Annotated in this window: 67 protein-coding genes, 2 tRNA genes and 1 pseudogene (2 of these 70 running past the window's edge); 46 read left to right on the top strand and 24 right to left on the bottom strand. The window is 65.4% G+C overall.

Annotated features, from left to right (window positions below; genetic code table 11):
- From folP to H3005_RS20080, 12 genes are all read left to right on the top strand, one after another.
- A protein-coding gene (folP, locus tag H3005_RS20135) for a dihydropteroate synthase (RefSeq protein ID WP_191078897.1) crosses the window boundary here: on the top strand, positions 1–864 show its 3' portion. It extends 33 nt beyond the left edge of the window; only the last 864 of its 897 coding nucleotides appear in the window; its start codon lies off the left edge, out of view; the stop codon is at positions 862–864.
- The gene (miaA, locus tag H3005_RS20130) at positions 864–1,817 is read left to right on the top strand and encodes a tRNA (adenosine(37)-N6)-dimethylallyltransferase MiaA (protein ID WP_191078896.1); all 954 of its coding nucleotides are present in this window, start codon (positions 864–866) and stop codon (positions 1,815–1,817) included. Before folP ends, miaA begins: the two co-directional genes overlap by 1 nt.
- 95 nt (positions 1,818–1,912) lie before the next feature.
- Positions 1,913–2,188 (top strand): RNA chaperone Hfq, encoded by a 276-nt coding sequence (gene hfq, locus H3005_RS20125; RefSeq protein WP_025878916.1) that lies wholly within the window; start codon positions 1,913–1,915, stop codon positions 2,186–2,188.
- Between the two features lie 14 nt (positions 2,189–2,202).
- The gene (gene hflX / locus H3005_RS20120) at positions 2,203–3,513 is read left to right on the top strand and encodes a ribosome rescue GTPase HflX (RefSeq protein ID WP_089240267.1); all 1,311 of its coding nucleotides are present in this window, start codon (positions 2,203–2,205) and stop codon (positions 3,511–3,513) included.
- Between the two features lie 103 nt (positions 3,514–3,616).
- Entirely contained in the window at positions 3,617–4,111 is a 495-nt protein-coding gene (locus tag H3005_RS20115) for a CinA family protein (protein ID WP_100552146.1), read from the top strand.
- A gap of 35 nt (positions 4,112–4,146) precedes the next feature.
- Positions 4,147–5,829 carry a 2-polyprenylphenol 6-hydroxylase gene (gene ubiB, locus H3005_RS20110; protein WP_191078895.1) on the top strand — a complete coding sequence of 561 codons (1,683 nt, stop codon included), beginning with the start codon at positions 4,147–4,149 and terminating at the stop codon, positions 5,827–5,829.
- A 138-nt stretch (positions 5,830–5,967) separates the two neighbouring features.
- Positions 5,968–6,603: a transcriptional repressor LexA gene (gene lexA, locus H3005_RS20105; protein ID WP_089240271.1), complete on the top strand. Its 636-nt coding sequence runs from the start codon at positions 5,968–5,970 to the stop codon at positions 6,601–6,603.
- A gap of 201 nt (positions 6,604–6,804) precedes the next feature.
- Positions 6,805–7,842 carry a recombinase RecA gene (gene recA, locus H3005_RS20100; RefSeq protein ID WP_180167630.1) on the top strand — a complete coding sequence of 346 codons (1,038 nt, stop codon included), beginning with the start codon at positions 6,805–6,807 and terminating at the stop codon, positions 7,840–7,842.
- Positions 7,843–7,951: 109 nt separating this feature from the next.
- Positions 7,952–8,443, top strand: coding sequence for a recombination regulator RecX (recX, locus tag H3005_RS20095; RefSeq protein ID WP_099820106.1), 492 nt, complete (start codon positions 7,952–7,954; stop codon positions 8,441–8,443).
- 105 nt (positions 8,444–8,548) lie between these two features.
- Entirely contained in the window at positions 8,549–11,197 is a 2,649-nt protein-coding gene (gene alaS, locus H3005_RS20090; RefSeq protein ID WP_191078894.1) for an alanine--tRNA ligase, read from the top strand.
- 148 nt (positions 11,198–11,345) lie between these two features.
- Positions 11,346–11,549 carry a carbon storage regulator CsrA gene (gene csrA / locus H3005_RS20085; RefSeq protein ID WP_025878924.1) on the top strand — a complete coding sequence of 68 codons (204 nt, stop codon included), beginning with the start codon at positions 11,346–11,348 and terminating at the stop codon, positions 11,547–11,549.
- Between the two features lie 78 nt (positions 11,550–11,627).
- A tRNA-Ser gene (locus tag H3005_RS20080) sits at positions 11,628–11,720 on the top strand.
- Positions 11,721–11,762: 42 nt separating this feature from the next.
- Here H3005_RS20080 and H3005_RS20075 read toward each other — a convergent pair.
- The 21 genes from H3005_RS20075 to H3005_RS19975 all read right to left on the bottom strand — a co-directional run bounded on the left by H3005_RS20075 (position 11,763) and on the right by H3005_RS19975 (position 20,473).
- Positions 11,763–12,011 (bottom strand): AlpA family phage regulatory protein, encoded by a 249-nt coding sequence (locus H3005_RS20075; RefSeq protein WP_191078893.1) that lies wholly within the window; start codon positions 12,009–12,011, stop codon positions 11,763–11,765.
- An 11-nt stretch (positions 12,012–12,022) separates the two neighbouring features.
- Positions 12,023–12,205, bottom strand: a complete 183-nt coding sequence (locus tag H3005_RS20070) for a hypothetical protein (protein ID WP_191078892.1) — start codon at positions 12,203–12,205, stop codon at positions 12,023–12,025.
- Positions 12,198–12,401 carry a hypothetical protein gene (locus H3005_RS20065; protein ID WP_164235899.1) on the bottom strand — a complete coding sequence of 68 codons (204 nt, stop codon included), beginning with the start codon at positions 12,399–12,401 and terminating at the stop codon, positions 12,198–12,200. Before H3005_RS20065 ends, H3005_RS20070 begins: the two co-directional genes overlap by 8 nt.
- Positions 12,391–12,546, bottom strand: a complete 156-nt coding sequence (locus tag H3005_RS20060; RefSeq protein ID WP_191078891.1) for a hypothetical protein — start codon at positions 12,544–12,546, stop codon at positions 12,391–12,393. The genes H3005_RS20065 and H3005_RS20060 overlap by 11 nt, the downstream gene beginning before the upstream one ends.
- Positions 12,539–12,910 (bottom strand): hypothetical protein, encoded by a 372-nt coding sequence (locus H3005_RS20055; RefSeq protein WP_191078890.1) that lies wholly within the window; start codon positions 12,908–12,910, stop codon positions 12,539–12,541. The genes H3005_RS20060 and H3005_RS20055 overlap by 8 nt, the downstream gene beginning before the upstream one ends.
- Positions 12,907–13,659 carry a hypothetical protein gene (locus tag H3005_RS20050; protein WP_191078889.1) on the bottom strand — a complete coding sequence of 251 codons (753 nt, stop codon included), beginning with the start codon at positions 13,657–13,659 and terminating at the stop codon, positions 12,907–12,909. The genes H3005_RS20055 and H3005_RS20050 overlap by 4 nt, the downstream gene beginning before the upstream one ends.
- Complete coding sequence (locus H3005_RS20045; protein WP_191078888.1) at positions 13,656–13,937, bottom strand: hypothetical protein; 282 nt, start codon at positions 13,935–13,937, stop codon at positions 13,656–13,658. Before H3005_RS20045 ends, H3005_RS20050 begins: the two co-directional genes overlap by 4 nt.
- Entirely contained in the window at positions 13,934–14,152 is a 219-nt protein-coding gene (locus H3005_RS20040; protein ID WP_191078887.1) for a hypothetical protein, read from the bottom strand. Before H3005_RS20040 ends, H3005_RS20045 begins: the two co-directional genes overlap by 4 nt.
- Positions 14,149–14,538 (bottom strand): hypothetical protein, encoded by a 390-nt coding sequence (locus H3005_RS21005; RefSeq protein ID WP_223880363.1) that lies wholly within the window; start codon positions 14,536–14,538, stop codon positions 14,149–14,151. Before H3005_RS21005 ends, H3005_RS20040 begins: the two co-directional genes overlap by 4 nt.
- On the bottom strand, positions 14,535–14,756 hold the full coding sequence (locus H3005_RS20030; protein WP_191078886.1) for a hypothetical protein: 222 nt from the start codon (positions 14,754–14,756) through the stop codon (positions 14,535–14,537). Before H3005_RS20030 ends, H3005_RS21005 begins: the two co-directional genes overlap by 4 nt.
- A complete protein-coding gene (locus H3005_RS20025) occupies positions 14,753–15,037 on the bottom strand; it encodes a hypothetical protein (protein ID WP_223880362.1) in 285 nt (94 codons plus the stop codon). Before H3005_RS20025 ends, H3005_RS20030 begins: the two co-directional genes overlap by 4 nt.
- A 29-nt stretch (positions 15,038–15,066) precedes the next feature.
- Entirely contained in the window at positions 15,067–15,849 is a 783-nt protein-coding gene (locus tag H3005_RS20020; protein WP_191078885.1) for a lambda exonuclease family protein, read from the bottom strand.
- A complete protein-coding gene (locus H3005_RS20015) occupies positions 15,840–16,838 on the bottom strand; it encodes a recombinase RecT (protein WP_191078884.1) in 999 nt (332 codons plus the stop codon). Before H3005_RS20015 ends, H3005_RS20020 begins: the two co-directional genes overlap by 10 nt.
- A 78-nt stretch (positions 16,839–16,916) precedes the next feature.
- A complete protein-coding gene (locus H3005_RS20010; RefSeq protein WP_191078883.1) occupies positions 16,917–17,459 on the bottom strand; it encodes a hypothetical protein in 543 nt (180 codons plus the stop codon).
- Between the two features lie 91 nt (positions 17,460–17,550).
- The gene (locus tag H3005_RS20005; RefSeq protein ID WP_191078882.1) at positions 17,551–18,069 is read right to left on the bottom strand and encodes a hypothetical protein; all 519 of its coding nucleotides are present in this window, start codon (positions 18,067–18,069) and stop codon (positions 17,551–17,553) included.
- Between the two features lie 51 nt (positions 18,070–18,120).
- Positions 18,121–18,270: a hypothetical protein gene (locus tag H3005_RS20000; RefSeq protein ID WP_191078881.1), complete on the bottom strand. Its 150-nt coding sequence runs from the start codon at positions 18,268–18,270 to the stop codon at positions 18,121–18,123.
- Positions 18,263–18,457: a hypothetical protein gene (locus H3005_RS19995; RefSeq protein WP_191078880.1), complete on the bottom strand. Its 195-nt coding sequence runs from the start codon at positions 18,455–18,457 to the stop codon at positions 18,263–18,265. The genes H3005_RS20000 and H3005_RS19995 overlap by 8 nt, the downstream gene beginning before the upstream one ends.
- Positions 18,458–18,554: 97 nt before the next feature.
- Complete coding sequence (locus H3005_RS19990; protein WP_191078879.1) at positions 18,555–18,785, bottom strand: hypothetical protein; 231 nt, start codon at positions 18,783–18,785, stop codon at positions 18,555–18,557.
- Positions 18,782–19,252, bottom strand: coding sequence for a hypothetical protein (locus H3005_RS19985; protein ID WP_191078878.1), 471 nt, complete (start codon positions 19,250–19,252; stop codon positions 18,782–18,784). The genes H3005_RS19990 and H3005_RS19985 overlap by 4 nt, the downstream gene beginning before the upstream one ends.
- A gap of 158 nt (positions 19,253–19,410) precedes the next feature.
- A complete protein-coding gene (locus H3005_RS19980) occupies positions 19,411–19,725 on the bottom strand; it encodes a hypothetical protein (protein WP_191078877.1) in 315 nt (104 codons plus the stop codon).
- 4 nt (positions 19,726–19,729) lie between these two features.
- Positions 19,730–20,473, bottom strand: a complete 744-nt coding sequence (locus H3005_RS19975; RefSeq protein ID WP_191078876.1) for a helix-turn-helix transcriptional regulator — start codon at positions 20,471–20,473, stop codon at positions 19,730–19,732.
- Between H3005_RS19975 and H3005_RS19970 the strand changes: the two genes are divergently transcribed.
- The 5 genes from H3005_RS19970 to H3005_RS19950 all read left to right on the top strand — a co-directional run bounded on the left by H3005_RS19970 (position 20,472) and on the right by H3005_RS19950 (position 23,965).
- On the top strand, positions 20,472–20,645 hold the full coding sequence (locus tag H3005_RS19970) for a hypothetical protein (RefSeq protein WP_191078875.1): 174 nt from the start codon (positions 20,472–20,474) through the stop codon (positions 20,643–20,645). The genes H3005_RS19975 and H3005_RS19970 overlap by 2 nt on opposite strands.
- A gap of 112 nt (positions 20,646–20,757) precedes the next feature.
- The gene (locus tag H3005_RS19965) at positions 20,758–21,123 is read left to right on the top strand and encodes a hypothetical protein (protein WP_191078874.1); all 366 of its coding nucleotides are present in this window, start codon (positions 20,758–20,760) and stop codon (positions 21,121–21,123) included.
- Between the two features lie 81 nt (positions 21,124–21,204).
- A complete protein-coding gene (locus H3005_RS19960; protein ID WP_191078873.1) occupies positions 21,205–22,038 on the top strand; it encodes a hypothetical protein in 834 nt (277 codons plus the stop codon).
- Entirely contained in the window at positions 22,035–23,348 is a 1,314-nt protein-coding gene (locus H3005_RS19955; protein WP_191078872.1) for a DnaB-like helicase C-terminal domain-containing protein, read from the top strand. Before H3005_RS19960 ends, H3005_RS19955 begins: the two co-directional genes overlap by 4 nt.
- Positions 23,345–23,965 carry a hypothetical protein gene (locus H3005_RS19950; protein ID WP_191078871.1) on the top strand — a complete coding sequence of 207 codons (621 nt, stop codon included), beginning with the start codon at positions 23,345–23,347 and terminating at the stop codon, positions 23,963–23,965. Before H3005_RS19955 ends, H3005_RS19950 begins: the two co-directional genes overlap by 4 nt.
- Before the next feature lie 11 nt (positions 23,966–23,976).
- On the opposite strand, the gene H3005_RS19945 is transcribed toward H3005_RS19950, so the two are convergent.
- On the bottom strand, positions 23,977–24,573 hold the full coding sequence (locus H3005_RS19945) for a hypothetical protein (RefSeq protein ID WP_191078870.1): 597 nt from the start codon (positions 24,571–24,573) through the stop codon (positions 23,977–23,979).
- 95 nt (positions 24,574–24,668) lie between these two features.
- Here H3005_RS19945 and H3005_RS19940 point away from each other — a divergent pair, with 95 nt between their 5' ends.
- The 26 genes from H3005_RS19940 to H3005_RS19815 all read left to right on the top strand — a co-directional run bounded on the left by H3005_RS19940 (position 24,669) and on the right by H3005_RS19815 (position 47,714).
- Complete coding sequence (locus tag H3005_RS19940) at positions 24,669–24,905, top strand: hypothetical protein (protein ID WP_331273782.1); 237 nt, start codon at positions 24,669–24,671, stop codon at positions 24,903–24,905.
- Entirely contained in the window at positions 24,902–25,363 is a 462-nt protein-coding gene (locus H3005_RS19935) for a RusA family crossover junction endodeoxyribonuclease (RefSeq protein WP_191078868.1), read from the top strand. The genes H3005_RS19940 and H3005_RS19935 overlap by 4 nt, the downstream gene beginning before the upstream one ends.
- Positions 25,360–25,572, top strand: coding sequence for a hypothetical protein (locus H3005_RS19930; protein WP_191078867.1), 213 nt, complete (start codon positions 25,360–25,362; stop codon positions 25,570–25,572). Before H3005_RS19935 ends, H3005_RS19930 begins: the two co-directional genes overlap by 4 nt.
- Positions 25,573–25,576: 4 nt before the next feature.
- A complete protein-coding gene (locus H3005_RS19925; protein ID WP_223880361.1) occupies positions 25,577–25,987 on the top strand; it encodes a hypothetical protein in 411 nt (136 codons plus the stop codon).
- A 287-nt stretch (positions 25,988–26,274) separates the two neighbouring features.
- A tRNA-Met gene (locus H3005_RS19920) sits at positions 26,275–26,353 on the top strand.
- Between the two features lie 83 nt (positions 26,354–26,436).
- Positions 26,437–26,937 carry a hypothetical protein gene (locus H3005_RS19915; RefSeq protein WP_223880360.1) on the top strand — a complete coding sequence of 167 codons (501 nt, stop codon included), beginning with the start codon at positions 26,437–26,439 and terminating at the stop codon, positions 26,935–26,937.
- Entirely contained in the window at positions 26,934–27,251 is a 318-nt protein-coding gene (locus tag H3005_RS19910; RefSeq protein ID WP_089240718.1) for a hypothetical protein, read from the top strand. Before H3005_RS19915 ends, H3005_RS19910 begins: the two co-directional genes overlap by 4 nt.
- Entirely contained in the window at positions 27,248–27,463 is a 216-nt protein-coding gene (locus H3005_RS19905; protein ID WP_191078865.1) for a hypothetical protein, read from the top strand. Before H3005_RS19910 ends, H3005_RS19905 begins: the two co-directional genes overlap by 4 nt.
- Positions 27,457–27,891: a hypothetical protein gene (locus H3005_RS19900; protein WP_191078864.1), complete on the top strand. Its 435-nt coding sequence runs from the start codon at positions 27,457–27,459 to the stop codon at positions 27,889–27,891. Before H3005_RS19905 ends, H3005_RS19900 begins: the two co-directional genes overlap by 7 nt.
- Entirely contained in the window at positions 27,867–28,166 is a 300-nt protein-coding gene (locus H3005_RS19895) for a hypothetical protein (protein WP_191078863.1), read from the top strand. Before H3005_RS19900 ends, H3005_RS19895 begins: the two co-directional genes overlap by 25 nt.
- Positions 28,167–28,625 carry a hypothetical protein gene (locus H3005_RS19890; protein WP_191078862.1) on the top strand — a complete coding sequence of 153 codons (459 nt, stop codon included), beginning with the start codon at positions 28,167–28,169 and terminating at the stop codon, positions 28,623–28,625.
- Positions 28,597–30,096, top strand: a complete 1,500-nt coding sequence (locus H3005_RS19885; RefSeq protein ID WP_191078861.1) for a terminase — start codon at positions 28,597–28,599, stop codon at positions 30,094–30,096. The genes H3005_RS19890 and H3005_RS19885 overlap by 29 nt, the downstream gene beginning before the upstream one ends.
- 10 nt (positions 30,097–30,106) lie before the next feature.
- Positions 30,107–30,310, top strand: coding sequence for a hypothetical protein (locus H3005_RS19880; RefSeq protein ID WP_049438775.1), 204 nt, complete (start codon positions 30,107–30,109; stop codon positions 30,308–30,310).
- A gap of 4 nt (positions 30,311–30,314) precedes the next feature.
- A complete protein-coding gene (locus H3005_RS19875) occupies positions 30,315–30,578 on the top strand; it encodes a hypothetical protein (protein ID WP_191078860.1) in 264 nt (87 codons plus the stop codon).
- A 5-nt stretch (positions 30,579–30,583) separates the two neighbouring features.
- Positions 30,584–32,290, top strand: a complete 1,707-nt coding sequence (locus H3005_RS19870; RefSeq protein WP_223880359.1) for a portal protein — start codon at positions 30,584–30,586, stop codon at positions 32,288–32,290.
- The gene (locus H3005_RS19865; protein ID WP_191078858.1) at positions 32,287–32,646 is read left to right on the top strand and encodes a hypothetical protein; all 360 of its coding nucleotides are present in this window, start codon (positions 32,287–32,289) and stop codon (positions 32,644–32,646) included. Before H3005_RS19870 ends, H3005_RS19865 begins: the two co-directional genes overlap by 4 nt.
- Complete coding sequence (locus tag H3005_RS19860) at positions 32,636–33,349, top strand: hypothetical protein (protein ID WP_191078857.1); 714 nt, start codon at positions 32,636–32,638, stop codon at positions 33,347–33,349. Before H3005_RS19865 ends, H3005_RS19860 begins: the two co-directional genes overlap by 11 nt.
- A gap of 65 nt (positions 33,350–33,414) precedes the next feature.
- Positions 33,415–34,407: a major capsid protein gene (locus H3005_RS19855; RefSeq protein ID WP_164079731.1), complete on the top strand. Its 993-nt coding sequence runs from the start codon at positions 33,415–33,417 to the stop codon at positions 34,405–34,407.
- A gap of 59 nt (positions 34,408–34,466) precedes the next feature.
- Complete coding sequence (locus H3005_RS19850; protein WP_191078856.1) at positions 34,467–34,934, top strand: Bbp16 family capsid cement protein; 468 nt, start codon at positions 34,467–34,469, stop codon at positions 34,932–34,934.
- A gap of 58 nt (positions 34,935–34,992) precedes the next feature.
- Positions 34,993–35,634 carry a hypothetical protein gene (locus H3005_RS19845; protein ID WP_191078855.1) on the top strand — a complete coding sequence of 214 codons (642 nt, stop codon included), beginning with the start codon at positions 34,993–34,995 and terminating at the stop codon, positions 35,632–35,634.
- Positions 35,635–35,636: 2 nt separating this feature from the next.
- Entirely contained in the window at positions 35,637–36,809 is a 1,173-nt protein-coding gene (locus H3005_RS19840; RefSeq protein ID WP_191078854.1) for a hypothetical protein, read from the top strand.
- Positions 36,809–38,455 (top strand): hypothetical protein, encoded by a 1,647-nt coding sequence (locus H3005_RS19835; protein ID WP_191078853.1) that lies wholly within the window; start codon positions 36,809–36,811, stop codon positions 38,453–38,455. The genes H3005_RS19840 and H3005_RS19835 overlap by 1 nt, the downstream gene beginning before the upstream one ends.
- Positions 38,452–38,925 (top strand): hypothetical protein, encoded by a 474-nt coding sequence (locus tag H3005_RS19830; protein ID WP_191078852.1) that lies wholly within the window; start codon positions 38,452–38,454, stop codon positions 38,923–38,925. Before H3005_RS19835 ends, H3005_RS19830 begins: the two co-directional genes overlap by 4 nt.
- A gap of 1 nt (position 38,926) precedes the next feature.
- Entirely contained in the window at positions 38,927–39,484 is a 558-nt protein-coding gene (locus H3005_RS19825) for a hypothetical protein (RefSeq protein WP_191078851.1), read from the top strand.
- Positions 39,484–41,724 (top strand): transglycosylase SLT domain-containing protein, encoded by a 2,241-nt coding sequence (locus tag H3005_RS19820; protein ID WP_191078850.1) that lies wholly within the window; start codon positions 39,484–39,486, stop codon positions 41,722–41,724. The genes H3005_RS19825 and H3005_RS19820 overlap by 1 nt, the downstream gene beginning before the upstream one ends.
- A complete protein-coding gene (locus tag H3005_RS19815) occupies positions 41,721–47,714 on the top strand; it encodes a hypothetical protein (RefSeq protein WP_191078849.1) in 5,994 nt (1,997 codons plus the stop codon). Before H3005_RS19820 ends, H3005_RS19815 begins: the two co-directional genes overlap by 4 nt.
- 5 nt (positions 47,715–47,719) lie before the next feature.
- Here the strand turns inward: H3005_RS19815 and H3005_RS19810 are convergent, their stop codons facing one another.
- Positions 47,720–47,962, bottom strand: a complete 243-nt coding sequence (locus H3005_RS19810; RefSeq protein ID WP_191078848.1) for a hypothetical protein — start codon at positions 47,960–47,962, stop codon at positions 47,720–47,722.
- A 92-nt stretch (positions 47,963–48,054) separates the two neighbouring features.
- On the opposite strand from H3005_RS19810, the gene H3005_RS19805 reads away from it, so the two are divergent.
- The 3 genes from H3005_RS19805 to H3005_RS19795 all read left to right on the top strand — a co-directional run bounded on the left by H3005_RS19805 (position 48,055) and on the right by H3005_RS19795 (position 53,483).
- The gene (locus tag H3005_RS19805; protein WP_191078847.1) at positions 48,055–49,584 is read left to right on the top strand and encodes a hypothetical protein; all 1,530 of its coding nucleotides are present in this window, start codon (positions 48,055–48,057) and stop codon (positions 49,582–49,584) included.
- Positions 49,584–52,355 carry a hypothetical protein gene (locus tag H3005_RS19800; RefSeq protein WP_191078846.1) on the top strand — a complete coding sequence of 924 codons (2,772 nt, stop codon included), beginning with the start codon at positions 49,584–49,586 and terminating at the stop codon, positions 52,353–52,355. Before H3005_RS19805 ends, H3005_RS19800 begins: the two co-directional genes overlap by 1 nt.
- Positions 52,356–52,430: 75 nt before the next feature.
- Positions 52,431–53,483, top strand: a complete 1,053-nt coding sequence (locus H3005_RS19795; protein WP_191078845.1) for an acyltransferase — start codon at positions 52,431–52,433, stop codon at positions 53,481–53,483.
- 9 nt (positions 53,484–53,492) lie between these two features.
- Here H3005_RS19795 and H3005_RS19790 read toward each other — a convergent pair.
- A pseudogene (locus tag H3005_RS19790) lies at positions 53,493–53,640 on the bottom strand (SOS response-associated peptidase); its annotated part runs 341 nt beyond the window's last position; the annotation flags it as partial.

The raw sequence follows: 53,640 nt of genomic DNA, 5'->3' as shown, positions 1-53,640 counted from the left end.
GGTCGCATCCTGCGCCTGGACCGTGCCCGGGTCATGGGGATCGTCAACGTCACCCCGGATTCGTTCTCCGACGGCGGTGCCCATGACACCACCGAAGCGGCGGTCGCGCACGGCCTGAAGCTGGTGGAGGAGGGCGCCGACCTGCTCGATATCGGCGGCGAATCCACCCGCCCGGGCGCGGCGCCGGTGTCGATCGACGAAGAGCTGCGTCGTGTCGTCCCGGTCATCGAGCAGCTGGCGGCGCGCACATCGGTGCCGATCAGCATCGACACCTTCAAGCCGGAGGTGATGCGTGCCGCAGTGGCTGCAGGGGCCGGGATGATCAACGACATCTTCGGCCTGCGCCAGGATGGCGCGTTGGAGGCCGCGGCAGACACCGGCGTGCCAGTGGTGCTGATGCACATGCAGGGCGAGCCGGGCCACATGCAGGCCGACCCGCAGTACGACGATGTCGTCACCGAGGTGCATGGCTTCCTGGTGCAGCGCTTGTTCGCCGCCGAGATGGCCGGCATCGCCAGGAAGAATCTGCTGATCGATCTTGGCTTCGGCTTCGGCAAGAGCACCGCGCACAACATCACCCTGCTGGCCCGCGCCGAGCGCTTTCTCGAGCTGGGCGTGCCGATGCTGGCCGGGCTGTCGCGCAAACGCAGCCTGGGCGAGCTGACCGGTCGCGAGTCGCCGGCAGAGCGGGTCGCTGCATCCGTGGCCGCACACCTCATCGCCGTGCAGCGCGGTGCCCGCATCGTGCGCGTGCACGATGTGGCGGCGACGGTCGATGCCTTGAAGGTCTGGCAGGCGGTCGACGCGGTGCCCGCTGTCCGGGGGGATGCCAAGCCGACCCTTCGCTGGCCGGACGAAGACTGATGGCAGTCGATCAGCGGCCGCTGGCGATCGCCGTGATGGGCCCGACCGCCAGCGGCAAGACCGCCACCGCGATCGCGCTGGCGCAGCAGCTGGATGGTGAAATCGTCAGCGTCGATTCGGCACTGGTCTATCGCGGGCTGGATATCGGTTCGGCCAAGCCTGATGCCGGCGAACGCGCGCAGGCAGCGCACCACCTGCTGGACCTGCGCGATCCCTGGCAGACCTATTCGGCCGCCGAGTTCGCCGCCGATGCCGGCCGCGTGGTGGCCGACATCGTCGCCCGGGGCAAGACGCCGATTCTGGCCGGCGGCACGGGCCTGTACTTCCGTGCGCTGCTGGAGGGACTGTCGCCGATGCCGGAAGCAGACCCGGCGATGCGCGACGTGCTGAGCGCCGAGGCTGCCGAGCGTGGCTGGGCCGCCCTGCATGCCGAACTTGCCACCGTCGATCCCGCCGCCGCTGCACGCATCCATGCCACCGATCCGCAACGCATCCAGCGGGCGCTGGAGGTCTACCGCCTGACCGGCACGCCGATCAGTGAATGGCAGCGTCGCCCCGGCGTCGCCCCGTTGCCGGTGCGTACATTGAAGCTGATTCTGGCGCCGCGCGACCGCGCCGTGCTGCACCAGCGCATCGAGGCGCGCTTCGACGCCATGCTCGCCCAGGGCTTTCTCGATGAAGTGCGCGCGCTGCGTGCGTTGCCGGACATGCAGGCGGTCGCCACGCCGCTGGACCTGCCAGCCGTCCGCGCGGTCGGGTATCGCCAGGCCTGGGAGTACCTGGACGGCGAGGGGGACGAGGCCCGCTTCCGTGACAAGTCCATTTTCGCCACCCGGCAACTGGCCAAGCGCCAGCTGACCTGGCTGCGCGGCGAGCTTGATGCGCGCTGGTTCGACCCCCATATGGATGGGGAGCGCCTGGCAGGCGCGGTGTCGACCTTCGTTGCACGCTGAACCGACGCTGGCCGTGTACCATCATGGGCCGGCAAGCGGCTCGGGGGCCGCGGCAACCGCCGGCTACCAATAAGAACAATAATCAGGAGTGTGCAATGTCCAAGGGGCAATCGCTGCAGGATCCTTTCTTGAATGCACTGCGGCGCGAGCGCGTGCCGGTTTCGGTGTACCTGGTCAACGGCATCAAGCTGCAGGGCACGATCGAATCGTTCGATCAGTTCGTGGTCCTGCTGCGCAACACCGTCAGCCAGATGGTCTACAAGCACGCCATTTCCACCGTGGTGCCGGCGCGCAACGTCAAGGTCGGCCCGGGTGGTGGGTACGTGCAATCAGGTGAGGATGGTCAGGCGGGTGATGAAGCAGACGAATGATGTTGGAGCGGTGAATGTTTGACCGCTCGAAAAAGGGCGAACACGCCCTGTTGATCCAGCCGCATTTTGGCAAGCTGGAAGACGATGTGCTGGAAGAATTCGGTGATCTGGCCCGCTCGGCTGGGGCCAGCATCGCGGTGACCATCACCGCGCGCCTGGATCGCCCGAACCCATCGACCCTGCTCGGCAGCGGCAAGCTGGATGAGATCAAGGCCGCCGCCGAAGCAACCGGCGCAGACCTGATCCTGGTCAACCACGCGTTGAGCCCGGGTCAGGAACGCAATCTGGAACGTTTCCTGGAGCGCCGGGTTATCGACCGTACCGGTCTGATCCTGGACATCTTTGCCCAGCGTGCGCGCAGCCATGAAGGCAAGCTGCAGGTCGAGCTGGCCCAGCTGCGCCATATGGCGACACGGCTGGTGCGCGGCTGGACCCATCTGGAGCGCCAGCGTGGTGGTTCGATCGGCCTGCGCGGCCCGGGTGAAACCCAGCTGGAAACCGATCGTCGCCTGCTGCAGAAGCGGGTTGAACAGCTGCAGAAGCGGCTGGAAAAAGTCGAAGTACAGCGCACCCAGATGCGCCGTGCGCGTGTGCGCAGCGAGTTGCCGCGCGTGGCCCTGGTGGGCTACACCAATGCCGGCAAATCGACCTTGTTCAATGCGATGACCGGCGCCGAGGCCTATGCGGCTGACCAGTTGTTCGCGACCCTGGATCCGACCGTGCGCCGGATCGCCGTGCCCGGTGGCAACGTCGTCCTGGCCGATACGGTGGGTTTCGTACGCGACCTGCCGCATGACCTGGTGGCGGCCTTCCGCTCGACCCTGTCTGAAGCGCGGGAAGCGGATTTCCTGCTGCACCTTGTCGATGCCGCCGATCCGCACCGCGAGGAGCGCATCGCCCAGGTCGACGAAGTGCTGACCGCCGTCGGTGCTGGCGACCTGCCGCAGTTGCTGGTGTTCAACAAGATCGACCGCATCGAGGGTGCCGACGTTCGCCACGATGGCCAGGACGGCGTGCCGGATGAATCGCGGCGTGAGCGGGTGTGGATTTCCGCACGCGACGGGCAGGGCATCGAGCTGCTGCAGGCCGTGCTCGGCAAGCGCTTGGGTCTGCAGCACGTCACCGGCGAGCTGCGCCTGCCGCCCAGTGCCGGCCGTCTGCGCGCGCGCCTGCACCAGCTGGAAGTGGTCCGCAGTGAACAGGCCGATGAAGAAGGCTGGCTGTTGCAGGTCGATCTTCCCATCGCCGAGGCCGAGAAGCTGGCGGCCAGCGCCGATGGCGAGCCGATCCGGGCCCTGCTGCCGGAAAAGCTGCCCGAATGGTGAGGTAGTGCCGGCCGCTGGCCGGCAGTTCCTGCGGCCCCGTGCCGCGACACCACCTTGCGATCTGCGGTACAACGTGCAGGTTCTTCACCTTTCAGCTACCCCGATGTCCTTCCCGACCGACACCGAACTCAACGCCCAGGCCGCTGCGCTGGGCCAGCGCCTGCAGCAGGCTTCGCTGCAGCTGGTGACTGCTGAAAGCTGCAGCGGTGGCTGGATCGCCAAGTGCATGACCGACATCGCCGGTTCCTCGGCGTTCTTCGACTGTGGCATGGTGGTTTACAGCTACGAAGCCAAGCAGCGCCTGCTCGGCGTGCGCGCGCAGACGTTGGAGCAGTTCGGTGCGGTCAGCCGCGAAGCCGTGCTGGAGATGGTGTCCGGGGCGCTGGTCAATTCCGGCGCCGGCATCGCGGTGGCAGTGACCGGTATCGCAGGGCCGGGCGGTGGCAGCCCGGACAAGCCGGTCGGCAGTGTCTGGATCGGCTGGAAGCGCCGCGGCGGCTATGCCCGTGCCGAATTGTTCCAGTTCGACGGTGACCGTGAAGCCATCCGCCGGCAAACCGTAGCGGCGGCATTGCACGGTATCGACGCCCAGCTGTGACATGCTGCTCCGGCAATCAACCGGAGTAGGCAACGATGTGGGAGACGCTGGGCACTGTCCGTGACCTTGGTCGGCTGCAGGAAATCGCCGCCGTCCTGATCCGCTACGGCTTCGGCGACGTCGTGCGGCGCATCGGCCTGGCCACGGTGCTGGAACGTACCGGCCGCCTGCTGCACTGGAACGAGGAACGGCAGGAAATGCTGCGGATGACTGCGCCGGTACGCGTGCGCAGCGCCCTGCAGGATCTCGGGCCGACCTTCGTGAAGCTGGGCCAGGTGCTCGCCACCCGCGTCGACCTGCTGCCGCCGGACTGGATCGCCGAACTCTCCGAGCTGCAGAACGCGGTCCCTGCATTGCCCTACGAGAAGATCCGCGACCAGTTGGAGGCCGACCTCGGTGCACCGCCGTCGCAGGTGTTCGCCTTCCTTGATGAAACCCCGATGGCCGCTGCTTCATTGGCCCAGGCCCATCGTGCGCGGCTGCGCGATGGCCGCGAAGTGGTGTTGAAGGTGCGTCGTCCCGGTATCCGTGACGTGGTTGAAGCCGATCTGCGATTGCTGGCACGGCTGGCCGAGATCGTCGAAGCCCGCCTGCCGGATCTGCGCCGCTACCGGCCCGCCGAGGTGGTGCAGCAGTTCACCGTGTCGCTGCGGCGCGAGCTGGATTTCGCCGCGGAGTGCCGCAATGCCGAGCGCATCGCACGCAACTTCGAAGGGCGGGACGACATCCTGATTCCGGCGGTGCACTGGCAATGGACCTGCGAAAGCCTGAACGTGCAGGACTTCGTCGACGGCATTGCGGGACGTGATCTGGCCGGTGTCGATGCGGCCGGACTCGACCGCCGTGAACTGGCCGGGCGTGGTGCCGACATCGTATTGAAGATGGTGCTGGAGGACGGCAGTTTCCACGCCGATCCGCACCCGGGCAACATCATCTACCTGCGCGATGGCCGCATCGGTGTGATCGATTTCGGCATGGTCGGCGCCTTGTCGGAGGTGCGCCGCTTCCAGGTCGCGCAGCTGCTGCATGGTCTGGTGGAACAGGACCCGCAGGGCGTGGCCGATGTGCTGCTGGACTGGGCGGGTGGCGTGGAAGTGGACGAGAACCGGTTGCAGCACGACATCAGCCTGTTCGTCGACCAGTACCGTGGCGTGCCGCTGAAGGACCTGCGGATCGGCCTGATGCTGGGCGACATCACCCAGCTGCTGCGCAGCTACAACCTGACCCTGCCGGCAGATCTGGCATTGATGATCAAGGCCTTCCTGACCCTGGAGGGCATGGGCCGCCAGCTCGACCCGGACTTCGACATGGCCAGCGCAGCACGCCCGTTCCTGGAGCGGGTGGTACTGCAGCGCTATGCGCCGCGGGCGCTGTTCAAGCGTGGCCGCCGCAGTCTGCTGGGCATGATCGACTTTGCCGGTGAACTGCCGCGGGATCTGCGCAAGCTGGTGCAGGCTGCGCGCCGGGGCCGCCTGCAGCTGAAGGTCGAGACCAGCGCGCTGCAGGGCTTCGGCGACCAGGTCAATCGCGCCGCGAACCGGATGGTGATGGGCATCGTCACTGCGGCCCTGATCATCGGTTCTTCGATCGTGATGCACAGCGTAGGCGGCGTCTCCAGCCGTTGGCTGCTGGCGCTGGGCGTGTGCGGTTTCATCGGCGCAGGGTTCTGCGGGGTGTGGATCCTGTTCTCGATCTGGCGCAGCGGCAAGCACACGTAGTGTGCCTGCCGCGGCGGTTCCCACCAGGAACCGCGGAATCGCGCAGCGATTCCTGTAGAGCCGACCGCTGGTCGACTGCTTTCGCCTTGTCGCTCCCGGCACTTGCAGTCCCAGGCGTTAGTAGTAATACTACTAATCATGGACCTGACCGACACCCAGCAGGCGATCCTGCAGTTGATCGCCGAGCGTATCGAGAGCGAAGGGGCGCCCCCTTCGCAGACTGAAATCGCACGTGCCTTCGGCTTCAAGGGGGTGCGAGCAGCGCAGTACCACCTGGAGGCGCTGGAGCAGGCCGGGGCGATCCGCCGCGTACCTGGCCAGGCACGCGGCATCCGCTTGGTGCAGGCACCACCGGTGGAGAAGGTTGCCGAGCCGGGCCTGCCCGACAGCGTCCTGCGCCTGCCGATCCTGGGACGGGTCGCGGCGGGTCTGCCGATCGGCGCCGACATCGGCTCGGATGATTTCGTGGTGCTGGACCGGGTGTTCTTCTCGCCGGCGCCGGACTACCTGCTGAAGGTGCAGGGCGACTCGATGATCGACGAAGGCATCTTCGATGGCGACCTGATCGGTGTGCACCGCACTCGTGACGCCCATTCGGGGCAGATCGTGGTGGCCCGCATCGATGACGAGATCACCGTCAAGCTGTTGAAGATCGCCAAGGACCGGATCCGGTTGCTGCCGCGCAATCCCGATTACAAACCGATCGACGTGCTTCCTGACCAGGATTTCTCGATCGAGGGCCTGTACTGCGGGCTGCTGCGACCGAACCGTTGACGATTCACCCTGCAATTCCCGCGGTCTTTTGTGGCGATTCTCTGGTTCTGCTGAGGTTGGTACGGATGTCCGATAATTTTTTTCCGAACGCCGGGCAGAATCTCAGCCTGTGCGATACGCCAGCCTTAAAGTGAACCCATGGCCAAGAAGACTTCCAAAGACAGCACCTCCAACGACGTGACCTCTGCAAGGACCAATCCGATGGACGAGAACAAGAAGCGCGCCCTCGCTGCAGCTCTGGGCCAGATCGAAAAGCAGTTCGGCAAGGGCTCGGTGATGCGCATGGGCGACCGTGTGGTCGAGCCCGTCGAGGCGATTCCGACCGGTTCTCTGATGCTGGATATCGCACTGGGCATTGGTGGCCTGCCCAAGGGCCGCGTGGTTGAAATCTACGGACCGGAATCCTCCGGCAAGACCACGTTGACCCTGCAGGCCATTGCCGAGTGCCAGAAGCTGGGCGGTACGGCCGCCTTCATCGATGCCGAGCACGCGCTGGACCCGATCTACGCAGGCAAACTGGGCGTCAACGTTGACGATCTGCTGCTGTCGCAGCCGGATACCGGTGAGCAGGCGCTTGAAATCGCCGACATGCTGGTCCGCTCCGGCTCGGTCGACATCCTGGTGGTCGACTCGGTGGCCGCATTGACCCCGAAGGCTGAAATCGAAGGCGAGATGGGCGACCAGCTGCCAGGTCTGCAGGCCCGTCTGATGAGCCAGGCACTGCGCAAGCTGACCGGCAACATCAAGCGTTCCAATACGCTGGTGGTATTCATCAACCAGCTGCGTCACAAGATCGGCGTGATGATGCCGGGCCAGAGCCCGGAAGTGACCACCGGCGGCAACGCGCTGAAGTTCTACGCTTCGGTGCGCCTGGACATTCGTCGTATCGGTGCGATCAAGAAGGGCGACGAGATCATCGGCAACCAGACCAAGATCAAGGTCGTCAAGAACAAGCTGGCTCCGCCGTTCAAGCAGGTCATCACCGAGATCCTGTACGGCGAGGGCATCAGCCGTGAAGGCGAACTGATCGATATGGGCGTGGAGGCCAAGCTGGTCGAGAAGGCCGGTGCCTGGTACAGCTACGGTGAAGAGCGCATCGGCCAGGGCAAGGACAACGCCCGTGGCTATCTGCGCGACAACCCGCAGGTTGCGGCCAAGCTCGAGGCCGAGCTGCGCGAAAAGTTCCAGCCGACCGAAGCCGTCCGTGAGGAAGGCGAAGACGAAGGCGACGACGAGTAAGGCTTGCTGTGGGGCAGGGCGGCGCCGTCAGTGACGTCGCCCTGTCCTGCAGATTCGGTTTCCCCGACGGGGGACGCGCCAGGGACGGCGCATTTGATTGAAGGCGAGCATGAACGATTCCGACGCCCCGGAACCCGGCCGCAAGCGCCGCGTACGCGAACAGACCCCCGTCCAGCGTGCCCTGGGGTTGCTGGTGCGGCGTGAGCATTCGCGCAAGGAATTGACCCGCAAGCTGACCTCCCGGGGTATCGAGGGCGAGGCGGCGCAGGCCGCGGTCGACAAGCTGACCGAGGCTGGCTGGCAGGACGACACCCGGTTTGCCGAGAATCTGGTGCGCATGCGCGCCAATACCGGCTACGGCCCCATCCATGTGCGTGCCGAACTGGGCACCCATGGACTGGACAGCGAGCAGATCGCTGCCGCCATGGAGACCTTTGAAGGCGACTGGACGGAGAACGCCCGGGATCTGGTTCGTCGCCGCTTCGGTGAGGCTGGCCCGCAGGACCTGGCGCAGCGTCGCAAGGCCGCCGATCTGCTGGCTCGCCGGGGCTTTGATGGCGACAGCATCCGCCGTGCGACCCGTTACGATCCGGACGACTGAGACTGATGGCGCCGGGCCTGATACCCTTGGGGGTTTCGGCGGTCCGTTCGACCCTGGCCACTGCGGCCGGCGGCACGGGCCCCGGCCCGCAGACTGCCAGCCCCCATGAACGCATCCGCCAAATTCACGACATCCCAGATCCGCAGCGACTTCCTTGAGTTCTTCAAGGGCAAAGGCCACACCATCGTGCCGTCGGCGCCGCTGGTGCCGGGCAACGATCCGACCCTGCTGTTCACCAACTCCGGCATGGTGCAGTTCAAGGACGTGTTCCTGGGCGCGGAGAAGCGCAGCTACGTGCGCGCGGCCGACGTCCAGCGCTGCCTGCGTGCCGGCGGCAAGCACAACGATCTCGACCAGGTGGGCTACACCGCCCGCCATCACACCTTCTTCGAAATGCTGGGCAACTGGTCCTTCGGCGATTACTTCAAGAAGGATGCGATCGCCTGGGCCTGGGAGCTGCTGACCCAGGTCTGGAAGCTGCCCGCCGAGCGCCTGCTGGTCACGGTCTACCAGACCGACGACGAGGCCTACGCGCTGTGGCGCGACATGATCGGCATTCCGGAAGAACGCATCGTTCGCATCGGCGACAACAAGGGTGCGCCTTTCGCCTCGGACAACTTCTGGCAGATGGCCGATACCGGTCCGTGCGGTCCCTGCACCGAGATCTTCTACGACCATGGTGACCATATCGCCGGTGGCCCCCCGGGCTCGCCGGACGAAGATGGCGACCGCTTCATCGAAATCTGGAACCTGGTGTTCATGCAGTTCGATCGTCAGCAGGACGGCACGCTGATGCCGCTGCCGGCGCCGTGCGTGGACACCGGCATGGGCCTGGAACGCCTGGCCGCGATCCTGCAGCACGTGCATACCAACTACGAGATCGACCTGTTCCAGGCGCTGATCCGCAAGGCATCGGAACTGACCGGCACCGCCGATCTGGAAAACAAGTCGCTGCGGGTGATCGCCGACCATATCCGCGCCTGTTCGTTCCTGATCGTCGATGGCGTGCTGCCGTCCAACGAAGGCCGCGGCTATGTGCTGCGCCGTATCATCCGCCGCGCGCTGCGACACGGCTGGATGCTGGGCGTGCGCCAGCCGTTCTTCAGCAAGCTGGTGCCGACCCTGGTCGAGCAGATGGGCGAGGCCTATCCGGAACTGCCGGCGCAGGTCGATACCGTCGTGCGTGCACTGCAGGCCGAAGAAGAGCGTTTCGCTGAAACACTCGACTCGGGCATGAAGATCTTCGACGACGTCGCCGCCAAGGTCAGCAATGGCGTGATTCCGGGCGTGGACGCCTTCCGCCTGTACGACACCTACGGCTTCCCGCTCGACCTGACCCAGGACATCGCCCGCGAGCGTGACCTGACCGTGGACATCGACGGCTTCAACGCCGCGATGGAGACGCAGCGTGAGACCGCGCGTGCCGCCGGCAAGTTCGGTGGTGGCGTGACGCTGTCGGCCGATCTGGTCGCCACGCTCAAGCCGACCGTCTTCCTCGGCTATGACCGCCTGCAGGCCGACGACCTCCGCGTGGTCGCGATCCTCAAGGATGGCCGCCCGGTGGACGCTGCGCAGGCCGGTGACGAGGTCATCGTGCTGACCAGCCAGACCCCGTTCTACGCCGAGTCCGGCGGCCAGGTCGGCGACACGGGCACCTTGTCCGCTGCCGGCGTGCAGATGCAGGTGAGCGACACCCAGAAGTTCGCAGGCCAGTTCCATGGCCATGTCGGCAAGCTCACCCAGGGCAGCCTGAAGATCGGTGATGTGCTGTCCGGTCAGGTTGATGGCGAGCGCCGTGGCGCCACCATCCTCAACCACTCGGCCACCCACCTGTTGCATGCCGCCCTGCGCGAAGTGCTGGGCACCCACGTGCAGCAGAAGGGCTCGCTGGTGGCGCCGGACCGCCTGCGCTTCGACTTCTCGCATTTCCAGCCGATCAGCGCCCAGGAACTGGCGATCATCGAGCGCAAGGTCAACCAGCAGGTGCGCGTCAACAATGCTGTTGAAGTACACAACATGGGCATGCAGGAGGCGCTGGACTTCGGCGCGATGGCCCTGTTCGGCGAGAAGTACGGCGAGAACGTGCGCGTGCTGAAGATGGGTGACTACTCCACCGAGCTGTGTGGTGGTACCCACGTCAACCGGACCGGTGACATCGGTCTGTTCAAGATCACCTCCGAGGGCGGTGTATCGGCCGGTGTGCGTCGTATCGAGGCCGTCACCGGCCAGGGCGCGCTGGACTACGTGGACGCCGAGGAGGCACGCCTGGCCGAGGCCGCTGAACTGCTGGGTGGCAGCGCAGCCGACGTGGTCGAAAAGATCCGTGCGCTGGGCCTGCGCCAGAAGCAGCTGGAGCGCGAGCTGGAGGCCGTGAAGGCCAAGGTCGCTGCCGGCGCCACGGCTGATCTGTCCGGCCAGGCCGTCGAGGTCGCCGGCGTGAAGGTCCTGGCCGTCCGCCTGGAAGGCTTCGATGCCAAGGCCCTGCGCGATGCCATGGACCGCCTGAAGCAGCAGCTGGGCAATGCGGTGATCGTGTTGGCCGGTGCCCAGGACGGCAAGGCAGCCCTGGTCGCGGGCGTGAACGGCAGTGCAATGGGCAAGGTCAAGGCCGGGGAACTGTTGTCCCATATCGCCGGTCAGATCGGGGGCAAGGGCGGCGGACGCCCGGACCTCGCCCAGGGTGGTGGCGAGGACGGGCCCGCCCTTGCCACCGCGCTGGCTGCGGTCGTCGAATGGGTCAGCCCCCGCCTGTGATGAACCCTTGCCGTCCCCCTCCTTGTAGGAGCGGGACGGCTGACGGTACCATTGCGAATCTTTTCCCTTTGTCGTGGGCGCGCTTCTTGACGGAGCGTCAAGCCGGTGGGGGATACCCTTCCACACGGTTCCATGGAGACTTAAAAAAATGTTGATCCTGACTCGCCGCGTCGGCGAAACCCTGATGATCGGTGACTCGGTGAGCGTCACCGTGCTTGGCGTCAAGGGTAACCAGGTGCGTATCGGCATCACTGCGCCGAAGGACGTCGCTGTGCATCGCGAAGAGATCTACCAGCGCATCCAGCGTGGTGACGAAGCCGGCAGCACCGGTGGTGAAAATTCTGCGGAATAAGGCTTTACCTTCGCGCGTGATTAACGTTATGATTCACGCCCCGCTGAGGTGCAACGCACCAGACGCGGAGAAAACCCCGGAGCGATGCCCGAGCGGCTGAAGGGGCTCCCCTGCTAAGGGAGTATAGGGTCAAAAGCTCTATCGAGGGTTCGAATCCCTCTCGCTCCGCCAAGTTCAGAACTAAGCCACTGGAAACAGTGGCTTTTTTCTTTTCTACGCCGCTTGCCCCATGTTTTCACCCACATTCTGTGGATTCGTCACTTCGGCGATAAAGCGGTCGATGTCCTCTTTCAACCATACCGCACGCGCTCCGATCTTGTACGAGTGCGGGAAGGTGCCTTCCTTCATGCGTCGATAGATTGAAGACTGGCCGAGGCTGGTACGCACGGCGACAACCTCGATCGGTTGCAGGTCAGCGTGCAGTTCGGCGACGGTGATTTCGCGGATGTTCTTCGGCGGCATGTTGTCCTCCTTCAGTTCGTGGCCAGCGCAGCGCGCAGTTGCTCGGTTGCCTGGTTTGCGGCGTCGCGCAGGCGCTGGATTTCCTCGGCCTGCTCAATGATTCGATCCGCGGCGACGGCCAGCTGCTCGCGCAGCACGTCCTTGGCCGGCTGCTTCATGCGGCGCGGTTCGCGGTGGAAAAGCTGGTCACCCATTGCCGTTGTCCTCGCGCGCGATTGCTTCGGTGCAGGCCTTGCAGTGCGCTTCGTCTTCCCGGTTGAACGTCCAACCTGCGGACCTGGCCTCGGCCTTCAGTTCCTTCCTGGGCACGCGCCCGTTGTAGGTATGCCGCCCGTAGCAGGTGCGGGAGCAGCGTGCGCAGACCAGTTCGCACCACACTTCAGTGGCCATGAGCGCACCTCCGCCAGCACCAGCGCAGCCCTGCGCGTGCGGCGCGGTATGCCTGCATCGCCAGCCAGAAGGCGCCGGCCACCAGCAGGAACAGCGATCCGGCGATGCCCCACGTGAGCGCGGTGGTGAGCAGCTGGTCAGCCATTGGTCGGCTCCGGTTTGCTTCCTGCGTGATTGTCGGCCTCATGCAGAAGACGCAACAGGCCATCCATATCCAGAGTGGCAGGAGGCAGCCCCAGGTGGGCGGCGATCTGATTCCGCTTCGCCTCAGCCTGCTCCAGATAGTCAACGCGTTCCCGAAGGTCTTTGAGCGTCTGCAGCCACTTGCGCATGCTGTGGTGACCGTTGGTGTCATTCCGCGAGTCGCGCCTGCCGTCCCGATACTCGGTAACGTGCTCCACCACATCGATGGGTAGAGTGTGCAGGTGCGCGCTCACGTTGGCCTTGGCCCTTATGATCGCTTCTTCCAGCGAGGCGGGACCCTTGCTCTTGCGGCTGAACCAGCTCATTTGCCCACCGCCAGGCTGTCGATCACGCGCCGCGCTGCCTGCAAGTCGATGTCGTTGGCTTCCATCACGTCGACCGGATCGCAGGTGCCGCCAAGATCGATGATGCGATCCCGACCAGATTCCAGCAGGAGCACGTAGGCTCGATAGAGGGCTTTGAACTCGGCCAGGCCCACGGCCTGCGCGGGCGGGGCGGCACGCATCATCGCGTCAAGCGCGGTGTCCAAACGGTCAGCCCAGAAGCCACCCTCGCGGTACGCCCTGCGGAAGGCTGCGCGCATGCCCGGGGTGACCCGGACGGCCACCGTCTCCCCCACCGGCTGCCCACCGCCAACGGTCAAGGAATCCTTTACGGTTGCGCACACCGGCTGGCGGGCGGCGAGGTGCTTGACCACCGACTCCATCGCGATCCGCATGTAGGCGTCCGGGCACGATTGGCGGTCAAGGTCAGTGCGCACAAGTTCGGCAATGTCCCACGCATCCCCCTGACCACCCGGGGAGGGCTGAACCTGTAAGCCTTCCTTACACGTTGCCGGGGAGGGCTGGGCGGAGAGGTGCGGATACTCGGCTTCAACGCGTCGCAGGCACTGTCGCTTGAATTCCTCAATGGCCGCTGCCTGATCAGGAAGGGGTATTCCATCGCCACGGGTGACGATCAGTTTAGGAAGCTCCTGTGGCGGCTTCTCAGCCCCACTTCCCAACTGCACGCATCCGCCGTGCTTCACGGTCGCCAGGGTCTTGTCGTTGCTCATGCTGATTCTCCTTTGACGCGGGCGAGGGCGGATGAAACACGTTCCTTTTGCCTGCGACGGCGAATACTGAATTCGGACCAAAGTTCAACTTCGCTATCGAAGTAATCGCCTTTTCGCTCAGCCTCGACTGCCTCGATCAGCTCTGCGACTGCGGCGCGGGCATCGTCAGTCTTGACCGTCCAATCCGGATCAACTCGGAGCCGAGCCCACGCGCTCATCGCATCCATCACCGCCAGAACATCGACAGCCAGGGTGGCGGGGGTCTTGTCGGTGGTCATGCGCGTGCTCCCTGCTTCGTGCGGCTGCGGTGGCCACCCTCGACCACCTCGCGGCGGGTGATGGTGGATCGGTCGATGGGGCTGTTGCCGAGCTTCTGGACCTTGCCGCCCGCTGCTTCGAAGCGCGCAATGTCCGCGTCGATCTCCGCCCGCTGGCGGTTCTTCTCGGCCTGCGTGGCCAGGTCGAAGGTCGGCTGTACGTGGATGCTGGTCATGCGGCCTCCCATTCGGCGCGGTACTTGTTGATCGCCGTGTGCGCTTCATCCACGCTGATTTCGCCCACCGCCCGCAATACGGCATTGGCGAACGCCTCGGGTGTTCCGTGGGCTTGCTTCAGCGCCCTCTGCCCACGCGTCAAGCCGTCCGCGCCCTTTCGCTTCGGAGACAGCCAGTTGTTCCAGACGCCACGCGCCCATGCCACGGTGTAGAAGCAGCACAGAACGACGATGCCCCACTGCTCGGCGGTGATCGCCGATGCGAACCAGAACGGCTGGCCCGCCAGCCCGAACAGGCAGGCGAAGCGGCGGACCTGCGTGCTCTTCGACTGCGTCAGCCAGATGGCCGTGACGCCGGTTGCTGCGATTGCGATTTGCTCGATCATGCGTGGCTCCTGAAAGGCTCGCGCCGCACAGGGCCGAACCAGAGATTGACGTGGTTGTTCAGTTCGACCTGCAGCGGATCGGCGCGCAGGGGTTTCAGCGGGTCGTGCAGGCGGCGCTCGGCATTGCGGCAGGGCGCGCACGCGGCGGTGGCCTTGCCGTTGACCAGCGGGAAGAACCGCAGCGGCAGCCGGGCCGCGCACTTCTTGCAGGTCTTCATGCGCCGGCTCCCACGAACTGCGGGTCGATGTTCCAACCGGCCTCGCGTGCTGCACGCAGGCGCAGGTCGTTGGCGTCGAACTCGTCCAGCTGCAGCGCGGTGATGACGCCCTCAATGTGGTGCGGCTGCAGCGGCCGGTCGGTGCGCTGGAACACGCGCCACACGCTGAAGGTCTTGCAGCCCCACGCGGCGGACAGATCGCCCAGGCTCTTGCCGTCTTCGTGCACGTAGCGGCGCGCCAGGTCGCGGGCGGTGATATGGGGCGGGATTGGCTTGCGCATGGCAGCCGTCACCCCTGCGCGCCGGCCGCTCACGCTGCCACCTGCTGGTGATCAACAGCGCGCAGGCTCTGCTCGAACCCATCGACCATCTGCCGGAACTGCTCCAGGTCGGCGCGCATCTTGGAGATGAACGCCTGGTCGCGGTCGAAGCGGCGCCACCACAGCTGGCGGTTTGCCGATGCCAGCGCCGGGCAGTACAGGCCGATGTGCCACCACTCGCGGTCGGTCAACCACATGCACCCCTGCGCCTGCTCGAACACCTCGCTGGCGTCGTCATCGATGTGGAAGGCGCGCAGCTTCTCCGGGTTGATGAAGCACTTGTACTCAGACCCGCCGGCATCGCCGATGAACCCGTCCGCTGAGCAGCCGTAGTTGCCGCAGTCGCTCAGGACGAACCCGGCGCGCCTCACCAGCAGGCCGGACTGCACCTCATGCTCAGCACGGGCGAACGGTTCCAGTTCGTGGCCACGGCGCATGGCGTAGGTCTCGAAACCCTCATCCAGCGGTTGGCCGCTGATGCGCTCGATCGCCAGCCGGAACGCGTAGTTCTTCGCCGCCTCGCTGAAGTCGCCGATGGGCTCACCGGCCAGAGCCTTCTCGATCACAGCTGACTTCGGCACGGCCTTGTAGCTGGCCGCCTCGGCCGCAGCCTTGGGCGCCATCCCGGCCAGCACCGAATCCACGTAGGCGCGCTGCTGGTCGGTCAGCTCGCCCACACGCGAGCGCGCGGTGGCGAACATGCTGGCGGTGATCACCCCGGCGCGGGCGTTGTGCCAGGCGTCGCTGCCCTGGTCGCAATGAATCAGGCGCATCCCGCAGCCTCCCTGCGCTCGATATCGCGGTCGATCATCTCGACTATGGTGGGCCGGCCATTACTGTCGATCACCTCGGCGCCTGCCTTTTCAGCCTCAGCCTTCAGCGCTTCCAGACCGGCCTGACCGATCATCGTGCGCTGCGCCTTGGTCAACTTCGACCACGCTTCGCCGAGCGCATCGACGCCGCCGCTGGCGATGTCCTGCAGGCTGGCGTACAGCTCCAGCCGCTCCGGGGTGTCATCCGGCGGTGGCAGGGCTGCGCGATTGGCCGGGACCTGCTGACCTTCGATCACGGCCAGCCCTTCACCGCCATCGGTGTTCAGGTGGTGGATCGCGGTGTCCAGGCGCTCGGTCTTTGGCCAGTACTTGTAGGCGCGCTTCACGACGGTCTTCTTCGCCATCTCGCCCCAATCGGTCAGCCACGGGCAGGATTTCTGCTTCGAGACCCAAGCCTTCCACGCCGACGAGCGGTCGCGGATGGCGTTGATTTCGTCCACCGACATGGCGTCGGTCAGGTAGTCGCCGTCGGCGGTCTTCACCACCACGTACACGCCCACCACTTCGCCGCGATCCTTCGCGAACGGGTTGCGGATATGGGTCGGCTGCTGGTCGATGCCGTTGAGGCCAAACGTGTCGTTGGCGTAGACCAGCTCGGCCTGTCCCCAGCGGATCGACCCCGAGTCGATGGCCAGATCCATCAAGCCCATGTAGCTGATGTCGAGGCAGATCTTGCCGTCGCGCGGCACCAGGTAGGCCTGCTTCTTTGCCGGGTTGAGGCTGATGCCGATGGCCGCGATGTTGACGACCGCGGCGATGACCGACGCCCTGTTCTGCATCGCGATCTTCATCGCGTAGTCGTTGCCGTACAGCGTCTGCAGGGCGAACTCCGCCTCGCGGTCGAAGTTGATGGAGCGATCAGTCAGCACCGAGGCGAAGGAATCCTTGGTGCCGTAGACCGAATCCTCGATGGTGACGATCTGGTTCATGGCTGCTCTGCTGGTAGGTGGAATAGGTGCCCGGCTCTCGGAGCCGCCGCCGGGCGGGCGGGTGCGTCCTTGCGGGGTTCAGTAGGGCTTCTCGACCTTGCCCTGGTCCTGCAGGCTCTTGACCCTGAAAAGCTCGTTGAGGATCACGTCCATCTGCTGGCCGATCTGGTTGCGCAGGCCATCCTTCAGGGCACCGGTCACGTTGAGCGCGCTCTTCTTCATCGCGGCGCTGAAGTCCTCGGCGCAGATCGTGGTCATCAGGTATTCGGCGCGGGTCACGCTGGAGTAGTCGCTGGTCGACGGCTTGCCAGTCTTGGCATCGACCTTGGCGGACCAGTAGCCGCTGACGATCTTCTCCAGCTGCTTGCGGACAGTGGTCGACGGGCCATCGGGCTGACCCCACTGGGTGACCCGCTGATACTCTTCGTCGAACGCGTTATTCACTGCGGCATCGATCGCGGCCTGGATCTGCGCCTCGACGCGATCGACAAAGATGGCGTTGATGCGCCTGCCCACTTCCTTGGCGACGATGCCGGACAGATCTTCATCGTTTCTGACGATCTGGTCTGCGGCTTGCGAGATGATCCCGGCCTTCAGTTCTTCTTCGTTGATGTTCAACATGGCAAATCCCTTTTCTCTCGTTGGATAGATGCCGGCTTTGTGGAAGGCCTGGCCGGCGCAGGCACCCGCAGGGGGCGGGCGGGGGAATGCGTTACGCGGCCAGGTCTTCCTGCTGCGCGGGCGCGCTGGGCGGCGTGAGGGTCAGGCGCACATCACCGCGGCGCCATGCAGAGATCAGCTCGGCGTCTTCGTTTTCGTCCAGCAGCACCGCGACGGTGAAGCCCATGGCCACGCTGCCGCCTTCGAGCGGCTTCCAGGTGATCTTTTTCACCTTGGCGTCGGCGAAGAACACCGGCTCGATGTGGTCCATCAGGGAGCCGATGTTCAGCTCGTACCCTTCGAACTTCCCGGTGATGTCCTGCTCGCCCAGCAGCGGCAGGTTCAGCGCCACCAGGTCGGTGCTGCCTTCCATCGGCAGCGACTGCTGCTGGCCCTTCTCGGCCTTCTTCCAGAACGCCCGCACGATGTTGGGATCGATCGTGTCGAGGATCGTGTTTTGAGCGGTGAGGGTGAATTTCAGGTCCGCAGCGGCCGCGTCTTCGTCGCCGTGCTTTTCCTTCCGCAGGTTCAGATGCGAGAACACCGCATCGTGTTGATCGAGTTGGAACATCGGTGGTGCCTCTCGTAGGAGCCGGCCGCGCCGGCGGGAAGTCAGTGGCGGTCAGCCGCGCACGCTGCTGGTGCTGGCCCAGCGGGCTTTCGCGGCATCGCGGTCGGCGTGGGCCTGGTGGATCTCGGCGATGCGCAGCGGCACGACCACGGCCGCGACCAGCGCGACGGCGGCCCAGGCGATGCGAAGGCGCTTACTCATCGGGGGTTTCCTCCACGCACAGGCCGTAGATCGCCTCGCGGTTGTTCATCTCGATATCCGCGTTGCCCAGCAGCAGGCCAGTGCAGTCGGTGGCCACCAGGTCGGCTGGGCCAGCGGGCGGGGTGATGGGGGGAAGGCCGCCGAACTGCTCGGCGAAGGCCGCATCCAGACGTTCGAAGTGCTTCATGCGAACACCGCCTGTGCGGTGACGGTCGCCAGCACACCGAGGCAGAAGAAGAAGCCGTAGAACGCCAGATGGCGCAGCGCGTAGCGATGGGCGGCGGTCATGCGGCACCGCCTTCACTGTCGGCAGGAATCCCGGTCGGGCGATTGAACGTCACCTTTTCCACGGGGGTCAGGCCCAGCCGGTAGCTGTCACCGAAGAGGGTGATGCCCATGAAGCCGCGCTTGATATCAGAGCGGCAGACCGTGCGGAGGCATCCGTTGTGCGACACAGTGTCCCCAGCGCGGACATCACTGATGTGCACGCGCTCCGTGGTGGTGTGCGCGCTCATGCCGCCACCTGCATGGCCTTCACGGCTCGGTCGGTGTCGTCGGCGCAGATCTGCGCACTGGCCTGCATGTCGGCCAACAGCAGCCCACTGCAGGGGCGCATGGCGCGCAGGCGGTACAGGTCGTAGTAGTGGCGGCGGTCAGCGGCCCGGCGGGCGCTCATGGCCCAGCTGAAGCGGCCCTTGCGGTACTTCGCCACCAGCACCAGCGGGTCGATCAGGCCATCGGCCAGTTCGCCCTCGCCGCAGCAGCGACCGCAGGCCACGCCAGAATCCCGCTGAGGATCACCGGTGCCGCTGTCGTTGTGGGCGTGCTCGCCGGTGCCCAGGCAGTCGGGGCACGTGGCCCAGCCGTTGACCGGGTGCAGCGGCAGGCCGCGCTCTTCCCGGCTCTCGTCCTGGCACCGCAGGTGCGATCGCAGGCCCTGGTAGCCTGACCGCGTGGTGTTCCTTGGCAGGTTCTCGAACATGTAGAGCCCCGTCTGCATGGCCCGGGTGGGCCGACGGGGTGATTATGCAAGAATGCATTTACATGTCAATGCAAAGATGCATCAAATGCTAATTTGCCGACGAACGGTAGGTGTCTGTTTAGCTGGAGCGGGAATGGAGGGGGCAATGGCCCCCTCTTTCAGTAGGCCGGGAGGCTGTCCGCCAGGCTGCAGCCCATGGAGGCTGCGTCTACGTAGCCGTTCATGCGGTCAAGAAGATCATCCAGCTGCGGGTCTGCCAGGTCCGAGATGTACTCGGCGTCCTTCGTATCAAGGAAGTGCGTGATGGCAGAGTGCCAGCAGTGGGCATCTGCAATACGTTGGATCGCCCGGATTTTCCGCGCTCGCGGTGACCGGTCAAGGGGGGCACCGACGTTGCTGTCGGGGGGAGCCGGGGGCAGGGCCGCGGCTAGTTCGATTGCCAGAGTCTTCAACGCGATTGGGTCCAGCGCCACGGCTCTACTCCTGAAGCAGTTCCTCCAAAATCATGCGCACAGCATCCTTCTGCGAGCCCTCGGCCTTAGTAATGGCCTTGGCTGTGACCTGGATTGCTCGCCATGACACCTTGCGGAAGCGCTGATCGTCTGGCCGAAGCTCGGCCAACATGTGCAGCAGTTCTACCGCCTGAGCCATGGTTGCATCGCTGAATCCCACCGGCTGAGACGGGCCACCTGCGTTCTCCATGTCCTGGTGAACGAGCTCGTCCAGCGAGCAGTGGAAGTACTCGGTGATGGCAAGAAGGCTGTCCAGCCGCGGCCACTCTGTCGCGCCGCTCATGATCCGTTGCACGGTTGATTGCTGGACACCCAGCCGCTCGCCGAGGGCGGCCTGTTTGATTTCAGCCTTGCGCGCTAGATAGCGCAGGTTCTTGGCGAGGTAAGTCATGCCGGAATGGTCCGGCATGACCGTCCGTCGGGTCGAATGCAACGATGCATTGACTGAGCGATGCAACGATGCATAATCGCTGCCATGAACCCATCCGACGCCATCGCTGCTCTCGTGGCCGGCGGCATGACCGAACAGGCCATTGCTGTCGCGCTGAACGTTAACCAGACCACGATCAACCGGATCCGACGGAGGGTAGTCACCCCCTCCTATGAAACCGGCACCGCCTTGGTCGCACTGGCCAAGCGGAAGGCTGGCCGGCGCCGCAAGCGATCCGTCGATGTCGTTGGGGCTACTGGAGTTGAAGGGGCCTGACATGGCCGCTTACCGCGCGCGGGTAGGGAAGGGGATCACCGCGCTGGGCGCACCGGGTGGCTTCGGCACCGGCTTCCGCGTCGGCCTGGCCTCAACCGTGTCGCCGACCCGCTTCACCACAAACAGCTTTCCGCACATGGGCGTGAGCGTCAGTACGTCGGCCAAGGCCGGCTGAGTCTTTTTCACAGGGCTGCATTCCGATTTGGGGATGCGGCCATTTTCAGAACCAGTCAGGGGAACGCAGGGGAACACGTTGACCCCGGCATTCCCACCCACGGGATAACTGCATGAAAAGCCTAACAATTACCTATGACGACGGGGTGGCGCGCAACAGGTCCTTGCGTGAGCACATCGCCACTCAGGTGTATGCGGGCGCCGGTGTCACGGCCATTGCTGGCCGGCTCGACATGGCCCCGTCGAAGCTGAGCGAGAAGCTGGCCGGCTGCGACAGTGGCGGCAAGCCGCGCGGCCTGTCGATCGACGACCTGGAGCGCTACATCGCCGAGACGAAGGACGTCACGCCGATCCACTACCTGATCGAGCGCTACCTGATCTCGCCGGAGGCACAGCACGCCGAGGCGCTGGCCCAGTTCGCGAAGCTGGCAGCGTTGATGGAGCCGCTGGCCAAGAGCCTGGGGGCGAAGTGGCCATGAACGCTACCGAGAAGGCCATGGTGGCCGTCCGCACGCTGTGGTTCATCGCTGGCTGCCTGCAGCTGCTGAAGGGGGCCGGCCATGCGTGAGTATGGACAGATCCAGTGCGCGTTCTGGCAGAGCCAGGATGCCCAGCAGTGGACGGACGCCGGCAAGCTGCTGGCCTCATACCTGATGACCGGGCCGCATTCGAATGGCCTGGGGTGCTACCGCTGCCCCGACGGCTACGTGATGGCCGACCTTGGGTGGACTCAGGAAAGGGTTTCGGAAGGGTTTGCCGAACTGTCTCGAAGTGGTTTCGCATACCGTTTCGAAGGGGTTGTTTTCATCCCCGGATTCCTGCGTTGGAACAAGGTCGCCAACGGCAATGTGGCGGCGGCCCGCATGGCGGAGTTCGAAGCACTGCCGAAGGGCGAGGCGAAGGCCCGCGTAGCTGGTGCAATTCTCAACTACGTCAAGCACTTGGGAAACGACTACCGAACGGTTCTACAAACCGTTGCCGAAACGGTTAGCGGAACGGTTACCCAAACAGAACCCTACCCAACCCAACCCAGAGAGAACCCAAACCAAACCACTTGCGCTGCGCCGGCCGAGCCGGCTCCGGCCGCTGACCTGCTGCCAGCGGAGCCTGCTTCGCCAGTCGCCGTCAGCTTCCTGCTGAACGACGGCAAGGAATTCGAAATCACCGAGGCCCAGGTCCGCGAGTTCGCCGAGCTGTACCCGGCCATCGACGTGCTGCAGCAGCTGCGGGCGATCAAGGCCTGGACGATCTCCAACCCGAAGAACCGGAAGACCCGCAGCGGTGCCATGCGCTTCGTGAATTCCTGGCTGAGCCGCGCGCAGAACCAGGCGCCGACCAAGCCCGTCGCAACCCAGGCGCCGTCGAAGGGCGCACTGCCGAGGCTCAGCGCATGACGACCCTCGAAGCCAACCACCGCGCAGCCATCCACCAGGTCGAGCGCCAGGTGCTGCACACGGCGATGTGCCGCCCGTCCAGCATCGCCGACATGCCGCTGCAGCCGGGCCACTTCGGCAACGAGTCCCACGGCCAGCTGTGGGAGCTGATCCGCAGCATGGACGCCGGCGGCAAGCCCGTGGACGCCGTGACGATTTCCGACGTGGCCGACCGCATGGGCAGCCCACGCCTGAGCGAACTGGCTATGTTGATCGGCGCAGACCGCGATCTGTACCCCAGCAGCCAGCCGGCCTATCAATCGGCGGTGCTGCTGGCCGCATGGCGCGATCGCGAGGCGCTGAGCATTGCCAGGGAACTGCAGGAGGGCGCGCAGGCTCGGCAGGAGGACGCCGTGGACGCCGCGATCCAGCGGTTGATGACCCTGCACAGCGCCGATCGCAGCTACGAACACACCTCGCAATCGGCGCTGGACGCGGCAGTGGCCCAAGCCATGGACGCGCAGCGCAATGGCGGCAAGCTGATCGGCGTATCTACCGGCATCTTCGACCTCGACGAGTCGCTGGGCGGCTTCCACGACAGCGACCTGATCGTGGTCGGCGCTCGCCCGGCCATGGGCAAGACAGGCTTCCTGCTGGGCGCGACCGCAGCAGGCGCGAAGGGTGGGGCGGTGGGCCTGATCTCTGGCGAGCAGCCCGCAGACCAGGTTGGCCTGCGCTGGCTGGCGGCCGGGTCCGGCGTCAACGTGGGCCGCCTGCGCGCGGGCAAATTCCGCAGTGATGACGTTGGTTCGCTGCTGCACGCCGCCGAGCAGTACGGCGCGCTGCCGGTACGCATCCACGACCGGCCATCGCCGGACATCACCGAGGTCATCCGCGAGGCCCGCCGATGGAAGCACCAGCTGGGCATCCGCGCGCTCTACGTCGACTACCTGCAGCGCATCGAGATCGCATCGATGTCGCGTGCACCGAAGCACCAGCAGGTGGGCAGCATCACCCGCAGCCTGAAGAACCTAGCGCGGGACCTGCGCATCCCTGTGATCGCCCTGGCGCAGGTGAACCGCGACGCAGACGGCGAACGTCCGCAGATGAAACACCTGGCAGACAGCTCGGAGATCGAGAAGGAAGCCGATCAGATCATGATGCTGTGGCGCGACCTGTCCAATCCGCAGGCCGAGCGCAGCCCCGCAGAGATCAACGTGGTGAAGAACCGCCACGGCAACATCGGCGTGGTGCCGGTGACCTGGCACGGCGGCTCGACGTCGTTCGTCAACCGCAGCGCTGCCGACGAACTGGGGGAGGTCGCAGCATGACCCTGACCGCTGCAGCAAAGAAAATCCGAGCCAAGCGCGCGCGCCGACCGATCTACCTGGTGGTGGCGAAGCTGATCGACCCGAACACCGGCGAGCTGGTGGGTGCCCTGGTGCCAGCCCATGAGGTCGACCAGCGGCTGCTGCGCGATCGCAAGTTCCGCGTGGGCCGCGAGATCCGCGGCGAGCTGAAGCAGCCGCGCGAGGAATGGCAGCACCGCCTGATCCACAAGATCGGGCACCTGATGGTCGACAACGTCGAAGGCTGGGAGCAGCTGGGCGCGCACGACGCGGTGAAGCGCCTGCAGCTGGACGCCGACGTGTGCTGCGAGACCGTGGAGATGGACGCAACCCCGGTCATTGCCGCGGTGCTCGACGCCTGCGAGGCGCTGCTGGGTGCAGGCGCCCGCAAGGTGCTGGCCGGCGTGCTGCCGGAGATCCGCACCATCCCGGTCAAACGCGCCGAAAGCCTGTCATTCGACGAGATGGAACAGGCCCGGTTCCAGGAGCTGTTCGACGGCCTGACCGAGTACATCGGCCGCCACTACACCCACGTGATGCTCGACGACGTGCGCGCCGAGTTCTGGAACATGGCCGGGCAGAACAGGAGGGTGGCGTGAAGAAGGGTGACCTATTTTTTCCAGAGGGGTGCTCGAATCTTCTTAAGCGCCTGATTGCTCATGTGTTGTGCGTTTTCAAGATGCTCAATGAAGGATCGCTCATTCTTTTTAAGAAGCATGTCTCCCCTAATCAAAGACTGAGCTTCCAGGAAGGAGTTCGTTACTGTGAGGAAATCCCCACCCGCTTCTCCCATCAAGAAACAGTCGCGCTCCACGTCCTTTATCTCATCGGGCAGAGGAAGCGGGTGTATTTCAGGCAGAACATTGCCCATCTGCTGGGTTCGGGCGAACTCAAGCTGGTCAGCGATTACTTTCTGAAACCGTTCCAACGCACGATTCGCGCGGGTGTGGCGGCTTTTCATTTCCAAGTCACCCTTCTTGGCTTCCTCAGCTCTTGCCACGCTTCGCTCGTGAGCGGCTATTCCAATTGCCGCCAGAATTGCACCCACGCTCCCTACAGCCTGAACCCAGGCAGGCCAGTCAATGCTGATCGGTGGGCGTGGCTGAGGCGGATGCTTACTCAGCAGAGCCCATGCCAAAAGTGCACCTGCGGCAAAGGCCATCACCGCCACCACCGCCCAATCCCGGTCTGTTCGTCCCTGCTTCATGCCTTCCCCCTGTTGTTGGCACGGATTCTACCGTCCGGGGTGGCCGCGTGAGGACGAAGAACGCCAAGGCATTTACGCCCGCCGAGAAGCGGCACGTGGACGCGGTGAAGCTGCTGCCCTGCAGTGTCTGCAGTCGGCCGGGCCCCAGCGACGCCCATCACATCAACCAGGGCCAGCACTTCACGACCGTGGCCCTGTGCAAAGACTGCCATCAGGGCAGCAAAAACGGCTGGCATGGCGAAAAGATCATGTGGCGCATCTACAAGATGGACGAGCTGGCCGCCCTCAACGTCACCCTTTCCCGGCTGCAGCAGAAGGAGGCCGCACGATGATCCACCTCACCCTCCCGTATCCCATCAGCTCGAACCGTTACTGGGCAGTGCGCGTGATCCCGAAGAAGCCGAAGCCGCTGGCGATCACCTACGTGACCGAGGAGGCGAAGGCCTACAAGGCGGCGGTCGGCCACCTGGCCAAGGCTGCCGGCATCCGCGTGCCGGCCACAGGCCGCGTGGTGCTGCACATCAAGCTGTTCCCGCACCGGCCGCAGGACTGGGCGAAGCGCGCGCGCAAGGATCCGCACACCTGGGACGACACGGTGCAGTGCATCGACCTCGGCAACTGCGAAAAGGTGCTCTCCGACGCCTTGAACGGCATCGCCTGGGTGGACGACAAGCAGATCCGACGGACGCTGCTGGAACGAATGGAACCGGACGAGAAGGGCGCGCGGCTGGAAGTGGCCATCGAGTATTTGGCCGCGGCACCGAGCCTGTTCGGGGAGGCTGCAGCTTGACCACGCCAGAGGCCAAGGTCCGGAAGCGGCACAACGCCTACGTGCGCCGGCATGGCCGGTGCGCGGTCTGCACCATGCGCGAGCGCGGTAGCAGCCCGGCGCACTGCCAGCGCCGGCCGGACCGGCAGGGCGGCTGCGACACCGATGGCTTGCTGCCGGTGTTCCGATTCGACGAGAACGTGCTGAAGGGGATGCGCGATGCAGACTGACCTGATGAGCGATTACATCCGGCGCCGCATGGAGCATTGGGGCGAGGAATTCGCGCTGCACAAGGACTGCGAATACCTCGGCCACGCGTCGAAGAACCTGCTGGCGGTGCTGATGGAGCACCACGAAATGCCGGGCAGGGCGACGGGCTACAAGCCGTTGGAGATCAACCCGGAGGCGCAGCAGATCGAGGACGCGGTGTTCGAGATCAGCCGGCATGCGCCCGCCATCGGTTGGGTGCTGCGTGCCTACTACTGCGGCCAGGGCCGGCGGAAGATCGAGCGCTGGCACACGGCGAACTCGCTGCTGCAGATGTCGGGGCTTCCGACCGTCAGCCAGGCCAGCTACGTGGATATGGCCAGGCGCGGCACCGAGCGGGTGCACGGGATGCTTCTTGCTGTTGCGTCGGCGGCCTGAATGCGTCTTGGCAATTCATTCCGGCCAATGCACAATGGCCCCCGGATCGACTGGGCGACACCAAGGCCCCATATCTCGTTGAGGCCCTCTGTCCCAGCACACCCGCTGGGCACGGTCTATATACGTAAAGGAGCTGAGGGCCGGTCTAATAGCCGGAGGCAGTTCGGTCCACTTTCTTCGCTGTGATCGCGCTTGACAGGTTAATCCTGAAGGCGTAGAAATCGCGCAAGCTGACATAGCTACCTCATTTCAACGGCTCGCCCTCACCGGCGGGCCGTTTTCGTTTCTGCGGGCGTAGGCCAGAGGTCCAGGCTGCCGGGCTCATAACCCGGAGATTCGCCGGTTCGAATCCGGCCCCCGCAACCATCCATGCCCGTCCACCCTCACCGGACCAATTCGCCGAGCCTGCCGGGCTGCGGTGACGGGCACCTATCGCCGGAGATCCACCCATGTCACAGCTGCTGCTGCCGATGACACCAGCGCAGTGCCTGCAGCACGTCGTTGTGCCTGCGTTGGCCCTGCTGGGCGCCGCGCGCTACGACAGCCCCGAGGCACGCGTGATGATGCTGGCCATTTCTGGGCAGGAGTCGGGCCTGGCCCATCGCCGGCAGGTCAAAGGCCCCGCCCGTGGGCTGTGGCAGTTCGAGCAGGGCGGGGGCGTGCGCGGTGTGCTGAACCACCCGTCGACCCGCGTGGCTGCTGCCGCGCTGTGCAAGGCCCAGGGTGTCAGCGCCAATCCGGCTTCGGTGTATTTGCAGCTTGAACTGGACGACATCCTGGCTGCGGGCTTCGCCAGGCTGCTGCTGTTCACGCTGCCGCAGCGCCTGCCCGAGCTGGGGAACGTGTCGATGGGATGGAAGCAGTACCTGGACGCCTGGCGCCCCGGCAAGCCGCACATCAACCGCTGGCCGGCCTGCTACCGCGCTGCAGTTGAGGCGGTAAAGGCATGACGATGGAAGCCCAGCCGAGCCAGGACGGCCGAATCCGCATCTCCCTCGGGCCGGTGGAAAAGTGGATTGTTGGCGCCTTCGCCAGCTTCACGATCGCCGGTGGCATCTGGCTGGTCAGCTCCATGCAGGCGGTGCTCACCCAGCAGCAGGTCACGAACCAGCAGATGACCACGGTCCAGCAGCAGCTGCAGACCATCAACACCCAGCTGGCGGACGTGCCGGCGCTGAAGCTCGAGCTGGCCAAGCAGGCCGTGCAGGTCGAGCAGAACAAGCAGGACATCCGCGAGCTGAAGCAGCTCAGGGGGCTGAAGTGAAGCTGCAGCTGATCGACAACTGGCGCAAGGCTTGGAAACTCGCTTCGGTGTGGGTGTTCGGCCTGGTCACCCTGTTCCCGGACATCTACGACGCCATTGCGGCCATGGGCTGGATGGACGAGTTGCCTGATCCGGCGAAGTGGAGCATCCGTGCATTGGGCGCGATGGGCGTCATCGCTCGCGTGCTGGCCCGGAGGAAACCGCCATGCTGATCCCTGACCCGCTGCGGCCCTACGTGGGCCTGTTCCGCGCGGGCCTGTGGGTTGCCGCGGTGGGCGCTGTCTTGCTGATGGGCGCCAGGCTCGGGTCGGACTACCGGGCCAAGAAGGACCAGGGCCTGATCGCCGCCGCTGAGAAGCAGCGCGACAAGGCCCAGGCCAACGCAGACGAAAACCTCCGCGCGGCCAACGCCTGCGGCCAGCTGCTGCAGGAAGTGAACCGCCAAACCCAGCGCGCAATCGACGAGGCCACCCGCCAGCAGCAGGCAGCCAAGGAAGCCGCCCGCCTGGCTGAGGCAGCAGCAGCCCAGAGCCAGCGCCGCGCCACCCAGGTCGAGCAGACCCTACAGGCGGCCAAGAACCAGCCGGGATGCCGGCAGCAGTTGGAGCAGACCCTATGCGACGCCATTCCGTTGCTGTGATCCTGGCCGCGGCCCTGCCGCTGTGCGGGTTCGGCAGCTGCAGCAAGGCCCAGAAGCCGGACATCCCGCAGGCCGTGTACGTCACCGTCGAGCGAACCGTGGCCGTACCGGCGCCGCTGACCGCCCGCTGCCCGGTGAAGCGCGCAACCCAGCGGACCATCGAGAGCGTGGTGTCTGCCTACAACGCCAACGTAGCCAGCCTGGAGCAGTGCAACGGCCAGCTGGGTGCGATCGAAAAGCTGGGCGCAGATGCCCAGAAGGGCGAGGGTAGGTAAGTGGCACGCCCGACGAAGAAGTCCGACAAGCTGCTGAAGGAGATCACCGAGCGCCTGTCACAGGGTGAGCCGCTGGCCCAGATCTGCCGCGACGAGGGAATGCCCGCTGCTCGCACGGTCCGGGAATGGCAGCAGAACGATGAGCAGGTTTCCGCCGCCATCGCACGCGCACGCGAGGAAGGGTTCGACTCCATCGCAGCTGAGTGCCTGGACATTGCCGATGACGGCCGCAACGACTGGATGAACCGGGCGGCAGACGCAGGCGACGAGCAGGCCCTGCAGTTCAACGGCGAACATGTGCAGCGCTCCAAACTGCGCGTAGACACCCGCCTGAAGCTGCTGGCCAAGTGGGATCCGAAGCGGTACGGCGAGCGCCTGGCTGTCGACCACGGCGTGCAGGACAACCTGGCCGAACGACTGAGGGCCGCCCGTGAGCGCGCAGCTGATCGCGACGCCTGAGCAGGAGCTGGTCGAGGCCATCGGCTCGTTCCAGCGAGATCCGCTCGGCTATGTGCTGTTCAACTTCCCGTGGGGCGTCAAGGGCGGCCCGCTGGATGGCAAGAAGCTGCGCGCCTGGCAGCGCCGGCGGCTGGAGAGGATCGGCAACAGACTGCAGGCCGGCGCTGCCGATGTGGGCGAGGTGATCCGCCAGGCCGTCGGCTCGGGCCACGGCATCGGTAAATCCGCCTTGGTGGCGATGCTGATCAAGTGGGCCTTCGACACGTTCGAAGACACCCGCGGCGTGGTCACGGCCAATACCGACATCCAGCTGCGCACCAAGACCTGGGCGGAACTGTCGAAGTGGCACGAAATCAGCCTCACCAAGGACTGGGCCACGTTGACCGCCACGGCGCTGATCAGCAACGCCCCGGGCCACGACAAGACCTGGCGCATCGATGCGGTGCCGTGGTCGCAGAACAACACCGAGGCCTTCGCAGGTCTGCACAACGAAGGCCGGCGAATCCTGCTGGTGTTCGACGAAGCCTCAGCCATCGCCGACAAGGTGTGGGAAGTGGCCGAGGGCGCGCTGACGGACCAGGGCACAGAGATCATCTGGGCAGCGTTCGGCAACACCACGCGTAACACCGGCCGCTTCCGCGAATGCTTCCGCCGGTTCAAGGCCAGTTGGGACACCGAGCAGATCGACAGCCGCACCGTTGAGGGTGTGAACCTGGTCGAGGCTGAGCGCATGGTGCGCGACTACGGCGAAGACAGCGACGTGGTGAAGGTCCGCATTCGCGGCCTGTTCCCCTCGATGTCGGCCAAGCAGTTCATCGGCGAAACGGATGTGATCGCGGCATACGGGCGGCATCTGCGCCCGGAGCAGTACAACTGGGCCCCGATCGTCATCACCTTGGACCCGGCTTGGGAAGGTGACGACGAGCTGGTGATCAGCCTGCGTCAGGGGCTGATGTTCAAGGTGCTGCGGACGCTGCCCAAGAACGACAACGACATCCACGTGGCCACGGTGCTGGCGCAGCTGGAGGACGAGCACAAGGCAGACGCCGTGTTCGTCGACGCTGGCTATGGCACGGGCATCGTGTCCGTCGGCCGCACCTGGAACCGCGACTGGCGTCTGGTGTGGTTCTCGGCGGAATCCGGCGATCCGGGCTGCCTCAACAAGCGCGCCGAGATGTGGAAGAAGGCCCGCGACTGGCTGAAGGAAGGCGGGGCCATCCCCGAAGACCCGCAGCTGCGTGACGAGTTGCAGGCGCCCGAAACCGTGCCGCGCCTGGACGGCAAGATCCAGATCGAATCGAAGAAGGACATGAAGCGCCGCGGCATGCCGAGCCCCAACCGGGCCGACTCGCTGGTGATCTCGTTCGCATATCCGGTCATGGCCAAGCCGCGGCACCCCGATGGGTCGCCTGTCCAGCCGTATGACCAAGCCGACCAGCAGGCCGGTGAGCCCTACAACCCGTTGTCCTGAAGGAATCCCCATGTGCAACTCCGCCCCCAAGGTGAAGCCGGTGGCCGCAGCGCCCGAAGTGGCGCCCGAGTCGATCGACGATGCCGCCGTGAATGAGCGTGACCGCGAACGCCAGCGGCAGCGCCTGCGCTTCGGCGCCAGGTCGACGATCCTGGCCGGTGACACCAGCTCGGCGATGCCGACTGCGTCGGTCAAGACGGCACTGGGTGCCTGACGTCATGTGCACCTCGCGCCAGATCATCGATCCAGGTGGCCTGCTGTTCGGCGACAAGACCGGCAAGTACGCCGACCCGCTCGGCGTCACCAAGACCGCCGTGGGTGATCCCACTGGCCGCGTGCGCCGCGCTCGCAAGGAAGCCGAGGACGAGCGCCGCACCTACGCCAGCAGCGGCGCGTCCTCTGTGGCCTATCGATCGCTGGCACCGACCACAACCGCGCTGGGTGGAACAGCTCCGCGCAATACCGTGCTGGGGGGAGGCTGATGGACATGATGGAGCTGCGCGCGCACTGCCGGCGCCGCAAGAAGGCCATGAAGGACAACCAGACGGACTGGAACACCGACTGGCGCCAGGTGTCGGAGTACGTGGACCCGACCCGCGGCCGTTTCTATGGCGAGACCGACACGAAGCCCAGGAAGCGCAACCGGGCCAAGGTGATCAACAGCACCGCCACCGAGGTCCTGCGCACGATGTCGGCCGGCATGATGTCCCACATGACGCCGAAGGCTCAGCCATGGTTCCTGGTCAAGACGCCGGACCCGTCGCTGTCTGAGCAGTTTGGCGTTCGGGTATGGCTGGACGACGTAGCGCAGCGCATCCGCGACGCCTTGGCCAGCAGCAACTTCTACAAGGCCATGCCGGTCGTCTACACGGAGGACGGGCTGTTCGGCACTGCGCCAATGCTGATCCTCGAAGATCCGCGCGAGGTGGTTCGGTTCTACTCGCTGACCGCAGGAACCTATGCGGTGGGGCTGGACGACCAGCAGCGTGTCGACTCGCTGTGGCGCCGGTACACCAAGACCGCCCGGCAGCTGGAGCAGCGCTACGGTGCAGACCGGCTGCCGAGAACCGTTCGGGACTGCCTGGCCAACAATGGCGATCGCGAGTTCATCGTGGAGTCGCTGATCGAGCCGAATCCCAACGAGCGCCCCGGTATCGGGCCACTGGGGCTGCAGGCGCCGCAGTTCCGACCCTACCGCGAGGTAGTCTGGATCGATGGTGTGGGCGCCGCCGATCACGGGATTCTGGACATCGGCGGGCACTACGAAGCGCCTTTCGTGGTGGCTCGCTGGAACCCTGTGGCGGAGGACGTCTACTCCACCAGCCCTGCGGTCGACTGCTTGGGTGACATCAAGCAGCTGCAGTATCTGGAAGGCGAAAAGCTGCGTCTGATGGAGCAACTCTCCGATCCCACGCTCGGGGGGCCGGAATCGCTGAAGCGGTCTGGAGGCGCGCGCCTGCGAAAGGGCGGCATGGTTTACCTGCCACAGGACTCGGTCAACGCCACCGTTGCGCCGGTCTACACACCCGACGCCAGGGCGTTGCAGCAGATCCGAGAAGAGATCGCCACCATCGAGGCGCGCATCGAGCGGGCCTTCTTCTATCAGCTCTTCCTGATGCTGGAAGCGCTGGGCGACAAGACTGACCGCACGGCCACCGAGATCGCCACCCGCAAGGAAGAGAAGGCTGCCGTGCTGGCGCCCACGCTGGAGTCGATCACGGACGAAGTTCTCGACCCGGTGATCGTCCGCGTGTTCCGCCTTCTGGAACGCGCCGGCCGCATCCCGGACCCACCGCAGGTGCTGGCGGACCTGCCTCTGAAGATCGAGTACACCAGCATCCTGGCGCAGGCGGCCAAGGCCGCAGCAGTCGGCTCTATCGAGCGCACGGTGCAGTTCGTTGCCGGCGTCGCCCAGGCAACCGGCGATCCCTCGGTGATGGATAAGCTGGACGCGGACCAGGTAGTCGACGAATACACCACTGCGGTCGGTGGTCCGGCTTCGATAATCCGCAGCGACGACGCGGTGGCCAGTATTCGTGCCGATCGCGCCCAGCAGCAGCGTCAGCAGCAGCTCGCGGCGGCCGCGCAGCCGCTGAAGGATGCAACTCAAGCACTGAAGACAGCCAGCGCTACGGTGCCCGAGGAAGGCTCGGCGGCCCAAGCGCTGATTGACGCCATGCAGGGTGCCGCATGAGCAGGCCGGGGCGTAGCCAGGAGGACATCGACCAAGAACGGCGCGAGCACCAGCTGGCCGCGCTGGAGCTTCGCCAGCTGCGTGAGGACATCCGCAGCGTACTGGCGGAGCCCGTCGGCCGCCGCGTGGTCTGGGTGTTCCTGCAGGCAATGGGCGTGGACGCCAGCGCCTTCAACACCAATGCGATGGCCCAGTCCCGCGCCATCGGCCGGCAGGAGGCCGCCCTGTGGTGGCTGCTGGCAATCCGTGACAACTGCCCGGAGCGCGAAGCTCAAATGCGCGCCGAGGCCAACAGTGCACTGAAGCGGCTGCAGTCGCAGCTGCAGAAACCCGAGGAAAGTGAACATGTCGACTGAAAGCGCCACCGAGACCAGCACCCAAAATTCTGGCGAAGGCGAAGGCAAGACCACCACCAGCACCACGGAACAGCAGGGCACCGGCGGCAGTGGCCAGCCGGCAACCGAGGGTACGGGGAACGGAGGTGATGCGAAGGGCACCACCAGCACGGACACCAAGGACGAAGGCGGCGAGGCCGACAAGTCCAAGGGCGACACCAGCGATGGCGCACCGGAGCAATACGAGGCGTTCAAGGTGCCGGAGGGATTCACCCTCGAAGGCGACCGCCTCGGGCAGGCCACCGAGTTCTTCAAGGCCAGGGGTTGGACGCAGGAACAGGCCCAGGAGGCCGTCGACCTGTATACCCAGATGGCCGGGCAGGACGCGGCGGCACTGCAGCAAGCCGTGGAAGCTCAGCGCTTGCAGCAGCTGGAACAGTGGGGCGCGGATGCAAAGCAGCAGTTGGGAGCCAAGTACGACAACACCGTCGGCCTGGCCACCACTGCGGTGAAGGCGATCAACGACCCCGAGCTGACCAAGGCGTTCAACGAACTGGGCTGGGGCAACCATCCGACCATGATCAAGGCGTTCGCCTTCTTCGGCGAGTTCCTTCGCGACAGCAAGGTGGACGGTCTGGGCGGTACCACCACCAGTGGTTCGCAAAGCACCGGTGACCGCATGTACCAGTACGCCGACCGCCCGGCCGCACGCCAGCGCGACTGAGCCACCACAACAACCCATCCCACGGCCGCCGATTGGCGGCTTTTTCGTATCCAGAGGACTGAACAATGGCAACTCTGACCCGTGATGTTCCGAACATCACCGACATCTCCACCCGCTACACCCAGGACGGCAAGCCGCTGCCGATCGCGGAGATCCTGACCAAGCGCAAGCCGGTCTTCCAGGACATCCCGTGGGTTGAAGCCAATACCACGAACGGTCACCGCATCGGCGTGGAAACGCAGCTGCCCGAGGCCGTTCTGCGCAAGCTCAACGCTGGTGTGAAGCCGTCGACCGGTAAGGCCGCCGACATCACCGAAGCCACTGCCGAGTTCGCGTCGCTGGGCCAGGTCGACAAGGTGCTGGCTGAGCTGTCGACCAACGTCTCCGACTTCCGCGTGAAGAAGAACGGCCGCCACATCGAGGCGATCGGCCAGAGCTTCGAGTCGCAGTTCTTCAACGGCTCCAAGATCCAGTCGGCCGGATTCGTGGGCCTGAAGGAGCGCTACGCCGACGCCACCGGCGACCTGTCGCGCCAGATCATCAAGCTGTCGGGCACTGGCAGCAATCTGACATCGATCTGGGTCGTTGGCTGGGGCGATGACTCGGTGTATGGCATCTACGCCAAGGGCACCAAGGCCGGCATCCAGCACACCGACTACGGCGACGAACTGGTCGACGATGGCAACGGCGGCAAGTACCCGGCCTACCGCGACTGGTTTGCGCTGCAGGCTGGCCTGGCGGTTGAGGACCCGCGTTGCATCGCCCGCGTGGCGAACATCAAGGTCAGCAATCTGAAGGTCGATCCCGAGCCGAACACCGAGCTGGTGCTGATCAACGAGCTGATCAAGGCAACGCACCGCATCGAGCGCCTGGAGAGCTTGAACACGGTGATCTACGTCAACCGCGACATTTACGAGTGGCTGGACATCCAGGCCAACAACCGCCGCATCCTGGCCCTGAAGCAGACCGAACTGAACGGCCAGCCGGTCAACACCTTCCGTGGTATCCCGATCCGCGTCAGCGACGCGCTCGCCTGGGACGAAGGCGCCGTCGCCTAACTGGCCGAACCCGCTTCGGCGGGTGCTGAAAGAAAACCCACACAACTGGAGCAAGATCCATGTCCCACATTGACGCACGCGCCGAGTTCTCCTCGGCGCAGGCGGTCACTGCGACCGCCATCTCGACCAACGTGATGAACCTGAAGGGCACCGGCCTTGCGCCGAATGCCACCGAGAATCTGGGCGCTCCGGCGATTGCCTATCTGGTGATCGTCGCCACCCAGGCTGCTGCAGCGGCAGGCGCTGCCACCGTCGTCGCGTCCCTGGAGTCGGCCGACAACGCCGCTCTGTCCACCAACCCGAAGGTGCACTACGCCACCGGCGCCCTAGCACTGGCCGACATGACCGCCGGTGCGGTTCTGGCGGTCGTGCCGCTGCCGGCGGGCGACTACAAGCAGTATCTGGGCGTCCGCTACACGGTGGCGACCGGACCGCTGACGGCTGGTGCCTTCAACGCGTTCCTGACGCTCGACCCGAGCATCTGGCGCGCGTACGCGGACGGCAAGCCGGCCACCCCGGCGTCCTGATCGCACCACTGGCAACACAAGGCCGCCTTCGGGCGGCCTTCTTCTTTCTGGGTGAGCCATGACCTCCCAAGTTGAAATCTGCAACCTGGCCTTGGGCAAGCTGGCCCAGGACATCACGATCACCTCGCTGACCGAGCGCTCCAAAGAGGCGCGGGTGTTCTCGCGCCTGTGGGATCCCATGCGCGACTTGGTGCTGGCCGACCGGCTGTGGCCATGGGCCATGAAGGCGCAGCGGCTGGCAGTCTCTGCAGAGGCACCGATGCCGGGTTGGGAGATCCGCTACGCCCGCCCGGCGGATTGCATCACCGTGTTGGCCATCACCGACGATCAGGGCATGCGCGCTGGACGGCGCCTGTCGCGCTGGTGTGAGCAGCAGTTCCGCCAGTGCCACGGCATCCAGTTCGAGCAGGCGATGGGCACGGATGGCACGTCGCTGCTGTGCGATCAGGCTGAGGCCCATCTGATCTACGTCGCACGCGTGGAAGACCCGGAACGCTACCCGGCGCACTTCGTCGATGCGCTGGCCTGCAAGCTGGCCGAGGAAGGCGCGCCGACGATCATCGGTGCCAATGGGTTCTCCAACAAATCCGGCCTGAAGCAGCTGTACCAGCTCGCGCTCAGCCAGGCTGCGGCGCACGACTTCAACGAGGCCGACGAGGACGAGCGCCAGCCGTCCATGGCCCAGATGGCGAGGGCCTGACCATGGCACGTCTGCTGCAACCGAGCATGTCCGGCGGCGAGCTGTCGCCCGGGCTCCAGGGGCGCGTCGACATGGTGCGGTACGCCATCAGCCTCAAGAAGTGCCTGAACGTCATCACCAAGCCCACGGGCGGCGGCGAGAAGCGGCCGGGCTACCTGTTCCGCGGCGGCGCCAAGCACAACGAACGTGCAACCCGCTTCATACCCTTCATCTACTCGACCACCGTCAAGTACGCGATCGAGATGGGCGACGGCTACATGCGGTTCTGGGTCGGCGGCGCGCTGCTGCGCAATGGGGCAGGGGACATCGTCGAGGTGGCCACGCCGTACACCGGGGAGGACATCTACAAGGTTCGCCACACGCAGTCGGCCGACGTGCTGTTCTTGGTGCACCCGTGGATCCCGCAGAAGGAGCTGCGCCGTCTGGCCGTCGATCAGTTCGAGCTGCGCGATTTCGAATACCGGCGTGGCCCGTTCCGCCCGTTCAACAACGACGAGGCCGCGCTGCTGGCTGTGTCCGGTACCCAGGGTGTGGTGACGGTGACGACCAACGTTCCGACCTTCACCGCGGAGATGGTCGGCTCGCTGCTGTATGCCGAAGAGAAGGAACTGCGCTCGGTGAAGCCGTGGGTGGCGGCGGAGAAGAAGGTGCCGCTGGGCGCACTACGCCGGAGCGACCAGAAGGTCTACCGCTGCGTGAGCATCCCCGTGGTGACCGGCCTGGCCGGGACGCCGTACTACGTTTGCGGCAGCGTGCGCCCGGTGCACGATAGCGGCCGCGCGTTCGACGGACCGCAGGACGTGAAGTTCGACAACGTCAACGACTACGCCGTCGGCGTTGAATGGGAGTACGTGCACGGTGGGTTCGGGATCATGAAGATCACCGGGTTCACCAGCCCATTCGAAGTCACCGCCACGGTGATCGAGCGCATCCCGGACAGCATCGTGGGCAACGTGCCGCCGCCTGTGGCCGGTCCGTGGACATTCAACGGCGACGGCACCACGAAACAGTTCTCCATCCCTGGTGCGACCAGCAGCAGCTATCTGGACTACCAGGTAAAGATCGACGGCGTGCCAGTGCAGTCGAATCCGTACTACCCCGGTGGTAGCGGCACCGGCGGCACCAGTGGTGGCGGGATTGGCCGCGGCGGCAATGTCGTGCAGGAGGTGATGTGATGGCACAGGGCTGGACGATCGATCCCGGCGCGGACCTGATCAACTTCTACGAGGCACCGCCGACCGGCACCAGCAACATCGTGGTGACCCAGTACGCGGCCGGCGCCGTCGGTGGCACCGATGTCTGGGCTGTCGGTGCCTGGTCCTATCGCTATGGCTACCCCGGTGAGGTCGAGTTCTTCGGCGATCGCCTGTGGTTCGCCGGCAGCCCTGGCGATCCGCAGACCGTGTGGGCATCGAACATTGGCGACTATCCCAACTTCGGGCGCAGCTCGCCGATCGTCGACAGCGACGCGGTGTCGTTCACGATCAATGCGCGCCAGGTGAACGCGATCCGCGATCTGGTGCCGCTGGATAGCCTGCTGGTGCTGACCACCGGCGGCGAATGGAAGGTCACCGGTGGCCAGGACGCGGTGGTGACGCCCAGCACCATCGGGATCAAGCCGCAGTCTGCCTATGGCACCGGCAACCTTCAGGCCCGCGTGCTGGGCGAGTCGGCGGTGTTCCTGCAGGCGCAGGGCCAGCGCGTGCGCGATCTGGCCTATCAGTTCGAGAAGGACGGCTTCCGCGGCAACGAGATCAGCATCTGGGCCGACCACCTGGTGCAGGGCTATACGTTCCGCGGCATCGAATACAGCACGGCGCCCTGGCCGATCCTGTGGATGCCCCGCACGGATGGCGTGCTGATCGGCTGCACGTACATGCCCGAGCAGGAGGTAACCGGCTGGCATCCGCATGAGACCGATGGCGAGGTGCTGGACGTTTGCTGTCTGCCCGGGGAGATCGAGACCGAGGTCTACCTGCTGGTGCGCCGCTTCATCAACGGCGAATGGGTCCAGTACGTGGAGCAGATGGCCCCGACCCGGTACGACGATCCGCTCGACTGGAAGTACGCCGACAGCCTGCTGACCTACGACGGCCGGCGGCCGAACGGCTCGCCCATGACGCTGACCAGCACCGATGGGTGGAACGAGGGCGCGGTGATCACCGCCACCACCGGCGTCGCGATCTTCAGCGGGGCAGGCGACGTGGGAAACATCCTGCGATTGGCGATTGGCGACGAGCACGTGCGCGTGCGGGTCATGGCCTTTGTGTCGCCCACGGTAGCGACGGTGGAATCGATCGGCTCGGTTCCGTTGGCGTTGCGTGGCGTGGCCGTGCAGGACTGGACCTATCAGCGCTCGACCATCGCCGGCATGGGCCACCTGGAGAGCAAGACTGTGGTGGCCTTGGTGGACGGGAACGTGCAGAAGGATCTTCAGGTGGTCGACGGCAAGGTGCAGCTGCAGCGCCCGGGTGGCGTTGTGCACATTGGCCTGCCGTACACCGCCCACATTGAGACGCTGGAGGTCAATGCCAATGGTGGCGACCCGCTGCGCCCCATGAAGAAGCTCGCCTTCGAGGTCGCGCTGCTGGTGCGCAACACCCGCGGCGTCTACGTCGGCACCACGCTGGACACGCTCGATCCCATTGCGCAGCGCGATTTCGAGAACTACGACGAGCCTACTGCCCCGTATACCGGGGTTTTGCGCAAGAACATGTCCTGCCGGTGGGGCGTGGACAGCGGTCATTTCCACATCGTGAGCGACGACCCGCTGCCGATGGAGATCCTGTCCCTGATGCCCCAGGTGGTGGCGTCCGAATGAAGATCACCGCAGAGCTGGTACCGGCCGAGGCTGGTCACATCGAGGCGATTGCATCTGCGGCGCGGCCTGCGGATGTGGTCGAGCTGTGGGCATGCGCCCGGACAACGCCCGCCGAAGCCCTGCGGCGCGGCCTGGCCGGGAGCGCCGAGGCATGGACGGCAATGGTGCGCGGCGTGCCTGTGTGCATGTTCGGAGCCACCCCTTACTCGATCCTCGGCGGCATAGGCACGCCATGGATGGTCGGCTCGACCGGGCTTAACCCGCTGTCGGTCCAGAAGGAACTGCTGCGCCTGTCCCGCCCAGCCCTGGCCCGCATGCAGCAGGCGTTCCCCTCGATGCTGTTCAACGTCGTCGACCAACGCAACGAGGCCGCGCAGCGCTGGCTGCATTGGCTGGGCTTCCACTTCCTCGCGCCGGTGCCGATCGGACCGGACAGCGCCCCTTTCCTTCCGTTCTACTGGAGCGCATAACGTGTGCAATCCCGCAATCGCCCTTCTGGCGGCCACCGTTGTAACCGGTGCATACCAGGCTGATCAGCAGCAGAAGCAGGGCAAGGCTAACGCGCAGATCGCCGAGAACAACGCGATGCTGGCGCAGCAGGACGCCGATGCCAGCAACGCTCTGGCCACCCGTGAGATGGAGCAGCAATCGTGGCGCACGCGCATTGCGCTGGGCCAGCAGCGCGCCGCGATCGCTGCCAACAACATCGACCCCACGCTCGGAACGCCGGCGGAGATCCTGGGAGAAACCGCGATGTTCGGCGAGGTCGACCAGCAAACCATCCGCATGAACGCAGCCCGGCAGGCCTGGGGCTTCAACGCGCAGGCCCAGAACCAGCGGACTCAGGCGGACCTGTCGCGCTGGAACGGCAAGTCGCAGGCAGCCGGCACCATTCTGGGCTCGCTGGCCAGTGCGGCCAGCATGGGCATGAGTGGGATGGGGGGCATGCGCGGCGCCGGCAGGTCGGCTGTCGGTTCGCGGACAACCGGCACCATCAACAGCGGTGGCTGGACGGGAGGGTACGCCTGATGGCTACCTTGATTCCGCGCACCAGCGGCCCGCAGGTACAGGCGCAGCTGGGTCCGCAGGTCCGCAACACCGCGCAGGTCGATCTGTCGCCGTCGATCCGCGCGGCAGGGCAGGTGGGGCAGGCTGCGGCCGGCCTGTTCCAGCAGCAGAAGAACCGCGCGGATCTCACTGCGGTGATGGAAGCGCGCCGTGAGCTGTCGGACTGGGAAGGCACGACTTTCAACCCAGCCAATGCGGACGGCATCGCCAAGTACCAGGGCAAGAACGCCCTGCAGGCGCACGATGCGCTGCTGGGTGATCTCGATCAGCGTGTGTCGGCCATCCGGGGGCGGCTGTCGCCTGAGCAGCAGCAGCGGTTCGATCAGGTGTCGTTCTCCTTCCGAGACTCTGTGCAGGGTCGGCTGAACAACTATGCCGACCGCGAGTACAGCGCCTACGAGGCGACCGAGCGCAAGGCGACGATCGACAACATCGGCCAGGATGCCGTCAGCGCCGGCATGTCGGGCGACTTCGGATTGGCCGACGTGCGCCTGCAGGAGGCCGTCGGCATCGCCAGCGCCGCCTACCAGACGCAGGGCATGGGGGCCGAAGCAATCAAGGCGAGCGAGCGCGGCATCGTGTCCTCGGTCCGCAAGCAGACTGCCGCGGCCATGGCCACACGCGACCCGTTCGCGGCGGAGGACTACTACCACCGCTACGCGGACCAGATGACGCCGGAGGACCGCGCGCAGGTCGAGCGCACGCTGTACCCGGTGGTGAAGGACCGCGCAGCGTATGAGCTGGCCAACTCGCTGGCCGACGGCCGTGGTGCCATCGAGCCGCTGCCGGCGCCCACTGCGCGTGGCAAGCCGTCCCCGGCCATAACCAAGGCGATCGATGACGCAGCTAAGGCCGAGGGCCTGGACGCAGCAGGCCGCGCCGATCTCTATGCGCTGGCAGAGCAAGAATCAGGATTCAACCCTGGCGCGGTGAATCCCGAGGTTCTGGATGACGGCGACCAAGCCACCGGCCTGTTCCAGTACCGCGCGACCAGCGCCGGCGGCATCGATCGGAAGGACGCAGCTGCATCGGCACGCCGTGCTGCGCGTGAGTACAAGGAACGGCTGGCCAAGGGCGGGCGCCAGTTCGCTATAGCTGCCCACTTCGCGGGCGAGGGTGGCGCCGACGCCGTGGTGAACCGAGGCCGCTCCGCCCAGAACCCGAAGACCGCGCTGTATGTGCGGCAGGTGCTCGGCCGTTCCTCCCGCTGGGCATCGGAGGGAGGGCAGGGGGCTGCCGCAGCTGCACCGGCTGCTGCTGGCGCGCCAGCAGTGCCGGCCACGCTCGCTGATGCAGTTGCGGCCATTCCTCGCACCATGGCGCCGGACCAGCGCGCTGCCACCGAGGGCTACCTGCGCGACATCTTCGCCCAGCGTAAGGACCGCATCGAGCAGGCCAAGAAGCAGGCCGCTATGTCGATCTACGACAAGGTGACCGCCGCCGGTGCGAGTGCCCCGCTGTCTTCGGTGCTGGCGCCGGCAGAGCTGGCTCTGGTTGGCCAAGATTCCAGCCTGAGCGAATCCATCAACCGCTACCGGAAGCTGATCGCCGAGGGCGGCGTGATCCAGGATGACCCGGCCACGCTGGACAGTCTGCAGCGAATGCAGGCCCTGAGCCCGGCGCAGTTCGCCAAGGTTCCGCTGGGCCACTACGCCGACAAGCTCAGCGGCAAGACGCTGAAGTCGCTCGCCGAAGACCAGACCAAGGCAAACGACCCCGCCAAGCGCGCGGACTGGATGACCGACAACGAGCGGCTGGAGCGCGGGTTTCAGATGCTCGGGTTCGGCAAAGACACAGACATCACGGGCAGCGGGTCACAGGCCAAGAACGCGCCGCGCGACAGCCTGCGCGGCGAGTTCCGCATCGCTTACCAGAACGCGCAGACCGCGTTCGTGCAGTCCACCGGCAAGAAGCCGACCCCGGAACAGGCCGACGTGCTGCTGTCGGCCACAGCCAAGCAGTTTGCCCAGAACCTGCAGGCCGGACGCCTTGGCGCGATGCAGGAGGAGGGCGGCAAGTTCAAGAACAACCCGAAGGTGAAGACCGGCCTCTACAGCAGCGCTGCGCAGTTCGATCTGCAGGTGAGCCAGGCCGATCGTGACGCCATCCGGGGCGCGTACGCCGACAAGTATGGCCGGCCGCCTACCGATGCCTGGGTTACGCAGTACCTCGCCCGAAAGAGCCAAGGAGCCAGGAAGTGATCGACAACGTGCTGGAAGGCTTCGACGAGCTGTCGGACGAGATCGAGACCACCCGTCAGGTCACGCTGCGCAGCGCTTACACCGGTACCAGCCAGAAACCGGAGGAAGCCGCGCGCGCCAATCAGCTGTCGGACCAGCTTGGCCAACCCTTCGGTGTGGTGGCTGCGAACCTGGGCGACTACGAGCAGGACGCCCGCCGCCTAGACATCGACGAAGCGGGCCGGCAGTCCCCGCACGTTGGCGACTTCCTTGCCGACCCGCGGCGCATGGCCTTGGCCAGTGATGAGGCGCCGAAGCTGGCCACCTATGCCAACTCGCTGGTGACCGGTGATGCGCGCGCCACTGCCGAGCCGAACATCCTGGAGCAGGTGATCGGCGGCGTGGTCAGTGGCTGGCAACGCGGCAAGGCGAACGCACTGTCTCTGCTGCCCGATGGCCCGGCGGTGATGGATCCAGCCACGGGCCGGCTGACCACTGATCGCTCGGCCGAGGAAGCTGCATTGCGCGCTGATCAGGAGCGCAAGGCCCAGGCTGCAGACGTGACCAGCGCCAGCACCGATCGCGGGTTCCAGGCCTTCGACCGCGCGAACAAGGCCGGCAGCTTCGGCGGCGCGGTGCGGGAGCTGGCTGGCGGTGGACGCGACACGCTCGGCGCGATCGCAGTCACCTTGGGCCAGTCGATCGGCATGGGCGCCCCCAGCCTGGCGCTGACCGCATCCACCGGCGGCGGCAGCCGCGTCGTCACCGCAGCCTCGGCTGGTACCGGCTCGGGCCTGACTGAGTTCGGCGCCAGCATCGCCGACGCCATGCAGGACGCAAAGGTCGACCCCGCCGATGCCTATGCGGTGGGCCAGTTCCTGCGCGATCCGCAGAAGATGGCAGCGGCACGCGAGAAAGCAGCGAAGCGCGGCGTGGCCATCGGCGTGTTCGATGCCCTGACGGCCGGCGTGGCCGGTCACTTCATCAACAACGCCCGGCGCAGCGCATCCTCGGCCGTGCTGCGGACCGGTGCCGAGGCAGGCGTGCAGCTGGCGGGCGGCGCTGCCGGTGAGGCAACGGCGCAGCTGCTGACCGAGGAACGCCTGAAGTGGGGCGACATCATCATGGAAGGCCTGGCCGAGGTGCCGACCGGTGCCGCCGAGGTCCACGCCAACTATCGCGCCGCGAAAGCATCCGGCCAGGTGCGCTGGATCAACGAGCGCCTGGGCCAGGTGATGGACTCCGGTGACGCGAACGAGCGTCTGCGCGCCGCTACCGAGCTGGCCGCCGACCTCAAGCTCGGCGAGCGATCGCCGGAGGACATGAAGGCGCTGACCGCGCAGGTGGCCGGCGAGGACGCGCGGGTGTACCTCGACGCGGAGCAGGCGCAGACGCTGTTCCAGTCCGCGCCGCAGGTGCTGCAGGACATGGTGGGCGGCGAGTCGGCGCTGGCCGAGCAACTGGCCACCGGCCAGGTCGTGATCCCGATGGCCGAGTGGATGGCTGCCGTGCCGCGCTTGCCGAACCGTGACGAGATCCTGCGCAACGCCCGCACCACCGCAGAGGGATTGTCGCCGGCAGAACTGGAGACGCTGGACATCGATGCCATGGCGCGCGAGCTGGGTGTGCCGCTCGATGCGCCCGCGCCGGACGCCACTGCAGCCAACGCCCGCGCGCAGGTGCAGCAGTCGGTCATGGCCCAGCTGGTCGGTACCGATCGCTATACGGCCGCGCAGGCGGAGAGCCAAGCGCAGCTGTGGGGCGCGATGTTCGGCCGGCTGGGCGAGGTCACCGGACAGGATCCAGTGGCGCTGTACGAACGCTACGCCGCAGGCATCGATGCCGCCGAGGCGCCGGCGGAGGGCGGTGAGGCACAGGCACGCACGCTGATGCAGCGAGGCATGGACACACTGCGCAGCCTGTTCGGCCGGCCGCAGGTAGCTACCGACGGCCGCGGCCAGCAGACCATCGAACGCGAGGGCAACGCCTACGTGCAGCGGGCCGGTCAGTGGCTGCTGGCGGACGATCAGGGTCAGGCCCGTGACTTCCTGACGCTGGATCAGGCCCGCACCGAGGCCGAACGCACCGGCGGCGAGATCGTGCAGGACGACCCGATCGAAGGTCAGCGGCAGACCTGGAGCGTGGCACTGCCGGATACGGCCGCGCGCGAGGTGCTGGCCGGCGACATCCTGTTCCAGGGCGGCGCAGCTCCGCGCGGTCAGATCCAGATTGGCCCCGACCGGGCCATGCAGATCAGTCTGTTCAAGCGCGCGGACTTGTCGACGTTCCTGCACGAATCCGGGCACTTCTTCCTGGAGGTATACCGGGACCTGGCCACGGCCGCAGATGCCGCGCCGCAGTTGCGGTCCGACCTCGATGCGCTGTTGAAGTGGTTCGGCGTGGAATCAGCGGACCAGATCGGCGTCGACCAGCACGAACAGTTCGCCCGCGGCTTCGAGGCCTATCTGGGCGAGGGCAAGGCGCCAACCCCTGAGCTGCAGTCGGTGTTCAGCCAGTTCAAGCAGTGGATTCTCGGGATCTACCGCAGCCTGCAGAACCTGGACGTAGAGCTGACCGACGACGTGCGCGGTGTGTTCGACCGCATGCTGGCCAGCCAGGAGGAGATCGAGGCGGCGCAGGCCCGTGTCGGGTTTGAGCCGATCGCGCGCGACTTGGCCGAAGCGCAGGCGCTGGGCATGACCGAGCGCCAGTTCGCCGACTACCAGGCGCAGATCGCTGCTGCGCGGGAGCAGGCCGAGGCTGACCTGATGGCACAGCTGCAGGAGGCCGATGCGCGCGCCCGGGAACGCTGGTGGAAGGACGAGCTGGCAACCATCCGCAGCGAGGTCGAGGTCGAAGTCGAGGCCACGCCGATCGTGCGCGCCTACCGTGTGCTGACCGGCCGGAAGGAAGCCGGCGGCGAGCCGGTGCCGGAGCAGCTGCAGGGCATGAAGCTGGACCGTGCCGTGCTGGCAGCGACCTATGGCGATGGACTGCTGGACAAGATGGGTCGCGTCTATGCCCGGAAGGGTGGCACGCATCCGGACGAGGCGGCGGCGCTGCTGGGCTTCAGCTCCGGCGACGAGCTGGTGCAGGGCCTGTGGACTGTGCGGCAGACGCTGGCAGGCGTTGGCGCCGAGGCTGATGCGCGCATGCAGGCCCGGCATGGTGAGCCGATGACCGACGGCACGTTGCCGCAGCGGGCGCTGGACGCGGTGCACGGCAGCCGCAAGATCCAGCTGCTGGAGCGGGAGCTCGGTGTGCTGGCGGACCTCGCACGTGAGCCGCGGCCGAACCGGCGCGAGCTGAAGGCCGTGGCCGAGGCTGTTCTGTCCACGAAGACGGCACGCCAGATCCGCCCGAACGAGTACCTGGTCGCCGAGCGCAAGGCTGCCCGCGCGGCGGCGCAAGCGGCGGCAAAGGGGAAGTTTGCCGATGCACTGCAGGCGAAGCGGCAGCAGGCCCTGAATGCTGTGCTGTTCGCCGAGGCGCGCGCGGTGCAGCAGGAGGTCGAGTCGAAGGTCGGCTACATCCGGCGGCAGATGACCCCGAAGGCGCGCGAGCGGCTTGGCAAGGCCGGCGCCGATTACTTGGAGGCCATGGACACCATCGCCGATACCTACGAGTTCCGTGACGTGTCCGGCCGCACGGTGGCCCGCCGGCAGAGCCTGCGGCAGTGGGTGGAAGCACGGCAGGCCGAAGACGACCTGACCGCGATCAGCGACGCGCTGCTGGCCAGGGTCGAAGCGGAAAGCGTCACCAACTACGCGGACCTGCCTATCGCCGAGTTCCGCGAGCTGCACGATGGCGTGACCAACATCGCGCGTCTGGCCCGGCTGAAGAACCAGCTTCTGGGCAACAAGGACCAGCGGGATTGGGAAAGCGCGCAGGCTGAGCTTGCCGGCGCTATTCGGGGCGCGATCGCCGAGGGCAAGCCGCTGCCGTTCTCCGATGCAGACATGACCGCGATGCAGAAGGTGGGCACCACCTATACCGGCCTGATGGATTGGGTGTTGCGTCCCGAAACGGTTGTCGAGTGGTTGGATGGCGGCGAGACGGGCCCGTGGCACGACTTCCTCTGGAACCAGGCAGAGGCCGCCCAGCAGCAGCGTATCGAGCTGCGCAACCGCGTCGGCGGAATGCTGGAGCAGACCATGAAGGCGCTGACGCCGGCGCAGCGGGCGGATCTGAATCGCCTGGTGTACGTGCCCAGCCTCGGCCGGTCGCTGTCAAAGAACACGATCGTGGCGGTGGCATTGAACATGGGCAACGCCGGCAACCGCGACAAACTGATGCGCGGAGGGTTCATCGGCAAGAACAGCGAACGGGTGCAGTTCACGCCGCAGAACATCGCGGAGATGTTGGGCCACCTCACGCCGGCCGACGCGCAAATGGTGCAGGGCATCTGGGATGCGGTGAACAGTCTGTGGCCGGACATCGTGGAGCAGCAGCGCCGGCTGTCCGGTGTCGCACCGGAGCAGATCGAGCCGACGCCGCTGATCTTCACCGCGGCCGATGGCTCGATGGTCAGCCTACGCGGCGGCTACTACCCTGCGGTGTACGACCCCCGGGCCGGTGCCGGCGGTGTCAGCCAGGCGCGTGCGGCGGAGGAACAGATCATGGGCGGCACCTTCAGCCGGGCCATGACCAGCAAGGGGCACACCAAGGAACGCACCGAGTACGCGGCGCCGATGCTGCTGGACTACCACCGCGTGCTATCGCGCCACCTCAATGACGTGATCACCGACGTCTCGCACCGCGGCTACGTGAAGCAGGCGCTGCGGGTGCTGGAAGACCAAGAGCTGAAGAACCTGATCCAGCAGCGCCTGTCGGAGGGGGCGTATCACGCCCTGCACGGGAGCGTGAAGAACGCTGTGCGCGGTGCATCGGTGTCCGAGCCGGGCTCCAGCATGGCCGAGAAGATCGGCGATGCCGTGTTGACCAATACGGCCGTGGCCGCTCTGGGCTTCCGGCTGCCGTTGGTGTTCGCCAACACCGTGGTGGCGCCGATCCAGGCGGCGGCCCGCGTCGATCCGAAGTACCTGGCCACCGGCTATGCGGCGTACTACCGCAACCCGGGCAAGATGACCGAGATGATCCACTCGCTGTCGCCCTTCATGGAGGAACGCGCCAATTCGCTGGATTCGTCCTATCAGGTAGTGCTGGGCAAACTGTCGGGGAAGCGCGGCATCCGCGCGGCGGCGATGAAGACGGCCATGGAGGTGCACCGCTGGACGGTGCCGCTCGCAGAACGCGCAATCTGGCTGGGGCGGTACCAGCAGGCCCAAGCCCAGGGTGTTGGCGTCGACGAGGCAGTGCGCCTGGCCGACAAATCGATCCGCACCACTCAGCAAGCGGGCGCGCCCAAGGATCTCAGCGCCGCAGAACGAGACCCCCGTTACAAGTGGGTCCGCATGTTCATCGGCCCGATGATCATCATGAACAACCGCCTGCAGGAGTCGGGACTTCGTGGCCTGTATCTCGGTCGGGTCCAGTCTCCTGCGCGCGCGCTCGGCACCTGGCTGTCGGCCGGTGTCTTGTCCAACGCCGTGTTCGAACTGCTGATGATGCGCGGACCAGACGGTGGCGACGACGACGAGAAGGGCTGGGACGACTGGGGCGCCTGGCTCGCGCGAAAGACTCTGCTATTCCCGTTCCAGACCATCCCGCTGCTGCGCGACGTCGCCGGCGGCATCGACGCCGCGATCGAGGGGAAGCCCAGCATGGGGCGGCCCAACCCGATCGTTGATGCCGGCGTGGCGCTGGCCAAGTTCGGCCAGGCTGCGTGGAAGGAGGGCCGGGACTGGGTCGCCGACGATGACGAGCCCGACGCAGAGAAGCTGATCAAGACTGGCGTGCGTGCGGCCGGCCCACTGACTGGCATCCCCAGCAACCAGATGTTGACCACCGGTGAATACCTGTACGACGTGGGAACCGGCCAGTACACCCCCGACAACCCAGCGGAGGCGGCGGCGTACCTGATGTACCGCCGACCCAAGGATGAGCAGTGAATTCTCTACTTCTTGAGCATCGAGACAAACCAAGCGACTACGGCAGCGGCGACAGCGGGCGGAATGACGCTGGTCGGAAAATCTGACCAATCGAGCGCGGAGTACACGCCAAACGTACCTTCCTGCAGAAAAGCGAAGAGCCCGGCTGTTGCTGCGGCCCCCGCAGCCATCAAGGTTGCCCGAAACGGGGTGGGTGCAATTGCAGCTGCGGCAAAGGCTATGGCAATCGCGACGGCGACCATGAGCATGGAATACCCCAATCCCTGAATTCACTTGGATCGTACAAATCAGCCCGAGCCCCGTCCAGTGCGGGGCTTTTCACTTTGGAGCCAAATCACCCATGACCATTTCCGCCAATGACCGCCGCAAGACCTACGTGGGGAACGGCGTTGCCACCGCGTTCAACGGGCCGAGGGCGTTCCTGTCCAGCCACATCCAGGTGTTTACCGGCACGCACCCGGTCTACAGCCTGGTGCCGCCCTCGCAATACACCGTGACTGGGCTGCGGGCGAACATCAGCACGATCACCTTCAACAGCGCCCCTGCAGCGAACCTCGACATCCTGATCCTGCGCACCGTGCCGCTTGACCAACCGGCCGACATCACCAACCAGGGCGCTTTCCTGCCGGAGATCCATGAAGACGCGTTCGACTACCGGGTGATGCAGATCCAGCAGCTGATGGATAGCAGCATGCAGCTGGTGCAGGACCCCGACACCGGTGAGTTCGTGTGGGACGCTAAGGGCAGCCGCATCATCAACGTGGGTGATGCAAAGCTGGATGGGGACGCAGTCAACCTACGCACGCTGCTGGCGCTGATTGAGGACATCCAGAGCGGCGGCGGCTCGGTGGGCGTCACGCCGAAGCTGTGGACCTTCATTGGCGACGGCGAGGTGACCGACTTCCCGCTGGCGGGTGCAGACGTGTTGGATCCGCTGTTCTACGACACGGCGGTCGAAGCCACGGTAGACGCCGCTGATTACCTGGTGGCCAAGCCCGGCGACTACCAGATACTGCCCGGGGTCGATGGTTCTGCACCGGCCATTCGATTCGCCACGCCGCTGGGCGATGGAATCAACGGCTTCACCGTCCTGCGTGGCTACGCCAGGCCCTGGATTGGCCAGCCGCCGATCTACACGGTTGCGCCTCGAATCGTCAGCGTTACGGGGAACACGACGCTGGCCGGGGACATGCACAACACCCTGATCCTGGCCAATTCGGCTGCACCGATTACGATCACGATCCGCGCAAACACCGGCAGTACCGCGGACTGGAAGGGGGGGGAGTTCTTCTCGGTTATGCAGGTCGGTGCCGGCCAGATCACGTTGCTGATTGAGGGCGGGACGGGGCAGCTCAACGTGCCGGCCAGCTTCCAAGCCAAGAGCCGTAGCCAGCGCAGCATCATCAGTGCCACGAACATCGCTCCCGACGCCGATGCCTGGGTGGCTGCAGGCGATCTGCTGCGGGTGGCGTCGACGCCAGATCTGCAGTGCTTCGGGCTGATCGACAGGGCAATTCTGCTGAGCACGGACATCGCGGTCGGGACAAGCCGCGACAGCATTGTTTTGCCCTATGGCCTGCTGTTGGAGTCGGTGGTCAGCGGCGGCGTCTACGCCACGCTGACCACGGCGCAAGCATCCGGGACGCAGCTGACGGTGGACATCAATCGAAACGGCACCAGCATCCTCTCCACAAAGCTGACCTTCGACAACAGCGAGCGCAGCACCACCACTGCGGCAGCACCAGCGGTTCTGGTTGCAGGCGGCGAACTGCTTGCCAAAGGGGACGAGATCACCATCGACGTTGACCAGGTGGGCACCGCGGGCGCCAGGGGCCTGCGCGTGTACCTGGTCGGCCAGAGGGCGGGCTGATGAACGCACGGATCTATGACCGCCCCGACCTCGACCAATGGCAGGCCCGTCTGGCTTTGTACGTTGTGGGAACGCTGCCGAACGCCGCACCATCCCAGGCTTACGAGGGCCGGCTACAGATTTTCAACGGGGTGGGTGACTGCTTTGTCAGGCAGATCGACGGCGCCACGCTTCCCGAAGGCCATCGGCTGTATGTCGACCAGGTCGCGAAGCAGGTCGTTCTGGCTTGGCCTGCGTACCAGGCCGGCGCAGCGCCGATCGAGAACCCGGGGTTCGAGTCTGGGCCGGTAGGCTGGGACCGTGGCATGGGATGGGTCATCGCTACGGAGAACCCACCTGTTGGATCGTGGGCGGCCGGTTACAACAACCAGCAGGGCGAATCGATTATCTCGAACCAAGCCAGGTACACCGTGCACGATGGCCAGGTCACCCGGGCGAAATGCAAGGTCCGCCAGGGGGCATCATCTGAAGGCAACGCCGGAGCATCGGTTCTGCTCGAGTACCGCGACGCTGCTGGCAACGTCGTGCGCTCGGTAGAGGGCAATCGGGTCATGTCCGCCAGCAAGAACCGGGTCTATGACTCGGAGGTAGTTGGTGTGGCACAGGCCGGCGAGGCCACGGTGAACATCGCTGGCAATGGCATCCGCCACCGGGAAAACAAGATCCTCTTTGTTGATGCTTTCGAGTGGGATCACACGGTCGCTGCGGCCGGCATCGACCATGAAGCCACCTTGTGCATCACGTTGCTGGTGAGCGATTCCGCCGGCAGGTCCACCCTATGGGCAGGGTGCATCGAGGTACGGGAAGGCGTTCTGCCGCCTCAGCTTACGGACTGGCGCCATCTCCTCACCACGCTCAGCGACGATTCGACGGCATACGCGGCCTCCGACTACAACGACAGCGCTTGGCCTGTTGGCGACTCGCCGTTCGGCAACCTTACGAAAAACCCGAACGTGGGCCTGAACGCGGCAGAGTTCTACCCCGGCTTCTCGCCTGTCATCAAAACGCAGATTCCTCTCAACCAGCGGCTGTGGATTCGGCGAACGCTTACCTTGCCATCTGTGAGCGACAAGGGCTATCAGCTGATTGGCTACTTTGACAATGGCTACACGCTATACGTAAACGGGGTTCAACAGTCGCAGAGTTCCACGGGCACGAACGCTGGCGTCCGGCAGTACATCCACCCAGATAGCTTCGTTGCCGGGCCCAACGTGATCGCTGTCCGCTGCGACGACGACGCAGAAGAAACTTCAGACGATGCGGCGTATTTCGATTTCACTTTGGAAATGAGTCTCACAGGGCCTGGCATGCAGGATCTCACCTTTACCGAGGTTGCGACCGTCGAACACGTGCAGTTGGCGCCAGCAGCGCTTACGCAGTTCTCCGACGATTTCGCCACACAGCTCTTCGTCGCGAGCTCCACCAGCGTCCCGATGGCATTTAGCATTGCCAGCGGGGCTTTGGCCGTGTCTTCTTCGTCGGCTGGTGACAAGAACCTTTTCATCCGTGAGGGTGCAGGGATTGGAATCCCGCAGCAGTTTGTGTCCATTGACGTGGACGCCTACAGCCCACCTGCCAGCGGCTACGCAGTGGTGTCGGCAGGCATCTACAAGGATGCGAATAACTGGGTCTACTTCGAATACGACGCCTTCAATTCCCAGTTGCGGATCGAGCGCTGCATTGGTGGAGCAGCTGCGTTCGTTGACACCCGCACACTTTCGGCAACCGCACCCTATCGGCTTGGTTTCTCGCTGGTGGGGAACACCGCGTGTGGTTGGATTGATACTGGCTCTGGTTGGAAGGCGTCCAGTTTCGCAAACATGGCCGGCTACAAAGACTTTAAGGCAGCCACGGATCTCGACAACTGGGTGCCGTCGATCTTGGTGGCGGCGGGTAACACCTGCTCCTTCACCATTGGCAACTTCTACGCCGGTCGCTTCGGCGGAGTTGGTATCCGGGATATCACCACCGTGACCAATGAGGCAGGCGACCCGTACATTGTCGACGGCAAGGCCTACGTCACAGCGACCACCGCCGACCATCAGGGCACAGCCTATCAAGCAGTATTTCGCATCGATTTGGCGGCCTATACACTGGAGCAGACGGCAGCGATCATGGTGTCACGCGACGGGACGGTGCAGAACGATCTGTCCGGCCACATCATTCGATACAGCGACACGCAGCAGAGGCTTACCACTGCGACGTGGGGAAATGGTTTTGGCCAGAAGATCCGGATCCTCACGAAAGAGGTGGCCACCGACCTGTTGCACGGAACGCACGTCATCTCGGCAATGGATGAGCCGGTCCTGCCATACACGGACGATGCAGACGACGGGACATACGATCCATTCCTGGTGAAGGATGGGGAGGTTTGGAGGCTGGCCTACAGCTTCACCGAGAACACCAATTTCGTCGGCGACCCGTTCTACGCGGCGCTGGCGGGGTCGTCGGATCTGGTTACCTGGGAACCGATGGGCATCGACACCGTCAACCGTTTCGAGGGAACCAAACAGGTCAAGGTTGGCGACAGCTACCAGGTGCTGGCAGGGGGCCGGACGTCCTATCGGGTGTTCGACACTGGCATGAACTTCCTGGGGACGATGAATGCGCCAATCGATGGAGGGTCGAACACCCAGCCCCATCCGATGGTCCTTCCTTACCTCGACAAGTGGGTGATGCTGACGTTCGACGGCCAGATTCCGTCGTCCGCTGGGGTATCCGCCGGCTTCACCTGGGGGCGGATGAGGGTGAATACCGCTCCGCGGATGTAGTAGCAAGCGGGGCGGCCTAAGGCATCGGCCTGGGCCGCCTTGCTACCATGGGCCCGAACGCCAGGGGAGGGCGATATGGACAAGCTGGTCAGCATTCAGTGGCTGCGGGGGCTGGCAGCCATCGCTGTGGTGTGGTTCCACGCGATGTTCCTGATATCGAACAACAGCCTGCAGGCGTACCAGACGCAGTACGGGGACATACGGCAGATTGGCGCCATCGGTGTTGACGTCTTCTTTGTCATCAGCGGTTTCATCGTATCCATCTCGGCGACCAAGGCCCGATCAGTGGGGGCCTTCATCGCCAACAGGTTCTGGCGGATATGGCCGATGTACGCGGTGGCTACACTGCTGTATCTGGTCGTCCGGCCCGATCGCATAGATCTGGGCGCGCTGGCAATGTCTCTGGTGTTCCTGCAGCCGCTCGGTCCCCCGACCGTATCGCCGACCCTCCCGCCAGGCTGGACCCTGCTTTTCGAAGCGGCGTTCTATGCCGTGATCGCCGCGGCGCTGCTGTGGCGGTCGCAACGCTCTTTGCAGGAGCGGATCGCCATCCTCGTCGTTCTCCTGGTGCTGATCGGTTCGGCGTTCGGGTTCGCGCGGCCGTTGAACATCCTGGGCAACCCCATCACGCTGGAGTTCCTGATGGGCGTGTTGATCGGCAGAGTTTGGGCCAGCGGTTATCGGCTCCCTGCGTGGGTCGCCACCAGCATGTTCGCAGCGGGCGCTTTCTTCATCATCCGCGATGCGATGCACGGGATGTACTGGGAGTGGGGCGCGGACAGCACCTTGGATGCGAGCATGAGCTGGCAACGATTCCGAACCTGGGGGATCTACTCGGCCCTGATCGTGGCCTCGGCCGCTCTGCGCTCGCCGGTACCGCAGGATAGTGGCCGGGTTCTTACCTTCCTGGGTGACGCCTCCTACTCGATATACCTGTTCCACATGCACGTGCTGGATTGGCTTATGCACCGGCTTGACCTGTTCAACGGCCTGAGCCCCGACGCCATAATCCTCGCCGGCACCGCTGCCGCGACATTCGTGGGCGTGCTGGCTCACATTGCGCTGGAGCGGCCGTTGACGCGAATGGCCAAGGTGTGGCGCGCGCGGGCTACCGCCGTGCCGTCTTAGGGCGACCTTTCACGCCACCTGCTGCAGCAGATCCTCGCGGTTGTTCCGCGGCGTGTTCACCGCGCGGCTGACGCGGTAGGCCTCCATGCCCGGCGTCTCGCTGGCCAGCAGCATGGCCATGGCATCGTCCGGGCTGGCGGCCATCCACTCATCGATC

Origin of the sequence: Stenotrophomonas sp. Br8 (assembly GCF_014763005.1) — a bacterium.
In the GTDB taxonomy this organism is placed as follows: domain Bacteria; phylum Pseudomonadota; class Gammaproteobacteria; order Xanthomonadales; family Xanthomonadaceae; genus Stenotrophomonas; species Stenotrophomonas lactitubi.
The sequence above is the reverse complement of the archived record's forward strand: the minus strand, read 5'-3'. Positions and strand labels throughout refer to the sequence as shown.

Excerpts from the sequence above, each read along its gene's own strand:
- miaA (WP_191078896.1), top strand. The coding sequence starts at position 864 with ATGGCAGTCGATCAGCGGCCGCTGGCGATCGCCGTGATGGGCCCGACC.
- hfq (WP_025878916.1), top strand. The coding sequence starts at position 1,913 with ATGTCCAAGGGGCAATCGCTGCAGGATCCTTTCTTGAATGCACTGCGG.
- hflX (WP_089240267.1), top strand. The coding sequence starts at position 2,203 with ATGTTTGACCGCTCGAAAAAGGGCGAACACGCCCTGTTGATCCAGCCG.
- H3005_RS20115 (WP_100552146.1), top strand. The coding sequence starts at position 3,617 with ATGTCCTTCCCGACCGACACCGAACTCAACGCCCAGGCCGCTGCGCTG.
- ubiB (WP_191078895.1), top strand. The coding sequence starts at position 4,147 with ATGTGGGAGACGCTGGGCACTGTCCGTGACCTTGGTCGGCTGCAGGAA.
- lexA (WP_089240271.1), top strand. The coding sequence starts at position 5,968 with ATGGACCTGACCGACACCCAGCAGGCGATCCTGCAGTTGATCGCCGAG.
- recA (WP_180167630.1), top strand. The coding sequence starts at position 6,805 with ATGGACGAGAACAAGAAGCGCGCCCTCGCTGCAGCTCTGGGCCAGATC.
- recX (WP_099820106.1), top strand. The coding sequence starts at position 7,952 with ATGAACGATTCCGACGCCCCGGAACCCGGCCGCAAGCGCCGCGTACGC.
- alaS (WP_191078894.1), top strand. The coding sequence starts at position 8,549 with ATGAACGCATCCGCCAAATTCACGACATCCCAGATCCGCAGCGACTTC.
- csrA (WP_025878924.1), top strand. The coding sequence starts at position 11,346 with ATGTTGATCCTGACTCGCCGCGTCGGCGAAACCCTGATGATCGGTGAC.
- H3005_RS20075 (WP_191078893.1), bottom strand. The coding sequence starts at position 12,011 with ATGCCGCCGAAGAACATCCGCGAAATCACCGTCGCCGAACTGCACGCT.
- H3005_RS20070 (WP_191078892.1), bottom strand. The coding sequence starts at position 12,205 with ATGGGTGACCAGCTTTTCCACCGCGAACCGCGCCGCATGAAGCAGCCG.
- H3005_RS20065 (WP_164235899.1), bottom strand. The coding sequence starts at position 12,401 with ATGGCCACTGAAGTGTGGTGCGAACTGGTCTGCGCACGCTGCTCCCGC.
- H3005_RS20060 (WP_191078891.1), bottom strand. The coding sequence starts at position 12,546 with ATGGCTGACCAGCTGCTCACCACCGCGCTCACGTGGGGCATCGCCGGA.
- H3005_RS20055 (WP_191078890.1), bottom strand. The coding sequence starts at position 12,910 with ATGAGCTGGTTCAGCCGCAAGAGCAAGGGTCCCGCCTCGCTGGAAGAA.
- H3005_RS20050 (WP_191078889.1), bottom strand. The coding sequence starts at position 13,659 with ATGAGCAACGACAAGACCCTGGCGACCGTGAAGCACGGCGGATGCGTG.
- H3005_RS20045 (WP_191078888.1), bottom strand. The coding sequence starts at position 13,937 with ATGACCACCGACAAGACCCCCGCCACCCTGGCTGTCGATGTTCTGGCG.
- H3005_RS20040 (WP_191078887.1), bottom strand. The coding sequence starts at position 14,152 with ATGACCAGCATCCACGTACAGCCGACCTTCGACCTGGCCACGCAGGCC.
- H3005_RS21005 (WP_223880363.1), bottom strand. The coding sequence starts at position 14,538 with ATGATCGAGCAAATCGCAATCGCAGCAACCGGCGTCACGGCCATCTGG.
- H3005_RS20030 (WP_191078886.1), bottom strand. The coding sequence starts at position 14,756 with ATGAAGACCTGCAAGAAGTGCGCGGCCCGGCTGCCGCTGCGGTTCTTC.
- H3005_RS20025 (WP_223880362.1), bottom strand. The coding sequence starts at position 15,037 with ATGCGCAAGCCAATCCCGCCCCATATCACCGCCCGCGACCTGGCGCGC.
- H3005_RS20020 (WP_191078885.1), bottom strand. The coding sequence starts at position 15,849 with ATGCGCCTGATTCATTGCGACCAGGGCAGCGACGCCTGGCACAACGCC.
- H3005_RS20015 (WP_191078884.1), bottom strand. The coding sequence starts at position 16,838 with ATGAACCAGATCGTCACCATCGAGGATTCGGTCTACGGCACCAAGGAT.
- H3005_RS20010 (WP_191078883.1), bottom strand. The coding sequence starts at position 17,459 with ATGTTGAACATCAACGAAGAAGAACTGAAGGCCGGGATCATCTCGCAA.
- H3005_RS20005 (WP_191078882.1), bottom strand. The coding sequence starts at position 18,069 with ATGTTCCAACTCGATCAACACGATGCGGTGTTCTCGCATCTGAACCTG.
- H3005_RS20000 (WP_191078881.1), bottom strand. The coding sequence starts at position 18,270 with ATGAGTAAGCGCCTTCGCATCGCCTGGGCCGCCGTCGCGCTGGTCGCG.
- H3005_RS19995 (WP_191078880.1), bottom strand. The coding sequence starts at position 18,457 with ATGAAGCACTTCGAACGTCTGGATGCGGCCTTCGCCGAGCAGTTCGGC.
- H3005_RS19990 (WP_191078879.1), bottom strand. The coding sequence starts at position 18,785 with ATGAGCGCGCACACCACCACGGAGCGCGTGCACATCAGTGATGTCCGC.
- H3005_RS19985 (WP_191078878.1), bottom strand. The coding sequence starts at position 19,252 with ATGTTCGAGAACCTGCCAAGGAACACCACGCGGTCAGGCTACCAGGGC.
- H3005_RS19970 (WP_191078875.1), top strand. The coding sequence starts at position 20,472 with ATGGCCGCTTACCGCGCGCGGGTAGGGAAGGGGATCACCGCGCTGGGC.
- H3005_RS19975 (WP_191078876.1), bottom strand. The coding sequence starts at position 20,473 with ATGTCAGGCCCCTTCAACTCCAGTAGCCCCAACGACATCGACGGATCG.
- H3005_RS19965 (WP_191078874.1), top strand. The coding sequence starts at position 20,758 with ATGAAAAGCCTAACAATTACCTATGACGACGGGGTGGCGCGCAACAGG.
- H3005_RS19960 (WP_191078873.1), top strand. The coding sequence starts at position 21,205 with ATGCGTGAGTATGGACAGATCCAGTGCGCGTTCTGGCAGAGCCAGGAT.
- H3005_RS19955 (WP_191078872.1), top strand. The coding sequence starts at position 22,035 with ATGACGACCCTCGAAGCCAACCACCGCGCAGCCATCCACCAGGTCGAG.
- H3005_RS19950 (WP_191078871.1), top strand. The coding sequence starts at position 23,345 with ATGACCCTGACCGCTGCAGCAAAGAAAATCCGAGCCAAGCGCGCGCGC.
- H3005_RS19945 (WP_191078870.1), bottom strand. The coding sequence starts at position 24,573 with ATGAAGCAGGGACGAACAGACCGGGATTGGGCGGTGGTGGCGGTGATG.
- H3005_RS19935 (WP_191078868.1), top strand. The coding sequence starts at position 24,902 with ATGATCCACCTCACCCTCCCGTATCCCATCAGCTCGAACCGTTACTGG.
- H3005_RS19925 (WP_223880361.1), top strand. The coding sequence starts at position 25,577 with ATGAGCGATTACATCCGGCGCCGCATGGAGCATTGGGGCGAGGAATTC.
- H3005_RS19915 (WP_223880360.1), top strand. The coding sequence starts at position 26,437 with ATGTCACAGCTGCTGCTGCCGATGACACCAGCGCAGTGCCTGCAGCAC.
- H3005_RS19910 (WP_089240718.1), top strand. The coding sequence starts at position 26,934 with ATGACGATGGAAGCCCAGCCGAGCCAGGACGGCCGAATCCGCATCTCC.
- H3005_RS19900 (WP_191078864.1), top strand. The coding sequence starts at position 27,457 with ATGCTGATCCCTGACCCGCTGCGGCCCTACGTGGGCCTGTTCCGCGCG.
- H3005_RS19895 (WP_191078863.1), top strand. The coding sequence starts at position 27,867 with ATGCGACGCCATTCCGTTGCTGTGATCCTGGCCGCGGCCCTGCCGCTG.
- H3005_RS19880 (WP_049438775.1), top strand. The coding sequence starts at position 30,107 with ATGTGCAACTCCGCCCCCAAGGTGAAGCCGGTGGCCGCAGCGCCCGAA.
- H3005_RS19875 (WP_191078860.1), top strand. The coding sequence starts at position 30,315 with ATGTGCACCTCGCGCCAGATCATCGATCCAGGTGGCCTGCTGTTCGGC.
- H3005_RS19870 (WP_223880359.1), top strand. The coding sequence starts at position 30,584 with ATGATGGAGCTGCGCGCGCACTGCCGGCGCCGCAAGAAGGCCATGAAG.
- H3005_RS19865 (WP_191078858.1), top strand. The coding sequence starts at position 32,287 with ATGAGCAGGCCGGGGCGTAGCCAGGAGGACATCGACCAAGAACGGCGC.
- H3005_RS19860 (WP_191078857.1), top strand. The coding sequence starts at position 32,636 with ATGTCGACTGAAAGCGCCACCGAGACCAGCACCCAAAATTCTGGCGAA.
- H3005_RS19855 (WP_164079731.1), top strand. The coding sequence starts at position 33,415 with ATGGCAACTCTGACCCGTGATGTTCCGAACATCACCGACATCTCCACC.
- H3005_RS19850 (WP_191078856.1), top strand. The coding sequence starts at position 34,467 with ATGTCCCACATTGACGCACGCGCCGAGTTCTCCTCGGCGCAGGCGGTC.
- H3005_RS19845 (WP_191078855.1), top strand. The coding sequence starts at position 34,993 with ATGACCTCCCAAGTTGAAATCTGCAACCTGGCCTTGGGCAAGCTGGCC.
- H3005_RS19840 (WP_191078854.1), top strand. The coding sequence starts at position 35,637 with ATGGCACGTCTGCTGCAACCGAGCATGTCCGGCGGCGAGCTGTCGCCC.
- H3005_RS19835 (WP_191078853.1), top strand. The coding sequence starts at position 36,809 with ATGGCACAGGGCTGGACGATCGATCCCGGCGCGGACCTGATCAACTTC.
- H3005_RS19830 (WP_191078852.1), top strand. The coding sequence starts at position 38,452 with ATGAAGATCACCGCAGAGCTGGTACCGGCCGAGGCTGGTCACATCGAG.
- H3005_RS19820 (WP_191078850.1), top strand. The coding sequence starts at position 39,484 with ATGGCTACCTTGATTCCGCGCACCAGCGGCCCGCAGGTACAGGCGCAG.
- H3005_RS19810 (WP_191078848.1), bottom strand. The coding sequence starts at position 47,962 with ATGCTCATGGTCGCCGTCGCGATTGCCATAGCCTTTGCCGCAGCTGCA.
- H3005_RS19805 (WP_191078847.1), top strand. The coding sequence starts at position 48,055 with ATGACCATTTCCGCCAATGACCGCCGCAAGACCTACGTGGGGAACGGC.
- H3005_RS19800 (WP_191078846.1), top strand. The coding sequence starts at position 49,584 with ATGAACGCACGGATCTATGACCGCCCCGACCTCGACCAATGGCAGGCC.
- H3005_RS19795 (WP_191078845.1), top strand. The coding sequence starts at position 52,431 with ATGGACAAGCTGGTCAGCATTCAGTGGCTGCGGGGGCTGGCAGCCATC.